Genomic DNA, 56561 nt, shown 5'->3' with positions numbered 1-56561 from the left:
TGGTCAAACTCTCGTTTCCATTGGTCGAGAATGATGTCACGATGAGCGATGACGAGTACTGTAGAGCGCCCCCTTTGGGTCGGACGATGCGATTTTGAAGCGACATCAGAATCCTGTGGATGGACACGTCCAAAATGATGTGCAATCGCTGCTAACCCAAGTACAGTTTTGCCAGTGGCAGTTGCCATGTCCACATATCCTCTACAATCGTGTTCAAGCCATGAAGAGAGGGCTTCACGCTGATGTGGCCACAGCGTAGTAACCATTCTCGGTTCTTCGAGTCGTTGTAGCAGTCCACCCGGTTCTGCCCGACTCTCTCTTGCAAGTTCAATTAGGCTATCAACATAGCCCTGACTGCGAGGCCTGCAAAAGACTTCGTACACGAGGTCTACAACGTCAGCATTCTCTGGAAGCCGTATCGTTTCTATTTGATCGCCGCTGAGTAAACCCTCTTCAACAGATGCAAGCAAAGACTTATTCAGAACTGCTTCGATCGCTCGGCTTGTGTTTTTGAAGTTGGTGTGCTTTGATTCGTGGATTTCGCGCTTGAGTTTCGTAAAGGCCCATGCAACAGCCCCGAGATCAACATCGCGTACATTACCGAGCGGAAGAGATGTTGAATTCGAATTGATGTCGCCGGAAGCTGCAAGTCCGGAGCGATAATACTTGGCTGTCTCAGAGGCAAAATCTCCACTTGTGAGTTCGGTGTCTCCAATTTTGATCCCACGCTGAAGCAACTCTGCGGAGTCATCGATATATGCGGGCCATTGGACTTCTGGGATTTCGTCTAGCCAATCATCACGAAACCGCGTTCCTGGAAGGGTATTATCTGTAGCGATGTCGCCCAGATTGCCTGGTCTCATTGGATAGCACTTCTGTTGAGAGCAATCATGTATTCGGTAGCATGGTTAACGTTGACAGTCAGTCGTTATAAGGAGTGAAAGTCAGACATATATAATGTCTTCTATCTGAATATGTTGTCTGTGAGTCATCATTGGATCTTCACCAAACAGACTTGCAGCTACCAAGCGGGGACGTGTGGCTCGGTAACGTAGAGTACTGAAACAAAGGGTTGGTCGAGTCCAAGAGCTTGATTCAAGATATAAATACTAAGGCTGAACTCAGAGTGTGGTATGAGTCGAAAATCCATTGTCCGAGACAAAAGCGGTGAGCGTGATCTAGCTGATTCTCGTCAAAGCAGTAAACGCGATCGTGAGATGCGAAAAAAATTGCTTCGTGGCAGTCTCTAATCCAACTTAGGAAAATTACCGGCGGCTGCTTCTGATCATAAATCTGTACTATTTGATGTTGGCTGCCTGGATTGCTGCCTGCCACGATCCGAATTCATCAGTATAGTTTTTTGGAGTGTATTCAGAGTCACTCAAATCATCAACTACTAACACTCGTTCGACTTCCTCATCCAACGTCATCAATTCCATTATCAGTTCAAACCGTCCTGGTTTTGTCGCTGTTTCTTTTACTTCTCTGACACCCTGTCGCTTCTTCGATTCTTTGTTAGATCCACTCTGGTCTACCACTGTGTCAGTCTGTGATTCACGATCTACAACGTCTGAGCCCTGTGTCGAGGTTTGGTCTGACGAATTTTCACTCGACACCTGAGACTCCCTGATAGCTCTGTCCCAAGAGCCAAATCTAAACACAGCTTTCGTAGAAGAGAATGCACCCAATTCGTTCATTTCAGTAGATGAAGGTGGATGTCCCAATTCCTCGGTGACATCTTGAATTGCCTGTAAGATTTCCCCATCTGAGTACTTGTTATCATCCTTCGTCCTGACTCCCGAATCCGAATGCTCGCGGTCGGCTTCAACCGCAGTATTGTCCTTAAGAACTGATTGACGTTTGCCTGGATGTCGACCTGCGGCTTCTATGGCGTTTGCCCATGACCCAAACCGGAGGGAGCCTATTCCACCGGAAACGTCACCGTGCTTGTTCATTTCTGTTGTCGTAGGAGGATGAGACAATTCGTCAGCTAAGCTTGAAATGGCGTAAAGGATTTCAGAATTAGTATACTTCCGCTTACTCCAATCTGGGATTTCTGATGGATCCAGCCCCGATTCTTGTAGAGCATGGCTCCAGGAGTCAAATGTAGTCTCAAAGGCAATCGATGCATAGGTTCCATGTGATTTCACTAACTCCTCGGTTGGCGGCTCTCGTATAAAATTTTCAAACCAAAGAATCTCTTCAATCAATTTTCTTTGGCTAACCTCTTCTGGTCGAGTATCTTCCTGGAGGTCTAGATCCGCATTCTCTCTGATTGTCTTTCCATTAGCTGTGAAACTCTTGCTCTCTTTCCCTGTTTCGACTTTAGATTCTTCAAATGATGAACTGACGTTTGCTGAGCTAAACTTGCGAGCTGTTTCTACTTTTTCGGTGGCGGGCTTTCCAGCGCTTCCCGAGCCTGGATCAGACTCTAGTGCATTCTCTGAAAGAAGACCTGCTTCGACATATGCGTCAGTAAGCGACCCAAATGCTGCCCGATAGTCCTGATGAGAGTATTGACAACAGTCGTTAATTTCGACTGCTGTGGGCAGACGTTCGAGTTCCTGTGTTAGAACAACCAACTCGATGATCAAGTCTCGGTCTCGAAGATCAATATCTGAACTCATGTTGGGATTTCCGGCGCGAGAGGCTGTTACTCACCAGCTGAACGTTCCTTCTCGAATTTCCAATTGAAGTCGTGTTCAGACATGAGTTTTTCAGCTTCTTACGTTGCGCAGATGAGACTATTATCGACTCGATAATAATACTATGTTCGGAAACGGAATCGTCGCCCTTCGCTCAGCTCAGCGATTCACAGGCTTCACCGTCGTCATCGCCGTCGAGTCCGTGTGGATCGCTCGTGTCCTGTTCGTAGACGTATTGAGCTTGTTCGTGCGTGTCGAAGTCTCCACAGTTGTAGTCGCCGTCGTCAGGTACTGGCGGAAGATCAATATCCTCGTCATTGACTTCGTCTTCTTGATCGTCTTCGGGTTCCGGCGTCGTGGTAGGCGTCGGCGTTGAGACATCCGTGCACTCCCAAAGCCCGCGATTGTTGTTCTGTGCAGTTTCTTCGGACTCGTAGTATGAGTCCTGTTTCATGAACTGGCTGTCGTACACGCGGCCGTAGCCGTTCTTCACAAGTTCGTGGTTGAAGTCTTCGCCGTCAAGTATGACGTACGCGAGGAGGCGGTCGTAGTATCCGCGCCGTGGCTCGTTGTCGTCGAGTGTGAGATGCATCTGGAGTTCTTCGCGTGCGCTCACGCCTGTGCCCCCTTCTGCCGCGCGTCGATTCGGAGTCCGGCGTGGGCAAGTTGTCCCATAGATTTCCAGCCGCGTTTCTGTGCGACGTATTGGTGCCAGTGAGACAGTGGGCGGCCGTCCAGTGGTTGGTAATGCTCGAGTTCGCGGCAACAGTGGACAACGACGGCGTCGGCAGGCTGGTAGTAGTGATGGGTGTAACCCTCTTTGTCGACGCCGAGGCTGAATGAGCGTGTTAGTGCTCGGGTGAAGTGACTGAGTAGTGATACGGTAGGCTCTTGTGTCGCGGCTTTCCTAGTTGACATTGGTCTTCTGGGTTCATTTGGAAGACCGGTCCCGCGTGTTCCAAGCACGCGGGCATTCTCGAAAGCTCCAGAGGGACCTGTCTTCCTCACCAATTGCTACGTAGCAATTGGCCTTAAACGCTTCCAATTGCCTCCTAGCAATAGGATTATCTGACACAACCACAACTGGCCAGTATGGACCGAAAACGAGACGACGAGGGCAGGTATTCCACACAAATCACGCCAGAAAACGTCCTCCAAATCCTCAAAGATGCAGACACACCCGTCCTTACGGCCAAACAAGTCGCCGAAGAACTTGGATGCTCAAGTGAAGCCGCACGACAGAAGCTTCAGTCACTGCACGAAAACGGTGACGTCGGAAAAATGAACGTCGGTGCTCGCGCTGTGGTCTGGTGGTCAGAGGAGTAGTCAGTTCTCGTCTTCAAGATCGGAGATTGAGAGTTCCCCATCTAAGTACCGTTGTCCTTTGTCTGATATCTCGTAGTAGCTCCCGCTCTCGACTTCATTCACCAGACCGTGTGCTTCGAGCTCATTCAATCGCTGACGAACCGTTGAGTAGCCGATTTGGTGGCCGTGACGGTTGAGATTGCGATAGAGGGGTTTCGGGGGGAGCTCTAAATTGTGTTCTGCAAGAAATTCTAAGATAAGCCCATCTTTAAGCGACATCCAGTTCGGACGTGGGCGCATCTTCAGAGACCAGAATCCCAACTACATTAGTGCAAACTATAACTGGATTTCTCACTCTACATATGCTACATTGATAGCACAAATGTGCTACCATTATGTGGGTGGAAGTCGCTATTGTACGTAACAGCCGCTCTCCGGGTATCAGTCCAAAAGGACCCGTGGTGAAGACACGGATCCGGTGCGGTTGTATCGAACCTTCCGCATGCCACAGAACACGCTCCCTACGCAAAAAGGTCTCGTCGCACAGCCATCCCACACGCTGGAGGTCACTCTATGACTGAGTCTATCGAAGACCTCCAGTCACGCCTCGACGATCTCGAAGACCGCGTCGACAATTTGGAAGACGAGAAATCAGACCTCGAAGACACAGTCGAAGCACAAGCTGAGACGATTGCGTCTCAGCGTGAGCAACTGAAAGAACAGCACGAGCGCCTCACAGAGTTCGAGGAGAAGCTCCGTGTGTCGACTGACCACCGAAAACACCTCCAACAACGCGTACACGCCCTCGAAACCTCTGAAGACTCAGACACTGACGAAACAAATCAAAGCAGATCGCCGTTACAGCAGCTCATTAGTCTCCCCTCGAAAGCGGTCTCGAAACTCACAGCCAACCAGGAGCGTGCTCGTTTCATCGCGAAAGACATCCGTGAGTTCGCCCAGAAGGTCCCCGCAGGATTCGCTATCGATTCAAGCACGATTCGGAAAGTCCTGAAGGCTAAGGAGGGTGCGACACCCCACACCCAGACTGTCACACGTGTCATAGAGTTCCTTGACCGACTGGGGAAAGAAGACGTACAGGTCGTCAAACGCCGTGGGACTAAGCGCGCTGTCTTCACAGAGCATGCAGTCTCTGAACTTGCGAGTACGTCGTCGTCTGGTGGTATCACGGACGTTGTGATGAGGTGGCGATAGAGAGCCTGTGATTACAGCGGACTAGTCTCTGTTGGAGACGTTGTCCGCTGACACGGACGCGGTAGTCTGCCGTATTATGAGCAACAGCACCCGGGAAATCCCCTCTGTGGATAGGTGTAGTAGTTGGAGAAGAAACGAGATTGGGGTGACTGTGCGAGTGCGACTAATCACAACAGCTGTGATTAGTAAGCTACCACGCGCTTCAGGGCGTGGCATTCAGCGTGGACTCCCGCTAATACCTCATGACCGCTCATTATTTTTCTCAAAACCGGTCGTCGTAGTATTGGTCTTGGAGTCGTGGCTTGCAGTCTTTCATTGCCCAATTCATGCTTCGACTCCGTATTTTCCGATGGACAGCATCGACTGCATTAACCTCGAATGTATCCCAGTGACATCTTTGGAGACCAACTCGACCTTTGACGAGGCTTCCTGTTTGGTCATAGTTGGTCTTCTCGAAGAGAACCATGGTTCTTGATGAACCCATGTCCATTTCACGGAGCCAGTAGTTCAATTCCTCGACGACAGAGCCATTTGCGTCCTGTGGTGTGTCATAGATCGCCTGTCCGTGGAGATGGTTAGTCTCTGGATCTTCTTTGTCCCGAAACGCCCTCGTGGGGAGAGTCGATCGACCAATCGTTGGGTCCAGAAAGAAGAAAATAGCGACATCCGCGTTTTGGAGAAAGCGGTAGCTCACTTCAGTCCAGAATTCACTGAGTTCTTGTTCCTCCTCTTTCGAGAGATCGTCTCCTTGGAGACGGGCTGGTGGAGTTTCATCGCGATCAGTACACAACTTCGCCCGTGTGAAGCCATCGTCGCGGAGGCGGTGTTTTATTTCGCTTAGAAACGGATGACAGTCGTTGACGTAGGGGCCGAGGATATGCACTCGGAGATACTTGTAGAGTGCGCGGTCAGAGGCCGCGTCAACTTTCTGTCGTTCTGCGTCGAATCCGTCTGGAAACCAACCTGCCATTGAGTTTGACAGTCAGTCTATGGCCTGCCGCTACCTTTAAGATTCCGGGTCAACAATACTTGACTGTGAAAAGAGCCTTGGAAGCCGTTCAATTGGGCCGGTAAGGACACCCAATGGGACCCCTGACCAAAGAATTAACACCACCCAATCAAATTTAATTGACTATGACGACTCAAGCGGTTCACAACACAGCTGGAAAACTCCCATTCGAGATTAGTGCTGCAATCAATGCGTTCAACAACGAAACGCGTCAGGCAGTCATAATCACGCTTCTGAATAAGGATGCTCTCCGCTTCTCAGAGCTTCGTGATTCGCTCAGTGATGAGGATAACCGACTGCACAATCAGACGCTTACGAACGCACTTGAGGCACTTCAGGAGGGTGGCCTGATCAACAAGCGTGTAGCGGATACTGAAAGTGAGCAGGTGAGATCGTACTACGAAGTTAGCGAGTATGGGGAACGATTTGTCCACCACTTGCTCAACTCACTAGGGTCAGTCGACGATTTCAGACCGCAGGCACAGTACGAACGCGTCGAAAACATGCGTCATCAAGCAGAGGGGTCTGTTGCCATTGAAGCTCCAGTCAATATGGATCAGAACACAGCTGAGGGCGACAGATCCACTCCTACGCCAGGTCAATGATACCCACACTCGAGCTTCCAGAGTATTACCTGGAGTCAGTCGATATGGACGTTTCTCCGACTGTCGGTGAAACTGTTGTTGGGGTTCTTGGAAGTAACCTCCAAGTAGAGTCACCCACTCTCAAGGATGAACCAGAGGGACTCCAGTGTGAGGCAGCCTTGTCGTTGCAGCTCTTCTATAATGGGAAGGCACCGTGGCAAGTCGATGAGGAAGTTGAAGAGCGATTTGGGACCGTAGATACTGAGTTTGTGATCTATGTCCCAGGGGAGGAGTCTCAGTTCGAGCCATATATCGAGGAGTGGCTCTCAACGGAGGAATACAAAGCTGCAGATCGTGAGTTTAGACACCACCTTGAATCAGGGATTCTACAGTATATTCTCGACCCAATTGGAGAACTTCTTGAGAACTCCTACAATGGGATTGTTCCGAGAATCGCATTCACGTCCGGTCCCTCAGAGAGAGACGCTTGAGTAGGCGGCTCTGTTAGTCTTGGAGCATGGCGACTGTTCGCCCCGTTTCCTCAGCTTCCTTACTACGCGACATACTGCATGCCGCGAGTGCTTCGTCAACTGCCTCATCAAGACTCATTGGTCAATCTAACTTTTCGAATAGTAATTTGAGTCTGTGACGACTATGGCTACTTCGCTTACACTCGCTGTCCAGCCTGCGGAAGTAAAGGAGGGTCGGTGCTTGAGGAAACGCGCCGACGTTGCTGAGGCTGATCTATTACAGAAGTTCAAGGAGAAAGCCCACGACTGAAGTCGTGGGAGAAGTCACCAGAATATCGACTTACTCGTTGTCACCAGCGTAGTGTGTGTCTTGGAATGGATGGGTGGGTGGTTGTTTTCTGCGAAGACGACGGAGTTGGCTTGTGGTTCGTGTGAGGATGTAGGAAGCTCCGGATGTTGGTGGGACGGGCCGGATTTGTGCTTCTTTGGCTTCGGTGAGCATCCAGCCGTCGACACCGTTGAGTTCCATGAATCGAAGTATGTTTTTGACGCCAGGGGTTGCGACGAGTAGTCGTTGGTCTCCGTGTTCTTCGATGAGGTGAGCTGCTTGGACTCCGTCCTCTCTTGCAACGACGGAGGCAGGTGCAAGCTCGTCAGTGGGCACGAGTTCGCCCGCAGCATTTTCGACGGGTAATGGATCAGCGTAGAAGACGCCGTCGAGATTACGCCAAAATAGGTCGTGTTTGCGTGCAATTGTCTGGAGTTCATAGAGTGATCCAGAGTATCGGACCGAGATACTATCTGACCATACAGCACACTCGATGACGCCCGATAGCTGCTGGAGGTCGCGCGCCGCGGCCTCAAACCGATTAGTCGACATATCAGCACAGATGATATGAATGTACTAGGTTAACTCTTGTTCGGTTTTGAAACCGATAAAATTGGCTTATAGAGTTCTTGAAGAGGCCATTAACGCTGTATCAGTGGAAACCTGCTTTCTGAGTGATTTATGACTGATTTACATCATTTCAAGAAATGTTATCGAAAACCGAGATAAGATTCGAACCGCATCAGAAAGTGATATAAACAACCTTTGGAGCTGAATGACCTCGCGATGGTGACTTCTTTTGAACTCGTTCTTCAGTGTGCATTGTACGAAACACTCGAAATGACCCCTCCCTTAGCCAAGAAGGCTATCCTTCTAAAGAACCGAAAACGCGAGCTATACCCGGTATTGCTCGTGATGAACACTCGAAACCACCTCTCTCTATGACTCGCGGGTGATTTCGGAACATACCCCCATCAAATAACTATCCTGAGTCTGAGGCCACGTACGCCCTCTATGCAGTTCACTCCCGGGGAGAAGCGACGATTGAAGCTCATTGCGTTGCTCGCGCTCAATGTGGGTCCACTCGTTGGTGTTGTCGTTCTTGACTGGTCCCTAGTCGCGTTGCTGACGGTCTACTGGATTGAGCTTGGTGCCTGTCTCGGATTCGCTGCCCTTGAAGCATTGTTCGCAGAAGGAAAACCCGACTATGACGCCGAGGGATTCTCATGGCTCGTGATTGGTGCGCTCTCGGAGAAACGCGGCCGAATACCCATCCCTGGTCTTCCACTATCGATTCAGATCGCGAACGTTCCAGCGATCGTGATGACACTCATACTCGGCGGTATCGGATGGCTCCTCTTCGGCGGCGTCGGCGTCGGTGGTGTTAGCGAGGCTACGGAAGCAACCATGAGTGACTCTGAATCACTCTCAGCCGGACTGGGAATCATCGCCGTGACCATTGGCCGGGCTGTCGACGCAGCCAGCTACTTCGCTAACAAGGAGTACAAATCAGTGTCAACTCAAAAGCCGCTTCAGTCAGCACTCATCTCTGTAGGTGGAATCGGCTCAGCGATGTTTTTCGGAGGTGGACTCGTCATTGCCGGCGCCCCCGGATGGCTTATTTTGATTGGTGTGTTTGCCGTGAAACTCCTCGCAGATATTATCGATGTGTATCGTGACCGACTGGAGGCCTATGACGAACGTACCTCCGTGTATCTCGGGTTTGAGGACAAGAGCACTGACTGGGAACCAATTAACATGGAGTTCAACGAATCTCCGGATATCGTTTGCCCGAACCGACTCGCACTCCTCATTGGTGGTGTCGTACGTGGTCTTTTGTCACCCGCTGCGCTATTGCTGGTCACACCGCTGCTTCTACTAGGACTGCTTGCGGTTGCGAATCCCGATGGGAATCTATCCAGTCTTCTCAGTGACGCCGTTGTGGTGTTAGTAGGGACGTTTGCGGTGTGTGGTGTTATCGATCGGTTGGTCCGGTATCTCTGCATGGAGTACCGCATCGCTGGTGGTGTCGTCGGTTATGATCGAGTGTTTGGACCCCAGTGGCGGCTCTCCTCTGACCAGCTTGCAGACGCAGAACGTACGCAGACAGTGACTGACAGATTGTTCGGAACGGAGACGGTTGTCGTAGAGCAAGATGACCGAACAATTCGGCTGCCGCATCTCTCTTCGCGCGCAATGGCGTCCTTCTAGCGTACTCTGTCACAACACGATTACACAGCCTCAATATGCGACGAACCCGTGACCGTGGCTGATAGGTGACACTCAGGACATGATCACGGCATTGCCCGCCTTTCGAGTTGAATCCAGTACTTCCCGATAGCTCTCTTAGTGGTGGTTGTTCTTGTCTCTGAGTGTGCTTAGCAAATACCTACGACAGGTATCGAAGTTGAGGACAAAAAGTACCAATACTAACTCTACGGCGACTGTGCAGACCCAAGCCCCTTCACACAGATGCAAGGAGGAAGCCCACGACTTCAGTCGTGGGTCACCGACATGTCGGATAGTAAATTCAGTCTGTCGCCGACATGGAGAGGGACTCCCCACCCTGCGTCTGTAAAGATAGAAATCTAGATTTCCGAAATCACGATTTCCATAATCGGTAGTTCTATTTTAGCGGTGAACAGATAGAGTTGTATGGTCGAATTCGTTGATCGAGACGAGGAACTCGATCAACTCACAGGGTGTTACGAGTCCGACACGGCAGAGTTCGTCGTGATTTACGGGCGGCGGCGGCTTGGCAAGAGTGAGTTAGTCCGACAGTCCATCGCAGACCGAGACGACGCAATCTATTATCAGGCGGTCGAGTCAACGGCGCAAAATCAACTCGAACAGTTCGTAGACACTGCGACGACGCAGTTCCCATCGATACAGAACGTCCGTCGTGACTGGGAGATACTCCTCGAAACGCTCGGGGAGCAAGACGCAATCGTCGTTATCGACGAGTTCCCCTTTCTCATCGAGGAAGACGAGTCCCTTCCGTCGCGGATTCAACGCGTCTGGGATCTGCAGTTACAGGAGACGGGTATGACGCTTGTCCTTGTCGGGTCGTCAATCAGTGTCATGGAGGAGAAGGTCTTGTCTGGAAGCGCACCGTTGTATGGTCGTCGGACCGCAACGATTGATTTGAAACCGCTTTCAGCCGGTGATGCACGTGAGTTCTTCCCGGAGTATAACGTCGAGACAGCTATCACGGCGTGGGCGATCTACGGTGGTACCCCGCACTACCTCCAGACAATTGACCCTAAGCAGTCGCTGGCGACGAACGTCCAACAGTCGATTCTCTCTGAGCGTGGGCTCTTGTATTCGGAACCGGAGTTCCTGCTTCGGACAGAACTCCGACAGCCGAATACGTACTTTAGTATTCTCCGGGCGCTTGCACATGGCCGCCGAACACCGAATGAAATCGCAGGCATGGCTGGAGTAGAGTCGCAGTCGCTCAGTACATATTTACAGAAGCTCCGGCGGCTCCGTCTCGTTGAACGCCACATCCCTGTGACGGAATCACCGACGGCGTCAAAACGGGGACGGTATCGAATTGCCGCGCCGTTGTTCAGATTTTGGTTTCGATTCGTATACGGTAATCAAGACCGGCTTCGCATTCTCGACGAGAATGCGTACGACGACTTCGTCGAACCAGAGATCGCAGATTACGTAAGCCCGTTGTTTGAGCGACTTTGTCAACAGGCGTTGCCGTATCTGATCGACCGACGCTTTACCGATATTGGCCAGTGGTGGTTCAAAGAGCACGAACTGGACGTCGTTGGCTTGAGTGAAACAGGGCTTGTGGCTGGTGAGTGCAAGTTCACGTCCCAACCTGTGAGTGAGGGAGTTCTCTCGAATCTTGAACGAACAGCAGCAGAGGTGCGATGGTCAAATGAGCCTGCAAATACTGAGCCGCTATACGTCTTGTTCAGCCGCTCGGGATACACCGACGACGTCAAACACGCAGCTGAGAGACGAACCGATGTACGCCTCTATGAGTTGTCTGACGTACTCTCCGCGTTGTCAGTACCCCACAACTAAAGCCGCTGAATCCTCCAACTTGATAAGAACCAGTTGGCGAGAATGGATATCAGACCGCTCGCTAACAGTAGTGGACTGTCACAGGTGTGCCATCACTCGCCTGCAGTCCTCTATCATCCCCGCTTCAGGGGCACCCCTTAGAACGACGAGGAAAAAGTGAATTAAATACCAGTCAACGGAATTGAACCTATCCAGGCGCGCCAAGAGGTCACCGGACTCCACGGACTGTACATCCTGCCCCGAGAATAGCAAGGAGCCCGAATCCGACGAATGCAATCCAATAGCTTCCAGCAAGTCGGTAGATGAGCCCAGTAAGATACGGCGCGAAGAGTCCCGAAATAGCGAACGAGATAGATATCGCACCGAACAACGAACTGATATTGGCTGTTCCATAGACGTCCGCTATGACAGGTGCGAGGAGGGCTCCGTTCGCGCCATACGCGACACCGAAGAGGACGGCAAATCCGACGAGTGACGCGACCGAACTCGTCGCCGGAAGGATCACGACCGAGATCCCAAGCACGAATGCGCTTACGAGGAACGTCTTCGGGCGTCCGGTCCGGTCACCGATCGGTCCCACTCCTATCCGGGCCACTCCCGTCGATACGCCGATCACACCGAGGAGCCATGAACCGGTAGAGCTACTCAATCCCGGCTGTGCCGACACGTAGAGCACGAGGTGTGCGAGCACCGCGTAGACCGGGAGGTAGATGCAGGTCCATCCCACGAAGAGCCACCGGAACGAAGCAGAGCCAACGACGGATCGGAGGACCTCATGCTGTCTACGAAAGCGAGATCGAGCCGACTCGTCGGCACGAGCTTCGACCCGGCCGTCGGGATCGACGAGAAGCTGCGTGGCGACGGCTAATAGACCGACAACGAGCACGAAGATTGCGAAGTAGGCTGATTGCCAGCCGTTCGTGGCCACAAGGTGCCGTGCGACCGGTGCGATTCCGAGCAGCCCGACGCCGATTCCAGAACTGGCAAGTCCGGAGGCGAGGCCTCGACGCTCGTCGAACCACCACGTAATGGTCACGGACGAGGCGACGTAGAGGATTCCCATCCCGAGTGCGGCGACTCCTCCGTATGCAACGACCAATGAGACAAGCGAGGTCGCTCGACTCGCCCCGAGTAACCCAATGGCGAAGAGTCCAGTACCGAACACCCACGCCCGCTTGACGCCGTAGACGCTGACAAGTGGGCCGAGCACACCCGCCCCGAGACACATGACGAACGTCTGGACGGCGAAGACAAGGGAAACGACATCACGCGATCTCCCAAACTCAACGACGAGACGCTCGAAAAACACGCCGAAGGAATACGAAACGCCGAAGATGGCGACCGTACCGAGAAAGCACGCGACAACGACCAGCCAACCTACATAGAGGCTTTCTCCCCCACCGTACGTTGGCGAGTCACGCATCTTTCCGAGGCGAGACTGGGATAGTCAGGCCGCGACACCCACCTGGGCGTCGTTGTCTTGCCCGAGATAACGCTCGATGCTGGCGAAGAGCAAGTCAGCGGTAATCGCCAATATGGCACCCGGGATGGCTCCCGCAAGCATCTGTGGAGTGTTGAACAACTGGATGCCTGTGATGACCCAGACACCAAGACCGCCGCCACCGATGAAGAACGCAAGGTAAGCCGTCCCGACGTTGATGACCGAACTCGTCCGGATTCCTGCGAAGATGACTGGAAGTGCGAGCGGGATCTGGATCTTTCGAAGGATCTCCAAATCGGTCATCCCCATTCCACGGGCAGCGTTGACTGTCCCCTCATCAACATCCTCGATTCCAGTTACGGTGTTCGTGAGAATTGGCAAGAGCGCGTAGAGCCAGATTCCGAAGACTGCCGAGTTGAATCCGATTCCGAGGAGTGGGTAGACAAGCGCGATGACTGCGAGCGTTGGCACCGTCTGCGAAACGTTCCCGACAGCCATCACGACGCGTTTCGTGCGATCATTCTGCACTGCGAGGATTGCGATCGGGATGGCGACAACTATTGCCCCAAGTTCCGCGATGACGACCATGAATAGATGCTCTTGTAAGAGGGTCAGGAACTCGTTGAAATTCCCCGTGAAGTAGTGCCAGGCATCGACGAATGCGCTCACAATTCACCCCTCCGTCCGAGCGATCTGATGTATGTCGGATTTCTCGATCTCTCCGACGACGCGCCCGTCATCGGTGACCGGAAGCGTCTCAACGTCGTACTGGATCATCCGCGAGAGTGCGACCTGCGCAGAATCGGTCGGCGAGAGTTCGTGACTCCCGTTGCCGTCGGTCGCAACGGCAACTCCTCGGCCGCCACTTTCTGCCTCTTTCACGGGGGCGGCCAGTAACTCTTTGACCTGTGTCACTTGCAACCGCTTCAGGCCGCGATCGGCACCGACGAAGTCCTCGACGAAGTTGTTGGCCGGGCTTTCGAGGATCTCCTGAGGAGTCCCATATTGGACAACCTCACCGACGTCGTAGATGGCTATCTTGTCGCCCATCTTTAGCGCCTCGTCAATGCTGTGCGTGACGAACAGAATCGTCGTGTTGATTTTTTCTTGGATCTCGAGGAACTCGTTCTGGAGGGTCTCACGCGTAATGGGGTCAAGTGCTCCGAACGGCTCGTCCATCAGGAGGACGTCCGGATCACCGGCGAGTGCGCGGGCGATACCGACGCGCTGGCGCTGGCCGCCGGAGAGTGATCTCGGGTATTGGTCGCGGTACTCGGTCGGTGGGAGGTCCATCAAGTCCAAGAGTTCGTCAATCCGGTCGTTAATTCGGTCGCGGTCCCATCCCTTCAGCTCGGGCACCGTCGCAACGTTCTCACCGACGGTCATGTGATCAAACAGGCCGATTTCTTGGATGACGTACCCGATCTCTCGACGAAGCTGGATTCGATCAAGTTCCTGGATGTCGGTCCCCTCGTAGTAGACTGTTCCCTCCGTCGGATCTTCGAGTCGGTTCACTAACTCCATTGTCGTCGTTTTCCCACAGCCAGAGGGTCCAACGAGGACTGTAGTGGTCCCTTTCTCTACTCCGTAGGTCACGTCCTCAATGGCCACCATATCGTCGCCGTACACCTTGGTCACGTCGTCGAACTCTATTGTGTTCGTGGTCATGCTATCACCTGTTGGAGGAGCCGCGTCACGCGGGTTGTACGAACGTCTTCACCGTTACGTGCTCGCAGAAGCCGTGCGCTGATGCCGAGACCGTAGTCGAACGCGAGCGCCAACGCCGACAGTACGATTGTCGTTACGACAATCATGTCGACGTTCCGCTCGCGGATTCCTTGGAAGAGGTAGTCGCCGAGGCCACCGGCACCAATGAATGCGCCGATAGCGGCGATTCCGATAACGAGGACGACGGCGTTTCGGACGCCGGCCATAATCACCGGAAGGGCCATCGGGAGCTGTACCCGTCTGAGTCGCTCAAACCGAGACATTCCGAGTCCGCGTCCGGCTTCAACTGCCGCTTGATTCACCTGAGTCAGTCCGATGTAGGTGTTCCTGACGATTGGGAGTTGTGAGTAGAGAACGAGCGCGATAACGACCGAGGGCGTGCCGATCCCGAAGACAGGAATCAACAGGCCGAAGAAGGCGATGCTCGGAATCGTCTGCATGATACCTGCCGCCCAGAGAATGGGACTTGCAGCTCGCTCGTACACACTGACGATTGTTCCGAGTACCACGCCTAACGGAACCGCGATTACGAGCGTGAAGACTGCAATCCGCACGTGCTCAATCAGAAGTCGAGTGAGTTCGCCGAGATGTGTGGTGAAAAACTCGAAGTATCCACCAAGAGCAAGTATGATCGATTTCCCCACGACACTCGTGATCTGGTCGATCATTGCTTAGATGAGCCCCTCTTCTTTCAGAAAGTTCTGGGCGACTTTCCGTGGTTCCATGTTATCGATAGAGACGTTTTTGTTCAGCTTCCGAATCTGGTCGGTTCCGATTTTCGGCCCGATCGGATTGAGTGTCTGCTTCACCGCTGGGTTCTCGTCGAGCACTTTCTGGCTGACGAGTGGCGCCGGGTTGTACACCGGGAAGTGGCTCTTGTCGTCTTGAAGAACTACGAGGTCGTACTTCGGGATGTTTGGGTTAGTGTTGAACCCGAGGCCGACGTCCGCGTCCCCTTTACCGACGATTTGGTAGGTAAGGCCGATACCAACCTGTTTGATGTTCGGTTTTAGCTTCTCAAGCGCTTTCTCGAAGTTGTACGTCTTTGCGACGCCCTTCCAGCCGTCGGCACGGCCGAGGAATTCGGCGGTAAACGCCATCCTGAAATCGGTGTTCCCGCTGTTGATGTACTCTGCGAGATCAGAAATGGACTCCACGCCTGTCTCTTCCACCCAGTCAGGGTTAGCCATCAGAACGAACGTATTGTTGAACGGTGCGCGGTTGAGAAAAATTAACCCGTGTTGTTGCTTGAACTCCTGTTTGACTTTCTGATAGAGCTTTTTTGGGTCATCAATCGTCTTCTCGTGCTTTGGCGGTTCGGTGTACCACGCCGTCCCTGTGTACTCCCAGTACGCATCGACTTCACCGCTGCTGAGTGCCTTGAAGTTCTGCATGGACCCTCCGAGTCCTGTCTCGTCGACCGGATTCAGTTCGGAGTTCTGCTTTAACGCCTCAATGGCGGTATACCCCAGAATCTTCTGTTCAGCGAAACGTTTTGAGCTGACCTGAATTTCAGAACTTGACCCACCGAGGACGCCCATGCAGCCAGTCAGCCCCGCTATTGCCGCGGTGCCTGCCGCCGCGCCAGCCGACCGCAAGAGGTCACGCCTGTTCTTCTGTGTCATGAGATAACATTTGTCTCTTTCCTACCATATCGGTTCGGTGCTACATAGTAGTCGATATTTAACGACGTACGGATTTCCCGGTGGCAGTCAAGCTCATTATACGAGCATTATGCCTGCATCGATGGCTGGCTAGTCGTTTTTGACAAAAAGAGCGATCGATACGCAGTCGACTACTCAGTCATCGCGAAAAGAGGGGACGTCCTCATCATCGGGCACCTCAGTGAGGACCGCGCTGTAGTCGAGATACGCACGGAACGATTCGATCTTATCGTTGTCGTCGAACGACATGATGTCGACTAGACCAACCCCCTCGAAATTGCGACCTTCTACTGTTGATCCGTCCAGCGTACCTTCACAAATGACGGTATCGCCGTCATGGTGGAAGTGTTCCATAACGTGTTCGCCGCCGGTGAAGAATTCAGCGTTCGCCTCGTAGAACGACTGAATATCGTCCTTCCCGTGTATGACTCCCTTGCGTGGCGATTTGATCGTCGCTCCCTCAGCATACAGATCGAGGACTTCGTCAGTTCCCGTACTCGTGCTATCCATCAGTTCGAAGTACCGTTTAGCGATTTCGACGCTCATACCGGTTTGACATACCCTTGAGACTGGCGTACCGGTTCGGGCAAACATAGTACGGAGTTAAAATGGCGTGGAACGCGGCGGTTCAGTCTCGTTCGATGTTTGCACAGACGTTTTTCACTTGAGTGTAGCTCTCAACGGCAGCGAGTCCCTTCTCCCGGCCAAACCCGCTCTGTTTGAACCCACCGAACGGCGTTTCCACACCCCCCGCAAACCATTCATTGATGTAGATTTGGCCTGCGTGAACGTCACGTGCGAAGCGGTGGGCACGTCCATTACTTCCGGTAAATATCCCGGCGACGAGACCGTACTCTACGTCGTTGGCCAGTTCAATCGCTTCGTCCTCGTTCGAGAACTCGATTATGCTTAGTACGGGCCCGAAGATTTCCTCTTGGGCGATCTGCATGTCGTTTTCGACGCCGTCGAAGACGGTCGGCTCGACAAAGTAGCCCCTCCGGTCGTGGGTGTCGCCACCAACGGCCGGCTCACCGACTTCTTCTCGCCCGATCTCGAGATACTTCGTCACCTTCTCGAGTTGGTCTTCGGAGACGAGTGGTCCCATGTCTGGGTCCGCGACACCCTCGTCAACCTCCATCTTCTCGATTTGCTTGACGAGCCGGTCGACGAACTCGTCGTGGATATCTTCGTGGACGAGTAGACGTGACCCGGCCGAACAGACCTGACCCGCGTTCGTAAAGATCCCCGTCATCGCTCCGGTGACCGCGGTTTCCATGTCTGCGTCCGGGAACACGACGTTCGGACTCTTACCGCCGAGTTCGAGGTGGACTTCCGTGACGTTACTTGCGGCCGTCTGCATTACTTCCTGTCCAGTGACGACCGACCCAGTGAAACTGATCCCATCGACATCGCGGTGATCTGAGAGAGCCGCGCCGGCTGTCGACCCGAATCCGGCCACGACGTTTAGGACGCCGTCCGGGACACCGACTTGAGTTGCAATTTTTGCGACTTCGATCGCCGTCAGTGGTGTCTGTTCAGCCGGCTTGACAACACAGGTATTCCCGGTTGCAAGTGCCGGCGCGACCGAGCGGCCGAAGATATTGATTGGAAGGTTCCAGGGAACGATCTGCGCGGTGACGCCCAGCGGTTCGCGGATGGTGTAGTCTGCATACTTCTTCGTAAGGGGGATACTATCTCCGTGGACTTTGTCCGCGATACCGGCGTAGTACTCGAAATAGCGGGCACAGACTTCGACGTCGAACTTCGCCTGCGAAAGAGGCTTACCGACGTCGAGCGATTCGATCTTCGACAAACGCTCACTCTCATCGCGGATTCGTTCGGCAAGGGCTTTGAGAATTCGCCCACGCTCTTCGCCTGGTGTCTCACGCCACTCGAGAAACGCTTCGTCAGCCGCGTCCACGGCGGCGTCCACATCGGCCTTTCCCCCGGCTGCGACTGTTGCGAGTGACTGTTCCGTCGCTGGGTTTACTGTCTCAAACGTTTCACCGGAACTACTGTCGACAACCTCACCGTCGATCACGAGACCAAACTCTCCTGTGTCGGCTGGAAGCGTCTCCTGTGACATCATGAGGATGTAACGGGATCGCTCGAATGGGGATTCGGGCAAACATGGTCCGCCATATAAACCGACTGCCATGGCGTGCGCTAAAGTTACGCTGGATCGAGGTGAGACGTATAACTGATGCTCAACGTGAAGATCCGCGTCACATACGAGAACGACTGGACCGCGGAGCTGCGCGAGTTCGACGTCTTCGGCCAGTTTCTGGCGTCGACGTTCCGTGGGCGTCGCTATCTCGGGGTGATGACTCTCGATGTCGACACAGACGATTTCGACGCTGTTATCGAAACGATCAGAACCCACCAAAACACCGAAACCCTCGAAGTCATCGAGACCCACGAGAAGGACCACGGTCGACGACGCTCCGCGACGATTCGCCTTCACTGTACATACCTCGAGTACACGCCGTTGCAGATCCTCCTCTACGAGGGTTACCTTCCGTTCGGAGCGTTTGGAGAACTCGAGAACGGACAGATGTCGTACGATTTGTTAGTGGAGGCTCGGGACAGTATCACCGACGCGGTGAGCCTCCTCCGCGAGTTCGGCCCGGTTGAGGTCGAACGCATCACGAAGGACTTCGATACCTTCGTTGTTCCAAGCGTCACTGAGTGGCAGAGGCTGCTTCAGTCAGTGCCTTCGCGCCAGCGTGAGTTACTCAACGCCGCCATTGAGGAAGGGTATTACGAGATGCCTCGCGAAATCACTCTCGAAGAACTCGCTGGCGAAGTAGGTGTGGCAAAGACAACCGCTTCCCAGCACCTTCGGAAAGCCGAGCGCCGAGTCATGGAGTTCGTTATCCAGTACGTGAACCTCGCAAGCGGCTCTTAAGCTCGGTTAACTGTCGGTCGCCAGATCACGTGGCCACGATGCGGCGTCAGCGGGTAACACGATGACGGGAACTGGTGAATTCGCAAGGATAGTCTGGAGTCGGCTCCCGAAAACCGTCTTACCGGCAGGGCTCCGCTTCCGACCGTACATGTATATGCGATCGATGTTGGCCTCGTCGACGAGATCGAGGAGAGCTCGGCTCGGTGTCTCGCTTTCGATACCGATTACAGTGTAGTCGAATCCCGCGTCGTCGAAGATAGTCGCGGCAGCCATAATCGCTGACTTGCGCTCGGCTAACTCGTCCGGGTCCGGTACAGTAGCGGCGTCCGATTGTTGGACTGTCGAGTTCCACTCAATCTCGTCGAAGACGTGGACAAGATGAGGCACGGCGGTAGCCGATGCCTCCATTGAGGTAACCGTATCCGCGACAGCGCGAGCCCACGGATCGAACCTAGACGCTGGAACAAGCACTCGCTCGGACATACTGGATTATTACGCACCAGTTGGTTACCTTCTATGCCCGCACATAGTGTCGGATTTATCTCAGCGGTGCGGTGCCGTGGAATTCCCGTGCCTTCAGGCGCGTGGAGGATGTCAATGGTTCAGTGGCTCATTTGTGGCCAGCAACCGGATGAGGTTCATAAGGAGCTTCGAGATACTCCTGCTCGGTCTCTGAGAGGTCGATGTCGAGCGCTGCAACCGACTGCTCAACGTGTTCGACGGTCTGGCAACCGATGATGGGCACGTCTACGTGGTCCTGATGAAGCAACCACGCGAGGCTAATTTGGGCCATTGTCACACCCTTCTCCTCGGCCAGTTCTTGCACCCGAGCGTTGATTTCTGTCCCGCCTTTCTGCCGGTAAGGGTAGTCATTTGCCCACGGATCACTCGTTCCACGGACTGTATCTTCGAACTGAGAGAACGGCATTGCGAGGTTCCCACGGGCGAGCGGGCTGTACGTCATCACACCGATATCCTTCTGTTCGGTGAGCGGGTACATCTCGCGCTCTTCCTCCCGATACAGAAGATTATAGTGGTTTTGCATGACCTCAAAACGCTCTAAGTTCTCTCGCTCGCTCGTGTGGAGCGCCTCGGCAAACTGATGTGTCCACATCGAACTTGCACCAGTATAGCGAGCTTTCCCGCGACGGATCGCATCGTCGAATGCCTGAAGCGTGACGTCAATCGGCGTATGATAGTCCCATCGATGAGCCATGAAAATGTCCACAGTATCCATCCCCAGCCGTTCGAGCGAGGCGTCTAGTTCCTGCTCGATGGCTTTCCGCGACAGACCACTCGTGTGTGGATTGTCCTCATCCATCTGATAGTAGCATTTCGTCGTGACCACCATTTCGTCCCGCCGTCCGTCGAGTGCTTTGCCAAGTACGCGTTCGGACTCACCGAGCGAGTAGAGATTCGCGTTGTCGAAGAAGTTGATCCCAAGGTCAATGGCGCGTTCGATCACCTTGAGACTCGCCTCTTCATCTAGCACCCAGTCACGCCAGTCGCTCGTCCCGAAACTCATGCAACCGAGCGCGAGCCGACTAACCTCCATGCCTGTGTTACCCAGTGTCGTGTACTCCATTGACGAATACACTACTGAGTGAATCAACGGTAAGTGTGTGGCAGACCATAGTCCAGGGTTTATTACAAATGGTACTTGGCGAGGAACGTGCGGATCACCAAAGAATCAAACAATCGATGCCACAGCAGAGGGCAGACTGGGCGAGTTGGACTTGTTACTCGACGTCGATCCCCTCATTCGGACAATGATTCCGGTGTACGAGGCTCTGTTGAAATCCTATCTCTACACACTTCGTAGAGTCATGGTACGTTGGTGAGACTGGTTCGAAGGTCCTCTTCTGTCGCCCACGAAAAGCACTGCCCGAGTTGTTCGTAGTGTTTGATCCCGTCTGTGAGTACGCCACTATACGATGGGACAAGCCGGCCACCGAGTTCTTGTTCGATATATGCTGTAAGATCAGCCGTCGTCACGGAGATTCCATTGTCTTCGGCTTCCTCAATGAGCTGCTCCAACGCATCACACAATGCGTTTTCTCCGTCAGCTTGGTACGCCAATTCGATACCCCGAGCGTGAACTGCATCGAGCGAGTCAACTGAACCGTCGTAGTGCGACTTATACCCACGGGGAAACACGTAGGTCCGTTCGAGGAGCACTGGGTGGTCGGCACGACCGAATTCGGCTAACGCACCGCCTGTGTTGTGTTCTAAAATAAGCGGGATTGCATCTGCGTAGATCGCATGTAGGTAGAACTTGATTTTGAGGGCAGGGAGTCGCTCAGGCAGGTCTGGGTCGGGCTGCGGGGCTAACAGATATGCGTAGGCGTGGAGGCGACTGTTGAGTTCGCTTAGCGCGAGCTCCAACCGGTATTTGAATGGTCGTTCGTAACTCCCGAGCACGAAGTATGTGGTGAACGGGCCGAACAGGTGTTCGTGGCGCTCCTGCATGTAGCTGAGAAGTGACAGACTTTCCTGTGGGTCAAGTTCGATGCCGTGGAGGATGTCGGTCAGGATGAATTCCTCGGTCTCATGGATGTTTTCCGGTACGGTTTCCATCTTTCTACAAGGAGGGAATCCCGGCCTTTAGGCCGGGAGGGAATCCGACACTTGCTGAACAACTACTCTTCGTCGCTCGCTTGGGACTCCAACGTTCGTTGCGCCTTCAGTAACATCCCTTTCCACGTAAACCCGTAGTGGTCTTTCGTCTCTTTCAACGACTCGTACTGCTCCTCGTTATCGAACTCGATTTTTACGTACTTCGTCATACTCAGTGTTACGTATTAGTTATGTTTAAGTGTGCCTTATTCGTACAGATGACTGTGTCTGCAACCGCGAACAAGACGCTGGAAGCCACGCTCGCACCACCAACGCGGTGCAAAGAGCACCGCCTCCAGCAAACCCTCACTGAGTACCGAGAGGCACTCCACGAGGCGTTCAACAACGGTTGCACGACGATGAGCGCCACGAACGACGTGGTGACACCGTACAACCTACCGTACCAAGCCAAAGACGCCCTCAAATCCTACGTCCCGAAACTCCACAACACGTACAACGCCAAAGAGGTGGGCGACGAACACCCGCTCCGATTCGTGAATCGAGCCGGGAAGTTCGACCGCGACACTTCGCGTGAGTACGAAATCTGCTGGAACGTTCCGCAACCCGGTCGCGGAACCAACTTCTGGATACCACTCCGGCTGAATCCAGACCAGCAAGAATTGTGGGACGAAATGCTTGATGACGAGTCGAGTACCAAAGTGGGCGAACTTCGCTTGCAGAAACACCGGACGACGTGGACGCTCCACGTTACCGTCGAATACGAAATCAAGGACACCTCCGAACTACCTGAGAACCCGACTCGGGTTGGATTCGATATTGGCGAGTCGATGTTGGTCGCGGGCTGTGCCCTCCAACACGACATTCCCACCAAACCACTGTTACTCAACGGGAAAGAAGCCAAGCGAATCCGCAAAGAGATGTTCACGACGCTCAAGCGACTCCAAGAGCGAGACGCTTCTGAGTGGCGCGTCGAAGAACGCTTCTCGTACTACCAGAACCGACTCACTGACATTATCGAGAAGGCATCTCGTGAGTCAGTGGAGTACGCCAACCAGTTCGAGAATCCTGTGATTGTGATGGAGAACTTGGCGTACATCCGCGAGTCTTTGGACTACGGGAAGTACATGAACCGACGCCTGCACTCGTGGGCGTTCGCTCGCTTACAGGGGCGTATCGAGGACAAGGCGAAGGACGCGAGTATTCCGATTCGGTACGTTCACCCGCAGTATACCTCGAAGACATGCCACTCGTGCAAACACATCGGGTATCGACCTCGACAAGCCGAGTTCAAGTGTAAGAACCCGGAGTGCCACGTTTCGACGTTCCAAGCGGATATTAACGCGAGTGCGAACATCGCACGTCGCGTAGACCCGTGGGGAGAGAGTCTGCCGTGGAAACAAGCAGACGATGACTCGCCACAGGACGGGAGCGGTTGTGACACCGCCACAGTCCACCGTGAGACGAGCGCACCAGCGCAAATGACTCTCACGACGTATCAGGACTGAAATCTTCAGGCACTCGGCCTGAGTCCCCGTGTTGGGGAAGCCCCGTCGTTTACGACGGGGAGGATGTCACGGAAGTTCTACGGCCCGACTGAATACGGGATTGAGGTGCTGGGGGAGTTCAATTACCTGCGTGGGGTGCCGATCGCTCGGGCCGTCATCAAGAAAACGCGAACGACTGAGAAGATTGACCGCCACATGGCGGCTCCCCGTCCATCGCTTCCAGAATCGGTTAGGGAATCGCTCCGTCTTGATGAAGATGGCAGTGATGAGTTATCCACCCACGACTGAAGTCGTGGGAGGATGTCACGTGAGAGAGACCCGAACAACAATCGTCGGAATTACGGGTGCGAGTCCTGTTCGGGAGAAAACATGGTGTCGATATCTTCGAGTGTGAATAGCGACCACGTTTCGGGAAGATCTTCTTCGAGATTCTCAACGAAGCCACTCTTCGAAAACAGTGCGAATCGTTCTTCCCGATCACTTTGTCCCCAGCGGACGTTCTCTGCTTTCGCACGTAAACTCTCAACAAGTGCGTCTCCGACAGGTTCTGACGTCCACTTACATTCAGCAAGCAGTATCCGATCCTTGTTTGGCGCAAGTCCAACGATATCGATTTCGTCTTCTTTGTACCACCACCGTCCAACCTCCGAATACGGTTCGAACTCACCACGTCGAATTGCTTCCCAGACGACTTCCTGACACACACTCTCGAATGTGGTTGCGACGTGAGTTGGAAGATCTGGTGCAATCGTTCCGTCATAGACGATCGCAGGCGCTTCTTCGATACTTGAGCGATTCGGCTCAACGTATCGAAACCAGAATCGGAGGAACTCGTCTGCAACCCCGTACCGTGATCGCTTTGACTTCTTCCCCGACGCAGTCACGGGGACTTCCCGCTCGATGAGTCGCAGTCGGCGAAGGGTCTGCAAGTATTTCGAGAGCGGGCCTGAGTTTATGCCAGTCGCCCCTGAGATCTCGTTTGGCGTTGTATGCCCGAGCGCAATTGCCTCGAGAATACTCATATATCTGGCTGGACTGCGAAGCTCTGTTCGAAGCAGGAACTCTGGTTCGTTGTACAACACAGCTGTCGGTGACAACACCTGTGACTGGACGTTCTCTCGGAGTGACTGTCTGTAGTCAAAGAGTGTGAGATACATTGGGGTCCCACCGGTAATCGCGTACGAACGGACTGCATCCACGGCATCGTAACCGATGACCTCTCGTGCCTGTTTGAACGAGAAGGGCTGCACGTCAAGTTGTGCGGTACGGCGGCCGTATAACGGACTTTCGTGGCCGAGTACTTCTGATTCCATCGTGCTGACGCTGGAACCACAGAGGATCAGCATCGAATCTGTCTCTTGGAGGTGTTCGTCGAAGAATCCTTGGAGGTATGATGGAATCGAGTCGTTCTCGGAGATGAGATACGGGAATTCGTCGATAACGACCACCAGGTCTTCGGTATGGAGTTTCTCTGCGAGGTACCCGAAGGCGTCGTCCCAGCCGTCGATTCGTGGAACGCGGTCGTCGAAGTAGTTCGCGATTTGCTCGACGAACTTTTCGCGTTGCCGATTTTCGGCTTCTTGTGCGGCAAGGAAGTAGATGTGTGGCCGTTCGTTACAGAACTCTTTGACCAACTCCGTCTTGCCGACGCGGCGTCGTCCGTAGACAACAACAAAATCAGCGTTTGGAGACTCAAACGCTGACGCGAGTGCGTTGAGTTCCTCAACCCGGTTGTAAAAGGTCATACTCTACATAATCATTACTGCGATAATGACTTAGAGGTTGCGGGAATGGCCCTCCACTACCGAACTGAACAAGGTAGAGCAAAGGAGCAATCGGTGGCCGAACTCGAGCGATTGTCGCATTCACCCCTTGGGTCACCGTACCCAGGGAATTCTGCTTGCACCGTTTTAAAATCGGTCGGCCGCGAACCGCTCTATCGGATGGTCGGTCTCGTCGTTGATTGCTAAGTCGGCAAGAATCTCTCCGACGACACTCGAAAATTTGAATCCGTGTCCACTGAACCCACAGGCGACGATGACGTTGTCATACGTAGGGTGGTGGTCGATTATGAATTCCTTATCGGGCGTATTCGTGTACAAGCAGGTCGACAGTGCCATCGGTGGCCCATTTGCACTCGGAAGGCCGTGATCCAACCACTCTCGAAGAGCGACTTCGTCCTCGTCTTGAGGTTCGCGTGCCATCTCGTCTGGGTCGACGTCCTCTCCAAAGTGATAGTGTTTCCCGACTTTCACACCTGGTACGTGGAACTGCGGGAAGCCGTAGTAGAGGTCATCCTCGTCGCGTTCGACGACATAGACTGGCATCGACTCCGGCCGGAAGTTTACAGGAGCCGCTGGCTGGAACCAGCCCAGCACTTGCCGCTGGGGCTGAAGTACGTCAGCGAGTTCAGGCAGCACCTTTGGCGCCCACGCTCCTGCAGCGATAACTAACTTCTTGGCCGTGTAGGTATCTCGATCCGTTACGACGCGTACCGACTCATCGGTGGCTTCCCACTCGGTCACTCGCTCGCGAGCGTGAATCGTCCCGCCCTTGCGATGGGTTGCGTTGACTTGAGCGACGATGCACTGCTCTGACCACAGAAAGCCACCCTCCGGTTGGTAGATCCCCACGAAATCATCTGGAAGGTCGAATCCCGGGAATCGCTTGTTGATTTCGGCTGCATCCAACCGTTCGTATTCGAGACTGTGGGTCTGGCACGCCTCTTGGGCCCCAGTGACGGTCTCTGAATCGGGACGACCGAGGGCGAGTGACCCATGTGTGTGGAGCAATGCTTGGTCGTGTTGTGCTTCGAGATCGTCCCAGAGTTCGTACGCCCGGTTGAGCAACGGTACATAATCAGGATGCTCGTGGTACGCTTTTCGGATGATTCGGGTCACACCGTGTGACGACCCCATCGCGTGTGGAACGTCGTATCGTTCGAGCCCGAGGACGTCGACCCCTCGTGCGGCAAGGTGGTGCGTTGCGGCGCTTCCCATACCTCCGACACCGACGACGAGTACGTCGTAGTCGAACTTGCTTTCCGAGTCAACTTTGCTCATGTTACTGCATCCCAAGACGCTCGCTTGAAATCTGCGGTGTGATCAATCCGTCTTCAATTCTCACCAGCGTCTCGGAAACGGGTCGGGGTTGGTACATTCGCGCTGTGCGTCCAGCACCTACGAAAATATGCGATTCATTGGCAGAATTTTCTACAGAGAAAACAAGGCGAGTGCCTCGGGACTTGACCCCGAGGCAGTTCACGACCGCATCACTCGCTCAACGGTCGAACACCAGCTCAGGAAGATAACAAGTCAGTTCCTCACTAACTACTATGTCAATCCGGAGTCAATGTTGTGGTATGGTAGACGCAGAAGTACACGTTATCGACCGTGGTGGATTGTACTGCGACATGAACTACATGATGGAAGCGAATACGATCGGATCTCACGACGAGCCGAACCCAGACACGGAGTACGGAGAAATCCCAGTGTGGAACCTCGTCATCGACCATCCCGAGGCGACAATCCTCTGGGACACCGGGTCCCACCACGATGCGGCCGACGGGTATTGGCCCGAAGGACTTGTTCAGGCATTCTATCCGCACGATGCCAGTGAACACCGACTCGACGACGACTTGGAGGCGGCGGGCTATTCAATCGACGATATCGATGCAGTGTTTCAAAGCCATCTCCATCTCGACCACGCCGGTGGGCTCGAATTCTTCGCCGGTACTGATACGCCGGTGTATGTCCACGAAGAAGAGTTGAAGTTTGCGTACTACAGCGCGAAGACCGACGAGGGTAGCAGCGCGTACGTCCTCGAAGACTTCGATCACGACCTCAACTGGCAGGTACTTCACCGCGACCGTGAGGAACACTTCACCGACTTAGAATTCGTTCGGTTCCCGGGCCACACGCCAGGACTGACCGGCTCCATGATCCACCTCGACGATGATGGGACAATCGTGTTCACAGGCGACCAAGCGTATATGGACGAAAACTACGAGAACGGGACGCCTCTCGGCGGTCCTCTTGTCTGGGGGAAGACGGAATGGGCAGAGAGCATGAATCGAATTCACGACCTAGAGAGGCGCCACGACGCGGAGGTCGTCTTCGGTCACGATCCAGCGCAGTTCGAAGAAATCCAGCCGGGGTGGGGACTGTGAGCTACAAACGCTCTGTCTCTGCGGACCCACACGAACTCTCGCCAGAGACTGTCTGGGAAGTGCAGATGCCCGCAATCCGTGTTGGTGCCGGCGCAGCAAGCGAACTCAGCTATCAGCTCAACCAGATCGGGGCTGGAGGCGACGAGCGGGGCTTGATAATCACCGACGAGGACCTCGTTTCACTGGGTCACGTCGACCGGGTCGCAGAGGAACTGGAAGAAGATGGATTCGACGTCGACGTTTTTGATGACGTCGAGCGAGAACCCAGCATCGGCGCCGTCGAACAATGCATCAGTTTCGTCCGTGAGGAGATGGGCCAAAACGGGTACGACTTCTACCTCGGACTCGGTGGCGGCAGTTCTATGGACACCGCGAAGGCGACCCGGGCCGTCGTCGCAAACGGAGGCGAGCTCCTCGACTACGTTGCTGCGCCGACCGGCGCTGGCGAGGCGCTCACCGAGTCTGGAGCCCCGCTCGTCCTTCTGCCGACGACTGCAGGGACTGGTTCGGAGATTTCTCCTGTAGCGATTCTCTCTGTCCCAGAGAAGAATATCAAAGAGGGAATTTCGAGCCCCCACGTCCGTGCTGACGCTGCGGTGCTTGACCCGACGCTCACCACAACTCTCCCACCAGATCTCACGGCGAAGACTGCGATGGATGCGCTCGGTCATGCAATCGAGGGGTACACGACTCATCGGTACGATGACTTGCTCCGCCCCGAAGACCCGGCTGACCGTCCCGTCTACGCTGGTCGGACGGGTTTCACCGAGATGTTCAGCGAAAAGGCGATTGAGCTACTTTCTTCGAACGTTCGTCGGGTTGTCAACAATGGCGACGATATCGAAGCTCGAGAGGCGATGCTGAAGGGGGCGCTGTTCGGGGCAATCGCCGGGCTTACTGCTGGGGCGAGTCTCGCACACGCGATGGCATATCCGGTTGGAAATAACTACCACACCTATCATGGCGAAACGATTGCCGCGCTTACTCCTGCGAGCACGCTTGGCTACAACGTCGCCAGTGACCCGCCGCGATTCGCAGAGGTGGCGAAGATGCTCGGTGCCAATACCTCGGGGATGGGCACGCGCGAAGCCGCTGAGAAGGCACGCGATGAGTTTGTCAGTCTCCAGCGCGATCTCAATGTTCTTCCGAGCGGCCTCGACGAACTCGCTGGAATCACTGCCGATGACGTTGGAGAACTGGCAGAAAGTACCGTCGAGAGTCAACAGCGACTCCTCCGGTGTAATCCCCGACCGGTGACGAAAGAAGACGTCGAAGACGTATTCCTTGATGCATTGCACAACTGGGAGTGAAGATATCTACCTTCGACTCGTGAGGATTGGTCGGTCAGTCGATCGTGACCACGGCCGTCCCGCGCTTGTGCCCGGTGTCGACGTAGCGGTGCGCCTCGATGATTTCCGCGACCGGGTACCGCCGTCCGATCACCGAGCGGATTTCCCCGGAGTCGAGGAGCGCTTGTAGCTCCCTAAGATATTTTTTCCGCACACCCGTTGGCTTCATCCCCGTGGCCGCGAAGACGGCCCGTCTGTCTCCGACTAGCCTCGTCCGGGCCATGTCGAGGAGAATTCCTACCGAAGGAACGGTCGTTATGTACAGGCCGTTCGGGTTCAGCATTCGGTTGAACTGTGCGAACGACCCCTTGCCCACGGCGTCGAAGATCACGTCGTACGTCTCATCTGTCTCGGCGACGTCGGTGGCTGTGTAGTCGACGACCGCGTCGGCGCCGAGCGATCGCACGAGGTCGACGTTCTTGGTGCTGCAGACGCCGGTGACTTCTGCGCCGACGTGGGTAGCGAGTTGGACGGCGAACGTCCCAATGCCGCCTGAAGCGCCGTTGACGAGGATTGTAGCAGTCCGGAAAGAGCAAGCCAGTCCGACCGTGTACTGGTAAATCTACTCCGCCGCACTTAATATTCGAGGATAGATGAGTAAACTTATCGTGGACGTTGTGGAGCTATTCTGGGTCGGGATTTTGTCGCTGCTTTGCCTGTACGCCGTCTACCGGTTGACGAATACCCTCCGACTTTATCACGTGCTGTTCGGTGTCTCCCCCACAGAGTCTCCCGATTTGGTCACGGGTAGTTCGGTGGCCATTCAAGGGCCCGTCACGGTCAACAAGGAAGCGCCACACAGCAGCGTCGCCACTGACGGCTCCGAGTCGCCAATCGCCGTGTACGTCTGGCGGATACTTTCCACAAGCCCTGGCGGTGGCTCGGTTGCTTCGGGCGTGGAATTCGGATCCTTCGCTATCGACACTGACAGCGGTGAAGTGAAGGTCGATCCTAGTTGGCTCCGCGAAGCTCACGATGCCCCAATACTCTCCAAGGTGCGGACGGATGGCTACACGTTGACCGTCCCGTTCCGCGTCTCCCTCTACACGTCGCCGTACGTCCACATCGTTCACGAGGCGACGACAATGGCGCTCGCGCGAGTCAATGACGTGATTGAGGCCGAGTTGAACCTCTCCCCGGATACGGACAGGTTTGAGTCCAAAGCTATCCCGGAGAATGCCCCGTTACTGGTATTCGGCGAATTGTTAATCGACGCCGGAACGCCGACGATCAGAGGTACCGATGATACTCCCTTTTTTATTGCGAACTGCGATTTGAACGCCGTTCGGAGCAATCTTCGGCGTCGTGCCCTCTACTATGTAATCCTCTTCACTGGGGCGTTGCTACTGGGACTGGTGATACTGCCCATGGAGTGAGTCTTCTCGCTACGCTCATCTGTAGGAGATTGTTGATACAGTTCAGCTGCTGCTCTGAAATCGAAGAGGGCAACGACACCGCGCTAGCGGTGTCCGACACGAATGATTCCGCTCGATGTGTCTGGCTCGGAATCGCTCGCACCGGACCTGCTGAAACAGGTTCGCTGGCGTGACGGCGTCGAATGCCCCCGCTGCCGTTCTGACTGGACGGTCAGAACGGCAGCTATGGGGCGTCTCAACGCTATCTCTGTGAGAATTGTGACCGCACGTTCAACGATAAGACGGGCACAATTTTCGCTCACTCGAAAGTCGCGCTCCGCAAGTGGTTGTTCTCGATTTACGCGTTCTTACGGTTCAACACGAGTTTCCGCCGACTTCAGCGGGAGATCGGTGTTACCTACAAGACGATGCACCGTCGCGTCGAGCGCTTTACCAGAGCGCGAGTCGGTCAAAACGGTTTGATGACTTGAGCACGGTCAGACGACTGTCCGAGACAAGTGTTTTACCACCGCACTCACAATGTACACACATGAGTTCCGAATCGGAGAAAAAGCGAGTTCAGTTCCGAGCACCCAGAGGGTTGGTTGATCGTGCTGACACTCTCGCAGCGGTGTTCCAGACAGACCGGACGGACATCCTCATCACTGCCCTCCGCGAGTATCTTCGGGATGCAGCACATTCTGACGAAGTGAAACAGGAGGTCGCAGAAGCGTATTACGACAACGAGATTACCTTCGAGGAGTTAAAGTCTCTCGTTGGTCACGAGGAGGCCGCAAATTTCCGTCTTCTGAAACAGCAACTGAGCGAGACGTTCATTGACGACGTGGCGGAGGAGTTGGCTGACACATAGATGGCGCGTATCGTCGCTGACACCTCCGCCCTCGTTAGTTTGGGAACCGTTGGGGACGCCACGACAAATCCACTGGATATTCTTCTTGAATCGCACGAACTCCTACTTCCCGAGCAAGTTCTCGAAGAAGTAGCTGAAACCGCATCTTACGACGACGCCTCTGGAGTGGCGGCACAAGCCGTGCTTGACCGTAAGAACGTGTTCGAAGTCCGTCTTGTCAAGCTGGACGAAACATTTCCACTCGATGATGGCGAAAACGCAGCAGTCACGTTGGCGAACGAAGTGAACGCAAGCCAACTCCTCTGTGACGAGTTCAACCGACTAGCACTTATCCATGCTTCACTGGTTGATACTCGCCTCGTGACGACGCCGATCCTACTCACTGCCCTCGTGCGGAACGGCGTGCTCTCACCCAATTCTGCAGACCAATTCCTTGAGAAGATGAGTGACACCCGGAGTTGGTCAGCAAACTCCTACGTCGCACGCGCAAAAGCAACGCTGCAACAGCAACGAGAGAGGAATTGACACTGCCCGGAGTTCTGGCATCTTATCGTGACACGAGGTAAATTACCCCACCCTACTCCCTCGGCGCATACGCGCCTCGGTCCTTGAGGGTTCCGTCAGACGTAGTCTGGCGACGTGCAGGCCGTGGGCCTGCACTGGGGCTTTGATGTGGACTCCCCGCAATCAGTCGCCAGCAATCTTCCGGTGACTCTTGCCGTTCAACGTCCCACCATTTATACGCAGGTCTACTGCTGCGTCTCCGCTCGCCGACTTGGGCGACGAACGGAGTCTGTGCGTCCGCTTCCGGGCGTACCGTAGCCCGATGTTCTTCGTGGCGTTGTTTCGCGTCGACGAGTAAGTGATTCTCGTTGAGGAACGTTCGGAGGACGTCCTCGCGGCCGTCCTCGTCGAGGTAGGCGATACGCGTTACGTCGTCGGGGACTGGGCCGTGCTCCTGGAGGTGGGTGATGTTGCGCGGTTGTTCGAGGGCATAGCCGTCGCTCTTCGTTTCAAGCCTGTTGACCGGATTGACCGATAGGAAGAGCGTGTGAACGTACCAAGGGAACATTTATCAGAAGGTGAAACGGAGTATCACGTAATGTCGCCAACCAATTCCAATACGGGAGGGTTTGGCTTTTCGCTCCGCAATGTGATTTTCGTCGTCCTTGCTCTGTTCATTTTTCACCTCGGAAGGGGATGGGCACGGGGACTTGTGGAAGGGAACTATCTGATTGGCACATTAGGCTTGATACTTGCTCTTGCTCCGATAGTCTGGTTACTGCTCGTAATCAAAAAGGAGTATGTGTGAACTACCCCGCCCTACTCGCCTGCTTCGCAGGCTCCTTGAGGGCGGAGCTTCCCGTTTCTACGACGCGACTTGCAGATACGGAAAACGTATCCCCAGCGGTCGCAGTCTCCACGGGCGTGTCTTCGGAGTGAACCACTCCTAGTTTGTCCAATCCTCGGGAAAGAACGTTCAACGACGCGTTCCAATCCCTATCCAATTCAAAACCACACGCCGGACACGAATGCTTGCGCACCCATAACGGCTTCCGCGTTTCGACACTGCAGGATGCACACTCCTTGGTCGTCCCGCGTGGTTCGACTTCTACGACGTGACAGCCGTTCTTCTCACCGTGGTGTTTGAGAATGGTGATGAAGTCTCGCCAGCCCACCTCCGCTTTGTTCCGCGCGTTCTCTGAGGTTTCGAGCATTCCTCGAACGTTAAGATCTTCGACGAACACGGCGTCGTACTCCGTGGTGTAGAAGTGCGCGAGCTTGTGCTTGTAATCATGCTTCTTGTTCGACATCCGCGCATGGATTTTTGCGACCCTCTGGCGTTGTTTCTCCCAGTTGTTCGACTCGGAGTCTTTGCGGGAAAGCGAGCGTTGTTCGTGTTCGAGGCGCTCGCGGTCGTCCGAGAGGTTGAGTCGCCCGACCGCGCGTCCGTCCGAGTCATGGATGAAGTTGAGAACGCCGAGGTCGAGACCCACCGCATCGTCAGAGCCGATGTCCTCTGGGGCGGGTTTCCCAGGAGCTTCTGTTTTGATGCAGAACGAGACATGCCACGCTCCCGTGGGTTCTTTCTTGAGGGAGACTTCTTTGATTCGCTCGTGGTCTGGTAAATCCCGGTGAAGTCGAATTGGGATTTCTCGGGTTTCGCCTTTGAGCTTTTTGAGGACGAGGAGTCCACGTCCGCTCGGGCCACTCTTCTTGTCGAGTTCGAAGCCCGATTGCCGGTACGTGAAGCTCCGGTACTCTCGTGGTTTCTTCCGGTTCAACGACCCTACGTCGTAGCCTTTGGCTTTGAGTTTCCCGAGGTTCTGGATGTTGTCTCGGATTCGCTCGATGGATTTCTGGAGGACGGTCGAATAAACCAGTTTGAGGTCTGGCCACCATTCCTTCATCGCGGGGAGTGTATCTCGAACGCTCCAGACGCGTTGGCGGAGTGTGCCCGCGTCTTCGGGTATCTGATTGAATTCGTGGAGTGCGTGGTTGTAGGTTTGCCGTACGGTGTTTCGTGTCCAGTCCATCGCTTCGCGTTGCTCTGTCGTGGGGAGCAGGCGAAAGCGAGGGCTATACATCATACGGCTTGTCTCTGTGTTCGAAGTATTTGGTTGTGAAGATTCTGGTTCTTACAGGTTTGTCTCTTGTGCGGGTACCGTATCCCCGCCCTACTCGCCCACTTCGTTCGCTCGTTGAGGACGGGGGCTTGGCACCCTCACCCCACCGCTAAAAACCCTATCAGACGTGACATTCTGTTAGAATTATACTGTTGATGAGAGTCGAATCGAGGCTGAGGAAACCTATCGGACGATTAACTGTCAAGCACAGCCAACCGTGAATGTGCGCTATCTCACAGCCCGCCTCGTCCCGAAGGATCAAGGTGTCTTTCATCCGCTGGGTAACGAGCTAAGCGAAGAGCCGTCGATACGCCGCGAAGCCATTCACCACGCTGAACACCTCGATGACGGTACTGTCGTCTTATTGGCCGAGGCGAGCGGTAATCGCAGCCGATACGAGGAAATCATGACGGCCTCATCGTACGTCGACGACTTTCTCATCGCCGGTGAAAAACAGTGGGTGTCTGTAAGCCGGTTCGCCCCAACCAACGCGATACATCGGGCTTTAGAGCGTCAGCGCGATGCTGGCGTTGTTGTCGACATGCCTATCCGATTCACCACCGACGGTTCGATGGAGATTACCTATCTTGGGAGCGACGTCGCATTCCGACAACTGTTCGAGGCGACGACCGAAATGGAGGACGTACCCCTCCGATTCGAGGTTGTTGAGACCGGTGATTACGAACCGGGGGAGACGTCGTTGGTGAGTTCACTAACAACGCGCCAACGGAAGGTGGTCGAAACGGCTGTCGAGACTGGGTACTATAGGTCGCCCCGAGAAGCAAGTCTCGAAGAGGTCGCCGATGCCGTTGGCATTACCCCATCAACCGTTAGCGAACATCTACGAAAGATCGAATCTCATGTTTTCTCGACGCTCTTTGGGTAGCGAAGAACACGAATCGAAATCACAGGCATGAATGACCCTGAATCGGGTGACTCGGGGGATTCCGCTTTTACTAGTTAAAACACCCTATGGCTACGGCAGTAATCGTATCTAGCAACGGAGTCTCTTCTCACTTATCTCGGTGCAACGTTCGATGGATACGGTACAACTACCGAACTTAGTTGTCGGGTCCCTACACTACTGATGACCACCACAGAGACACAACCGACCACTGATGCATCGCTACTTGCTGACCGTCGCGTCGAATCCACCTTTCGCACGATTAATGGCGTCCAGTTACATGTCGTGGCTGCGGGCGATTCCGACGCTCCGTTAGTCGTCTTACTGCATGGACATCCCGATTTCTGGTACGGCTGGCGCGATCAGATTATTCCGCTGGTAGAAGCTGGATTTCGTGTGATTGTCCCGGATCAGCGGGGCTGTAATCTGAGCGAGGCTCCCACCGGTATTGATGCCTACCGGCAATCAGAACTAGTCTCTGATGTCTGTGAATTGGTTCACAGCGAGTGTAAAGACTCAGCACACGTCGTTGGGCATGATTTCGGCGCGTTTGTCGCATGGAACATCGCACTCCGCCAGCCCTCCGTTGTTGATCAACTCGGAATCTTGAACGTCCCCCATCCAACGGTTTATCGAGAGACACTACGTTCGAGTCCGCAACAGATTGCTCGGAGTTGGTACGTATGGTTCTATCAGTTGCCGAAACTCCCCGAATGGATGCTGAGCCGGAACGACATGGAGAATATGGTCGCATCTCTCGAAATGACTTCAAATCAGGGAACGTTCGATAAAGAGACGATTGACCGTTACAAGGCGGCCTGGCAGCATACTGGGGTAGGTCCACGGATAAATTGGTATCGTGGGTTTCGTCGTTCGGACCGCCCACCACGTAATACCGTTACCCAGCCGACGCTGATTTGCTGGGGAGAAGACGATATCGCACTTCTCCCTTCGATGGCGGAACAGAGTGTTGGTTACTGTGAAAACGGCCGGTTACAGATGTTCCCTGAGACATCACATTGGGTACATCATGAGCGCGATGAAGTGACTGAAGCACTGGTCAGTCACCTCGTCTAGGATCTGTCGGCGATCTCTCCAGAATCTGACCTTCGTCAAGAGTTATTACAGATTCGAGGAGAATACTGGTGGCTTTAGCTACCAGATGAATCCGACAGTTTAACTTCCAATCTACTGGGACGTCTTCGCGGTCGTGGCTTTCCAAGTAGGCGATACGAGTTACCTTGCCGGCGACTGACTGCGTTCGGGCTTTGGCTGACTCACTGCGAAGAATCGAACTCCGACCTCGCGATGAGACGGTTTGACCACAGTGGGAAGGTCGTCGGGGATCGGACCGTGTTCTTGGAGATCGGTACTGTTGTGCAGGGGTTCAAGCGAGATAGATGTTGGTGACGGTCGGGGCCCACGCCGAGGTACAGGAGTGCCGCAGCCTGACTGTTGAAATAATTCAAGCGAACATACTGGCAGTCTTGCCCCATCTGTAGAAATGCAATGAGTGAACTGACACTCGACATCGACTCGGACAGCACTGCACTGCTCGTCCAAGACATGCAGCGAGACAATCTTCACTACGAAGGGGCGAACAAGGACTCCGGTGTCCCTGAACACGCCGAGGAGCAGAATATCTACGAGCACATAGAGGCGTTGATGGATACCGCTCGAGAACGAGATATCCCGGTCATCCATATCCACTACATCGCAGAGGAAGACGCCGCTGGACTCGCCCAGAATGCAGCTATTTTCTCGGACATCGCCGCAGACGAAGTCTGCATTCGCGGATCGTGGGGTGCGCAGCCGATGGACGGGATGGAACCACAGGAGGACGATGTCGTCGTCGAAAAGATGCGCGTGGACGGGTTCCGCGGCACAAACCTCGACAACCTGCTTCGCGGCTTCGGCGTCGACAGCTTCGTGCTCACCGGTGTGTTCACAAACTTCTCTATCGAATCGACTGCTCGGTCGGGTGCGGACCTCGGTTACGACGTGACCGTCGTTGAGGACGCAACGGCGAGCTTCTCCGAAGAGTGGCAAAATGCTGCACTCAACTACACGCTCACCCAGATGACCGATATTGAGTCGACAGAAGACGTCCTCACCGCCCTCACAGAGTAGAGACGCGACAACGCGCTCGAAGAGGCACAGAAGCAATTATCGGCCTCTCGGTCCTCTCTTTACAGATGCGAGAGTACGTCTTCACGATACACTATGAAGAGGGTGCCGACGACCTCATGGATCTCTTCATCGAATGGCCGAGTCTCCACGCAATCGCCATCTCACACGCGTCCGACGAGACGATGTGGCGGTTAGACTACGTGACTGGGAAATCTGAAGCACTCGACGCCTTCGAGGCACTCATCGCCGACATAGCGCACTGTGATGCTGTTATCGGCGACCAGCTGGTCGTCGATCGGGAGTACGAGGTGCTTCTCCGAGATCCTCAGGAGTGTGTCGTCTACACGCGCCGGCCAGAACGCGACGATGCTCGGTCTGTCACATCCATCATCAATGAATATCTCGGCGACGGTCATCTCTGTCAGACCGACCGCCGCGGCAACGAGTATGAATGGCGTATCCTTGTCGACGATGAGCGCGCGGTGAGCGACATTTACGACCGCCTCCATGCGGGGGTTCGAGACGGTGTCTCGGTCGAACTGACCAAGATAAGCGACCCGACGTACTGGACGAACAACGTCGTCCGAAGTGGTAGTCTCCCACCCGAACAGCGTGAAGCCATCGAAGCCGCCGTCGAACTCGGCTATTACGAGAAACCGCGACAGGTAAGTGCCGTCAATGTCGCCGATGAACTCGGAATCTCCCAGTCGACGTATCAGTACCGACTCAACGCAGCTGAGTCATGGCTGGCGAAGCAGTTCGTCGAACATCTCTGAAGTGGAGATGAAAAGACAGACATAAATCTGTATTCTGACAGCGGGTGTCTACGTCGTTACCACGGGGCAAAGTCGGGGTCGACCTGCCGTTTGTTATAGCTGAGTGCGGAAATCTTCGAGAGGTCTTCATCGTCAAGCGTGAGATCTTGACTCTCCCAGTTCGCGCGGATGTGTTCTTTACTGGTGGCCTTGGGAATAGCAGCGATACCGTTTTGTCGAAGCCACGCTAGACTGACCTGAGCCTCGCTAGCCCCGTGTTTCTCGGCGATTTCGCCCAGTTCTGGCACGTCGAATACCTTCCCACGAGCGATGGGGGCGTAGGCGACTACAGCGACTCCGTTTTTCTCACAGAACTCCCGTAGCTCGGGCTGCTGGAAGAGTGGGTGGAGTTCGACTTGGTTAGCAACGATCGGTGCATCAGAACGGTCCAGCGCAGTCTCTAACTGCTCGGGGAGGAAGTTACTGACTGCGATGCTATCGACAAAGCCCTCGTCGTACAGTTGATTGAATGCCGGAATAGTCTCGCTTGGCTCGTAGCCACCCGCCGGCCAGTGGACATAGAGTATCTCGATACGGTCAAGCCCGAGCCGGTCGAGGCTCTCTTTGGCGCTCTCGACGACATCGTCCCCTGCGAGATCATCATTCCAGATTTTTGTGGCGACGACGACTTCTTCTCGAGGTACGGACGATGCTTCGATTCCGGCGCCAACGGCGGCTTCGTTGTCGTATACTTGCGCGGTGTCGATATGACGATAACCGACTTCAAGCGCAGTCTTGACGCTTTCAGTGACCTGTTCTCCCTCATTCTTGTATGTCCCGAGACCGAGTACAGGAAGGTCGTTTGAGACGGTTGGAACGTCCATGGTAGTTTATCGCCCAGAATATAGTTAGACCTGTGTTTGGGATATTTCAACGAGTTGTGTTACAGTCTCAGGGAGAGTCTTGCAATAGAAGGCTGTCATTGACTGCTGGAGAGACTGCACCTTGGAAGCGTATGCATTGAGAGACCCAGTCTCAACTTCCATATGGGTAGGTCGGTTTCCGTAAGATAGTTGGCATTATTGATACATGAGGTGATTGAGTTGAGTGGCTGTTTCGCACATTTCCTACCTGAATCAAGGAGAGAGTCCCGCCCTTTAGGGCGGGCGTGAATCCGACACTCCACGACACAGCCCACGTTCGACGCTTACTCCGGGGTATCCTCCCTGACTTTCTTCTCGCCTTCGAGGAGCAGACCCTTCCACGTTAACCCACGGTGCGTCTTCAGTTCCTTCAGTCGTTCGTACTGCTCATCATCGTCAAACTCAATGCGGACTTCGACCATATAATAACACACTAACCACATCGTTATGTGTGTTTAGATACAACCAGTAGGTGATGAAGCGAGCCAACACGTTCGAGTTGATTCCTCAGTCCGACGAGGACGAGGAGTTGCTTCGACGCCTGTTGGACGCTTCTGCCGCTCTCTGGAACGAAATCAACTACGAGCGCCGCGAGAACTACGCTGACCCAGACGGAGACGTGTGGGACATTAGCGAGTATCGCGGTCGCTACGGCGGAACGCTCGGTGCTTCGACCGTTCAACAAATCGAGCGCAAGAACCGAGAAGCATGGAAGTCGTTCTTCAGCCTCAAGAAGAAAGGCGAAGCAAACAGCAAACCCGGATTCTGGGGCAACTCGGAGGACGGACGGGAACTCCGCACGTACATCCGCAACACGTCGTACTCAGTCGAGTGGGGAGAATACTCCCGGCTTGAAATCCTCGTCGGCAAAGACCTGAAAGACGAGTATGGTCTTGGATACCGCGAACGCCTCCGACTCGAAGTCCGGGGCGACCCGAACTGGAAGGAGTACGAGAAGCAGGGTCGGTTGGAGTTGTTCTACGACGAGCAAGCACAATCGTTCAGGGCCTTTCAGCCAGTCACAATTAGCGAAGACCATTCTCGACTGGCATCACCACTGGCTTCGGAAGAAGCCGCTCTGGATATCGGTGCGAACAACCTCGTCGCCTGCACAACCACAACCGGCAAGCAATACTTGTACGAAGGGCGCGACCTGTTCAAGCGATTCCGCCAGACAACGCGAGAAATCGCCCGAGTTCAATCGCTCTTGGAGGACGGTCGGTACAGTAGTCACCGTATCCGACGCTTGTACGACCGACGTACCAAGCGCCGCGACCACGCCCGAGATGCACTGGCCCGCGACCTCATCGAACGCCTGTACGATGAAGGCGTTTCGACGGTGTACGTCGGGGCGTTGACGGACGTGCTTGACGCGCACTGGTCGGTGGAGACGAACGCGAAGACGCACAACTTCTGGGCGTTCCGAGCGTTTGTGAATCGACTGGCGTGTACTGCCGAGGAGTACGGTATGTCGGTCGAGGTTCGGTCTGAGGCGTGGACAAGTCAGGAATGTCCGAACTGCGGTTCCACGGCAGACACAATTCGGCATCAGGATACGCTGACGTGTTCGTGTGGGTTTGAAGGGCACGCTGACCTCAAGGCGTCAGAGACGTTCTTGAGACGTCATCAGAACTCAGAGAGTTCTGACTGGCGAACGAGACACTCCGTATCTCGTCAATGGCAGACGACGGTAACACGGTCGATGGCACGGCCTGTATGCCTCAAGTGGGACGACCACAATTGGTCAGAGTCACCACGCTCAGTTCCCAACGAGGAGCATACGAACCCGCAAGTTGCCTCCGTGGGTCGGTAAGCGATACCCCCAGCGCGAGGAAACCTCGCCGTTCACGGCGAGGAGGATGTCATAGTGCCAAGCGAACTGTATCACGGAACTGACCCAGGTGTTCTCGAGACAATACTCCAAGAGGGATTGCGGTCGATGTCGCGGCAGTACGTGCATCTCTCGGAAACAGTCGAGGAAGCCCGTACCGTGGGACAGCGACACGCCAGCGAACCAGTTGTACTCGCTGTCGACACTCAGACGATGATTCGAGACGGCTACCGAATAGACAAGCGAGGAGAGGGAACGTTCACTGTCGAGGGTGTGCCAGCGAAGTACCTCGAACGGCTGACCGGGTCAGTCGAGCGGTAGGCGAGTACGGTCGAACATTCGACGAAGATACCCGACGATTCCGGCGAGACGTCGGAGTCACTTCCTGAGTAGTTCTCTGACTGCAACTCCGATGTAGAGAAGCCCAACGATTCGGGTACCGGTGTACACCCACGGTCTCCACTCGCAACTGGACGCGTCTGCGTAGGCGAGTTCGGAACCGTAGTCGACGTACGCTCGTGGAAAGAGGAACGCAAGGATGCCGACAACGCCAAGGAACTCTTTGAATGCAGAGTACGAGGTATCACTTCGCCACATGAAGAACAACAGCAGCAATCCCTCCATGCGTGCTCCGGGAACGACCCAGGATTTGTACTCACATGCACCGGGGTTGTTGAGTGCGAGTTTTTCGGCGGCTCGGATGAGTCCCTTTGGGGCGAGCAGTTCGGCGATACAGACCGCACTGAGGATGGTTCGCAGCATGGCTACGAACTAGTGACACAGTTGACAAGATGAATATGTGCCCTGAATCGTCAGTATGGTTCAGATTCTCGACGGTGTTCTCTGACTCCCCTCAGACGTGGCTGGGCGACTACACCACACCACTACCCAGGACCAAACGCAGCGATATCAGCGCCCACTGTGGCTAGTGCATCGGCTGGATTCGGGTCGCTATCTGCCAGATGAGTGTACTGATGTTTCGGAATCTTCGACAGTGCGGATGCGATAGCCTCACTGTACGTCTCCACACCCGATTCTGACGGGTCATTGCCCTTCCAAACGTCTCGAATGACCGTCATCGAATCGATACGCACCTCTACACTGCGTGGCTCGTACCGGGTCAATAGCTCGGACAGTCCAAGTTGGAGGGCGACGTACTCTGCCACATTATTTCCTGCACGGGAGCCGGCGGGGCGGCCGAGGCGGGCCAGTTGGTTCTCCGCAGCGTCCACGATAACCGCACCTGCCCCTGCGGGACCGGGGTTCCCGCGTGAACTGCCGTCGACGTAGAGAACGAAGCTGTCGTCCGCCGGTTCGGAAATCGGTGGTTGACTGAGTTCGGATGCCAGTAACTCTTCGAGCGCTTGGCGCAGTTCCGTCGGCGTCGTCGTGGGGTCGAACAGTCCACCGTAGCCGGGGACGGCGTCGTCGATTACTTCGATGGCAACTGCTATCTCGTAACCGACGTCTGCGAGCAGTTCGTCGACGAGCGTCGCGAGTGGTGAGAGATGTTCCGCCGGGAGAGAGCGGCCGGTCACACTACTGGCCTCCTCGGGAGTCGGTCTCGAGAGCTCTGCACCTCGGTCTTCGGTTGTCTCCTAACCCGGTCAGGCCGCTGCATATCGGTTATCGGTAGTCAAGCAGCATAATCCCTTCAGATGCATACAGTCGGGAAATGTCGAACAAGTCGATAGTACTCCCCCCGTCGAGGACTAGTGACCCCTATCGGCGGAGGTCTGGACCCAGCAGTCGCGATACTGAGGGGAATACTCTTGAAGGTGGACCGCTCGAAGCCAGTATGCGCCAGAGTTTCGGGTCGGTCCTGTTCGCCCTCAACGCCATACTGCTCGTGCTTCTTCTCGTTGCACTGCAGTACGTTGAACCGGGTACGGCCGAGTACGCCATCTCGCAGGTTTCTCTCGGAATAATTCTCCTCACGTTCGTCGGACTCGTTCTCGCTGCTCGACGAGGCCTAACGATATTCGAGCGATGACTCGATAGCCGACCGAGTCGCTGAGAGCTCCCTCGACCCTCTGTGCCACAACTGTCAGAAAAGATATTTATTGACTCTCTACATCATAATTATCATCAAAAATCCATATGTATAATAGACAATATTGACGGTGTATGTCCGAACATCGCACGGGCCAAGCGCAGAGACAGCGACGAAAAACACGGCGACGTTTCATCCAGTCGGTCGGCATTGCGGGTGCAGCAGGACTCGCCGGGTGTGCAGGGTCGAACAGAGACGCAGCGACCGGTGGAGACGATGAGTCGGCCGAGTCGGATAACTCGAGCACTGGCGACACGACGGCACAGTCCACCGATTCCGTCCCGATGACCGACCGCACGTTCGTCACGGCGACGACGAACGTGCCGAAAGACATGCAGTTCAATCCGTACGGACAGAAGTACCCGGAACGAGCAGCACTCGCACTGTTCGAGAACCTCCTTTACGTCAACGAAGCGACGAGCACGTTCATGCCAGGTATCTTGGAGTCGTGGGATATCGGCGACGAGATGGTGACGCTCTCGGTCCGCGACGGTTTCCACTGGCACAACGGCGACGCAGTCACAGCAGAGGACGTCGCGTTCAAGCTAAAACTCGAAATTCACGACGGTGCAGCCATCGGAAACATCGTCGAAGCACAAGACGTCAGCGTCCCAGACGACTCGACGGTCGAACTCGGTCTGAAACGAGCCGTGGCCGACGAAGTGTTTCTCTACTCGCTGAAACCAATCGCGCTCGACACGCCACGTTCGGAGTTTCAGGAGTTCCTCGACGCCTACGAAAACGACGGTGAAGCACCCGGTCTAACCGAGAAAACCCTCGACGAACCGATTGGCACTGGTCCGTTCAAGTTCGTGCACGCGCGCAACCAGGAACTCGTTGCAGACAAGTTCGAAGACCACCCTGACGCGGGACAAATCAACTTCGCGCGCTTCAACTGGAACTACCTCCAGTCGAACCAAAAGCAGTGGCAGGCGCTGCGAACCGACAACGTCGACGGGTTGGACAACATCTTCACGCCCGAGAACATCTCCGAGTCGTACGGCGACCACGTCCGCGAGATTCAGATGCCTGCGAACTGGGGGATGGGCGTCATGTTCAACCACGAGCACGAACATTACAGTCAACAGAACGTCAAACAGGCTATTCAGTACGTCATCGACCGCGAGAAACTCGCCCAGACGGCGGGCGGAAAGATGCACGTCCCCGTCGAAGTCCCGTGTGGCCTCCCGGGGAACTTCGATGGAAGCTACAAAGAGTGGCTCGGTGATTCGCTTTCCGGGTTCAACAAATACGAACCGAACACGGAGAAAGCCGCTGCACTCCTCGAAGATGCCGGCTTCTCGAAGCAGGACGGGACGTGGACCGACGAAAACGGCAAGACGCTCGAGTTCCCCTTCAAGATTCCGTCCGGGTGGAACGACTGGACGGCCGGCGGGCAGTCCATCGTTCAGGACCTCAACGACTTCGGTATCGAGGCATCACTCAACCCCAGCCAGTCGTACTTTGACGATATCTACAGCGGTCAAAAGTACGTCGTCGCCGGTCTCGGGTGGCCCGACGGAAAGCTCTACCCGTACTTCTCGCTGAACAAACTCCTGAACGGATTCCGGTCCACCACGATTCTCAAATTCCCACGATCGGCGGAGGTCCCCCCGATTGGCGAACCGGACGGCGAGACGAGAACTGTCGAGTTCGAAGCCGAACTCGAAGAACTCGCCGGACTGACCGGAGACGCCGCCAAGCAGAAGACCCAGGAACTCGCGTGGGTCGTCAATCAGCATCTCCCGATGGCCCCGCTGATGGAGAAAGTCGACCAAGCATGGCTTACGACCGACGACTGGAACACCGTCACCCAAGACGACGAGGACGCCATCGTCGACTGGCCACCGTACTACCTCCCCCGCGAGGGCAAGCTGACAGCCAAACCGGAGTAACCGTCTATGTACGAGTATTTCGTCAAACGAACCGGGCAAGCGCTCTTCACGGCCTTCGTCGTGGTGACGCTCTCGTTTGCACTGGTTCGTCTCATGCCTGGTAACCCGGCGGACCAGCTTCGCGGCCAACTCATCCGAAACAATCCGAGCCTCTCCCAGCAGGAAATCAACCGCCGCGTTGCGAACTACATCAACATCGACTACAGTGCGCCACTGCACGAGCAGTATCTCGATTACATCGCTGGCATCCTTCGAGGTGACCTCGGCCAGTCGATAAGCCAGAACGCTTCAGTCGCCGAAATCCTCGGTCAGGCACTGCCGTGGACGGTCTTTGCGTTCTCGGTCGCCATCTTGCTCATGTTCGTCGTGGGTATCGCTCTCGGCTCGATTATGGCGTACTGGGAAGGCAGTCGCTTCGACGTCGGGACGACGGGCATCGGTATCGTCCTCAACTCGACGCCGAACTACGTGACGGCACTGCTGTTCCTCTACGTGTTCGGCTTTACGCTCGGGTGGTTCCCGACGAGTGGGCACATCTCCTCACAGGTCGTGCCCATCGTCGACCCGCTTCGGCCTGTTGCGACGTTCCAGTTCGTCGCCGACGCCGTCTACCACGCCAGTCTGCTCATCGCCGCGGTCGTCATCACCGGCTTCGGCGGCGTCGCACTCGCCATGCGCGGCAACAGCATCCAGGTGCTCGGTGAGGATTACCTTCGAGTCGCCCGTCTTCGTGGCCTCTCGGACACACGTATCGCACTCCGGTACGTCGCCCGCAACGCAATTTTGCCCATGTACACGGGCTTGCTGCTCGCGTTCGGCGCGGTCATCGGTGGTTCGGCCATCCTCGAACAGGTGTTCACGTATCCGGGACTCGGCTACTACATCGTCGCCGCCGTCGAGGCACGCGATTACCCGTTGATGATGGGTGGGTTCGTGCTCATCACGCTGGCTGTCGTCATCGGCGCGTTCATCGCCGACCTGACGTACGGACTCGTCGACCCCCGTGTCTCGACGGGAGGTGATGCGTCGTGAGCCGTGAAAACCCGGTCAACAGCTTCCCGAACGAGCGTGGTGGTTTCGATACGGTCGCCGACTCTTCGCTGACTCGTGCCGAGCGAACACAACGGGTACTCGACCTGTGGGTCGTCGCTTCGATGCGCGTCGTCTGGAACGACGCTCGTGCTCGAATCGGCGCGGTGCTCGTTCTCGGCTTCGTCGTCATGGGCGTCGTCGGTCCGGCACTCGTCGCCGAACCCCGAGTCGGACAAGCGCCACTGCTCGTCGGCCCGTTCCAAGGCGGCATCGTCGGCGGTCGCTGGTACGAACTGACGAGTACGTCGCTGTTCGGTGTCTCGGTTCCGTGGGTGGCGCTTCACTGGCCACTCGGAACCGACAACGTCGGCCGCGGCATCCTCGAACAAATCGTTCACGCGACGCCGCGTATGCTCACGATGATTGCGAGCGCCGGCCTGTTCGTCACCGTTCTCGGTACGAGCATCGGTGCGCTCGCCGGCTACAGCGGTGGTCGTATCGACCAGTTACTCTCGACTGTCATCGACATCGTGATGACGCTTCCGGGACTGCCGCTGCTGCTCATCCTCGTTGCGCTGCTCGAACCGAAGAACCCGGTCGTCCTCGGTGTCGTCCTCTCATTGCAGGGGTGGGCAGGGATGGCTCGGGCTATCCGGTCGCAGGTGCTGACGATTCGGTCGACGTCCTACGTCGAAGCCGCACAGGCGATGGGACTGTCGACGCCGACTATCGTCGGCAAAGAAATCGTCCCCAACATCATGCCGTTCGTGATGATTAACATGGTCAACGCGATGCGAGGCGTCATCTTCGCTTCCGTCGGCCTCTACTTCCTCGGACTGCTGCCGTTCTCGGAAGTCGTCAACTGGGGCGTCATGCTCCAACTGGCGTACTCGAACGGTGGGCTGCTCACCGTCGACGCCGCGCACTGGCTTCTCGTTCCGATGGTCGCCATCATCCTGCTGTCGATGGGACTCATCCTGTTCGCCCAGGGGATGGACCGCGTGTTCAACCCGCGAGTCCGCGCCCGCCACGCGAAGACGACGGGCGACTCAGAGGAGACGGAGTCCACTGAAACACCCACGAGAGCGGTCTCTATGGAGGGTAACCTATGAGCAACACATCATCAAATCTCCACGAACGACAGTCCGGTAGCAGCACCTTCGATTCGCAGTCGAGCGACGAAGACATCGTCCTCGAATGTCGCAACCTCTCGGTCGCCTTCGAGATGGACCGCGGCACGTCGCGTGTCCTCCACGACGTGGACATCGACATCCGGCGCGGTGAAATCATCGGCATCGTCGGCGAAAGCGGCAGTGGAAAGTCGATGTTCGCCTCGGCGTTGCTGAACGCCGTCGTGAGCCCCGGTCGGACCGACGGACAGGTCACCTACCACCCGCGAGACGGAGAGCCCGTCGACGTTCTCGGCCTCGACAAAGGACCGCTTCGGAGCCTCCGCTGGGAAGATATCTCGATGGTGTTCCAAGGGGCGATGAGTTCGTTCAACCCCACGATGGACTTCCGCGAGCACTTCGTCGAGACGCTCGACGCCCACGACTACGATATCGCTGCGGGCATCGAGCGAGCAGAAGAACTCCTTTCGGACCTCTATCTCGACCCACAGCGGGTCCTCGACTCCTACCCACACGAACTCTCGGGCGGGATGAAACAGCGGGCGCTCATCGCACTCGCGTTGGTCCTCGAACCGGAAGTACTCGTCATGGACGAACCGACGGCGGCACTGGACCTGCTCATGCAGCGCTCTATCATCAGCCTGCTGTCGGAACTCCGCGACAAGTACGACCTCACGATGGTGTTCATCACGCACGACCTGCCGCTGGTCACGAAACTCGCCGACCGAATCGGCGTTCTGTACGCGTTCGAGTTCGCGGAAGTCGGTGACACGGCCGAGATGGTCCGCGACCCGAAGCATCCGTACACACGCGCGTTGCTCAATGCGACGCCGAACCTCGACGCACCGCTCACGGAGATGCGACCGATATCGGGCGCTGCGCCCGACCCGGTCGACGTGCCGACGGGGTGTCCGTACCACAACCGCTGTCCGATGGCGACCGCAGAGTGCGAAGACATCAAGCCGCCGATGGATGCGGTGTCCGAGACGCACGAAGTCGCGTGTCATCACTGGCCGGACGTCGACGACGAGATTCCCCTCTCGACGGGGGTGCAGAAATGAGCGTCGACCAGCCGGTTCTCTCACTCTCGGACGTGGACGTTCACTTCGAGAAAGATGGCGGTGGGCTGAACCCCTTCGCCGACCGGCCGACGATCCGTGCAGTCGACGGCGTTTCCCTCGATATCGGGAGCAACGACGTTGTCGCTATCGTCGGCGAATCCGGAAGTGGAAAAACCACGCTCGGAAAGACTGCGGTCGGCCTCCAACAGCCGACCGGCGGCAGTATCAGCTATCGCGGACAGGACATCTGGGCGGCGAAGAAGTGGCGCTCGAACCCCTCGATTCCGTACGAGGAGATTCGCCGGTCGCTGCAGATTATCCACCAAGACCCCGGTGCGGCGCTGAATCCGAACCGGACGGTGATGTCGTCGCTCGCGGCCCCGCTCAAGCGATGGCAACCAGACCTCGGTTCAGAGGACCGAGAGGCGCGCATTCTCCACTTCATCGAACGAGTCGGCATGTCGCCGCCGCACGACTACGCCCACCGGTATCCGCACCAACTCTCGGGCGGCGAGAAGCAACGCGTCGCACTGATTCGCGCGCTGCTGATGAACCCGGACCTCATCCTCGCCGACGAGGCAGTGAGCGCCCTCGACGTGAGTCTTCGCGTCGAGATGATGGACCTGATGCTCGAACTGCAGTCGGAGTTCGACACCTCGTTCCTGTTCATCAGCCACGACCTCTCGAACGCTCGCTACATCGCCGAACACTCCGGTGGTCGATTGGGCGTGATGTATCTCGGCGAACTGGTCGAACTCGGCCCGGCGGACGAAGTGCTGCAGAACCCACAGCACCCCTACACGAAGGTGTTGAAGTGGGCGACACCGGAACTCGGCGTCGACGAAGGGCCGACCGAGCCACCCGTCCGGGAGATAGACATCCCGGACCCGGTGAACCCGCCGGCTGGCTGTCGGTTCCACACACGGTGTCCGAACGCAACCGAACAGTGCCGTACTGACACGCCGCCCGCAGCCAACGTGGACACTTCCGGCAACCACCACGTCACTTGCTACCGTGCTACCGACGACGACGCCTACTGGAACAGCACTCCGCTCGACGGGGCAACACTCGCGAGCGACGAGACAACGCACGATGACTGACGAACGCTCGGCGACTGCGACGAACTGGAAGCTCTCCCGTCGCCGCTATCTCGGGAGTGTCGGTACGGTCGGTGCTGTCGGAGTCGCGGGCTGCGCAGACGGCACATCGACGAGTGATGAACAAACCAGTCCCAGCGAGCAACCCGTAGAGGGAGTCGACACTCCCACTGCGGAGGCTGCTTCCGGTATCGTCGATGTCGGCGCTGGAAGCTACACGACCACGCTTCCGTCCGGCGAAGGGACGCCACCCGAGCAGGTGTACGCAACAGACGACCTCTCGGCTCCGTATCCGACGAACGACTGGTGGAGCAGCGTTCTGTTCGAGCAGTACGGCTCTCCGATGTGGGCACACCCGTTCGTCGGTGTTCCGACGAGTGAGGGACTCGACCTCACGCATCCGACCGAGTGGACGTTCTCGAACGCCTCCGGGGATACGAACCGTAACAACGTCGCCGCGATGGACGACTCGAAAGATTTCACCCTCTCGACGACGGGCGAGTCGTTTCTCGACACGCAGTGCACAGGATACGGCGACTGGCACACCGACATTCGCTGGGGTGCAGGCGATAGCTCGACACCGACACTCGACGTCACGTTCACCCAAGGGTCGCCGTTCGTGTTCGCCGACGTGACCGGTGCGGACGCCGAACTCTCGTTCGCGTCGACGCCGACGGTGTGGGCCGACCGAGGAAACGTCCTCGGCCTCTCACTCGACGGCCACCACTACGGCGTGTACGCACCCGACGGGGCGACGTGGAACGGTCTCGGTTCGGTTACACTCACGAGCGCGCTCGGTGAGGGGAGCTATCTCACCGTCGCCGTGCTCCCCGAGGCGACGGCGACGACGCTGTCACGATACGAATCGTACGCGTACAACCACATCACGGGAACGACCGTCTCGTGGACGTACGACGAATCGGTCGCCGAAGTTCGAACGACGCACACGTTCGAGACGACGACTCGCACAGAGTCGACGACGACCGGAACCATCGCGGCGCTGTATCCGCATCAGCGAAAACACACCAACGCGACGCTCGACAGCGACACGTTCGTCTCTCCGCGCGGGACGATGCAGACGACGACCGGAACGTCGTTCGAGACGGTACTCGACCTTCCACCGGTTCTCCCGTATCTGCCGGACGTCGGGTCGGTCGACCAAACTCGGCTCGCTGGCTACGTGGACGACGTGGAGGCTGAATCACCGCTCGTTCGTAGCGGCCCGGATAGCCCCGGTGACGGAACGTACTGGACGGGCAAGAACTACGAGCGACTCGCGCAGTTGCGACCTATCGCCGAGCAGGTCGGCGATTCGGCCGCCGCGGACACGTTCCTCACGGCGCTCCGTGACGATTTAGAGACGTGGCTCGATGCAACGGTCTCCGGTTCGACCGACTCCGAAGACGTGTTCTACTACGACGACGTGTGGGGAACGCTCATCGGGTATAACGACTCGTTTGGGTCCGGCGCAGACCTCAACGACCACCACTTCCACTACGGCTACTACATCAAGGCTGCCGCCGAAATCGCACGCACGAACCCGACGTGGGCGGATGCTTCGAACTGGGGTGGCATGGTCGACCACGTCATCCGCGATTACGCGAACCCCTCACGGACGGACGCGATGTATCCGTTCCTCCGGAACTTCTCTCCGTACGCTGGCCACTCGTGGGCCTCCGGTAACGCGGGCTACGACCTCGGTAACAACCAGGAGTCGTCGTCCGAATCGGTCAGCGCCTACGCCGCAATTCTGCTCTACGGCGTGTACACCGACGACACCGAACTACGGGACCTCGGCGCGTACTTGCTCGCCCACGAGACGGCTGCCGTCGACGAGTACTGGTACGACGTCGACGAGGAGAACCACCCCGACGAGTGGCAGTACAGCTACGCCGCGATAGTTTGGGGAGCGGGCTACAAGTACGACACCTGGTGGACCGACGACGTGGAAGCTATCCACGGCATCAACGTGCTTCCCGTGGGCGGCCACTCGCTGTCGCTCGGTCGAAATCGCTCGGCCGCAGCGGCGACGTACGCCGAACTGGTCGACGCCAACGGCGGCGACGACTTCGACTACTGGCCCGACGTGCTCTGGCAGTATCGGTCGTTCAGCGACCCCGCCGATGCACTCGGCCTGTTCGAGGCGAACGCGTCGAGTTACGCCGTCGAGTTCGGCGAGTCGAAGGCCCACACATACCGCTGGCTGACAGCGATGGATGGTCTCGGCGCGGTCGACGCGAACGTTTCGGCAGACACCCCGTTGGCTGCGGTCTTCAACAACGGGACGACGAAGACGTACGTCGCCTACAACGCCGGTGATACCGAGACGACGGTTTCCTTTACCGACGGAACCTCGCTGACCGTTCCAGCGAACGCGCTGGCGACGACGACAGCCGAATCGGAGTCCGACGACGCGACCGGTTCGAACGCGCCGACTATCGAGTCGGCGTCCACGACCACGAGTCAGTCCGGCCCGTGGACGAACGTCGACATCGACTGGAGCGTCAGCGACACCGACGGAGACTTTCGGTCGGTCTCGGTCGAACTGCGTGACGCCACAGAGACTACTCTGGATAGCGAGATGACGGCCGTCTCGGGGGCCGACGCCTCTGGAGAGTCAAATCTACGAACGAAAGACACGCCGGCGACGGTCAGCCTGACAGCCACCGACGCCGCGAACCAAACGACGACGACCACTGACACAGTATGACGACACACGACACACAGATTACGCAAACGGACGAGACAGACGAACACGTCGAGTCGCTCCTCGACGAGATGACGCTTCACGAAAAGGCAGCCCAACTCGCTGGCACCTACGTCGGCACGATGGGTGAGACGAGAACCGTCGAGGACGCGGCGGAGATGGTCCGAGACCACGGCATCGGGTTCGTGACGCCGTTCGGCTACGGAGCGTCCCCACACCGCGATTCGGAGGAAGTCGTCGAAATCGCCAACGAACTCCAGCGTATCGCTCGTGAGGAGACTCGACTGGGTATCCCGATTCTCATTCCTATCGACGCAATCCACGGAAACGCGTACGTCGAGGATACGACGGTGTTCCCGCACAACATGGCTGTCGCGGCCGCTCGTGACCGAACGCTGGCCGAGCAAATCGGCACCGTCACAGCGACGGAAGTCGCCGCAACCGGGTCGAGTCTGACGTACGGGCCGACGTGTGACGTCGCCCGTGACCCGCGCTGGGGACGGGCGTTCGAGACGTTCGGCGAATCCCCGTACCTCGTCGGCGAACTCGCGTCGGCGAAAGCTCGAGGAATCCGTGACGCACCAGTCGACGTCGCGGCGATGGCGAAACATTTCCCGGCGTACGGCGAACCCGAGCGAGGCGAAGACGCCTCCCCGGTCGACAAGTCGCTGTCGTCGCTGTACCGCGATTTCCTCCCCCCGTTCGAGAAAGTGCTCGACGAGGGAGTCGAAGGCATCATGCCGAGCTACAACTCGATAAACGGAGAACCGTCACACGGTTCGCACTACTGGCTCACCGAGGTGCTACGGGAGCAACTCGGATTCGACGGCTACGTCGCCTCCGACTGGAACGGCATCAACATGCTGTACGAAAACCACCGAGTCGCAGACACGCGACGAGAAGCGATTCGTCAGTCGTTCACTGCCGGCGTCGACGTTCATTCACTCGGCGAGCAGGGCCACGTCGAACACATCGTCTCGCTCGTCGAAGACGGTGCTATCGACGAAGCGGCCGTCGACAGTTCGGTCGCCAGAGTCCTCCGACTCAAATCGGACCTCGGACTGTTCGACGACCCGTTCGTCGACTCCGAGACAGCGACCGAAACGCTCGGAGCCGAGACCCACCGAGGCATCTCGCTCGACGCCGCTCGCAAGTCGCTGACGCTACTCGAAAACGACGACGACTGCCTGCCGTTCGACTCCAACGTCGACAATCTCCTCGTCGCTGGCCCGAACGCCGACGAACTGACGAGTCAGGTCGGGGGCTGGAGCCTCAAAGAGACGGATGAACTCGACGGTATCACGATAAAGGACGGAATCGAAGCACAGGTTTCTGACGAGACGACGGTGCAGTACGAGCGGGGGTCGGGTATCGCCGAACCCGACGACGTAGACGCCGCTGTTGCCGCTGCGAAAGAGGCCGATGCCGCCGTCGTCGTACTCGGAGAGAACTGGTATCTCCACGAGTTCGGCCCACAGGACGTCAACGGGCCGACCGAACGGTTCCCGAACCGTGCGGACCTGAGCCTGCCGGACGCGCAGCGAGACTTGCTCGAACGTATCCTCGAAACGGGAACGCCGACGGCGCTCGTTCTCGTCTCGGGTCGACCGCTGGCCCTCCCGTGGGCGGCGGAAAACGCGGACGCCATCTTGCACGCGTACTATCCGGGCGCAGATGGAGGGACAGCAGTCGCCGAAACCCTGTTCGGGGACAACAACCCGAGCGGTAAACTCCCTATCTCGGTTCCGCGCTCGGAAGGACAGCTTCCAGTTCGGCACAACTATCTGCCGCATCCGTACCCAATCGGCGAAGACGAACACCTGCCCTCGTACGACCCGTTGTGGCCGTTCGGACACGGACTCTCGTACACGACGTTCGAGTACCGGTCGCTCTCCGTCTCGAACGAGACGGTCGGTGAAGGCGACTCGGTGACCGTGTCGGCGACGCTCGCAAACACCGGCGACCATGCAGGCGAAGAAGTCGTCGAACTCTTTGGCGGTCGTGAGTATTCTTCGGTAGTGACACCGGTCGAAGAACTCGTGGAGTTCGAACGGGTCGCACTCGAACCGGGCGAGGAACGAACCGTCGAGTTCGAGGTTCCGGTCGCCGCGTTCGACGTCGTTCGCCCGGACGGAACCAGCCGGTTCGAGGCAGGGACGCTCTCGCTTCGGTGTGAGGGACTCGAAGCGACGCTGGAAGCAGTTTCACAGCGGTGAGCAGGCGAACGAACGGTCGGTGGTAGTCCGCGGCTCAGCCCGCGGAGACCAACTATCGGGGCGGCAGGGTGTCTCCGGTCTCGATACCGACCAGCGAGATTGTCCGCGCCTCGATGTCTTCGAAGACAGCACCCCAGCCACCGATAGCCAGTTTCTCGTCGTCCGTTTCGAGGGTGACGATTTTGTGAGAACTGAGGTCTGACAGCGCCGGTTGTGACTGCTGTCGACCGGAGTACTGTATCTCCGTGACGACGCCCTCGACAGTCGTCTTCGACTCACTCTCGATATCGACCCCTTCGACTACGACCGAGAGGTCGTAGCCCTCGCTCCAGAGCGGATAACAGTCACGGACGAACTCCTCCATCGTGACGTACGTGAACTTCCCCTCGTCTTCGAGATACATCCGGGGGTAGGGGTCCCACAGACAGGTGAGATAGTACCAGTGGAAGACGAACGGGAGAATCCGGTCGTAGATGAGTACACCGTAATCTTCGTCCGACCGAGTGTTCGGTGCGAAACACGTTCGGTGCCGGTCGATGACCACGAGAAACGGCCCGGGAATCGTACACGCCCGTAGCTCCGACAGTGCGCCTTCCGGAGCAAACGCTTCCGGTGCGGTCTTTCGGTCGTCCGTGTAGACGGATGCGTGCGTTACGACACCACGGTCGTGTGCGTCTCGGAGAGCAGGTTCCAGAAACTGCAACTGCTCGTACGTACCCGCGACTTCGACGACTGTCTCGGCCTCTCCGATGAGTTCCTCTGCGTTCTCGACGGCCGTCTCTACTCGTTTCGTGACTCCGATTCGCGCATCGAGACGCCGCGGTTTCCGATACCGCTCTTTGATTTCTTCGGCAGCGTCGTGAAGCAACTGCCCTCTCGACTCCAGATTCCCCATCGGTTCGTCCGGTTCACGCGGCCGGACGTGAAGCGTCTCCCGTTCGATGGTCTCTACGTACCCCTTCGATTCCAGACTCCGAAGCACGTCGTAAATCTGTGACACCGGAACGGAACTCTCACGACCGACCTCGATTGCCGGAGAGACGCCCATCTCGAGCAGCGTGAGGTACGCGTCCGCTTGATAAGCCGTGAGGTCAGCGTATTCGAGCGCTTGTGCGAGTGTCTCACGGTCCATAGTTCGATTTCAGTGTCTACCCTCACATGAACCTTCGCAGTCCGGTCCGAGTTTCCCTGTGTCGTTCGAGCGTACTGCCCACCGAGTCATCTTGCAGGCTCGGACCTGATTCGCCTCAGCAGGCTAGTCGTCGAATGGAGAGGCGCTCCCGGAGATGTCGTTCGGAGCCCTCACGAACGGTGGCTGATGCGGAAGAACACTGCGTGCGCACGGCCCCGAGATTTGTTATGTCGCTTCGGCTCGTAGCTATCTACGGTGACGTACAGGATGGACCGAACTCGACGTCGACTCGCTCCGCAGTCGCTGCTTTCTCTCCTCTCTATCCTGCTCGCGGCACTTGGGTTTCTCTTTGCTGTACAACTGCTGAGCGAGGCGATGGGACTGCTTTCTCCGGTTCTCCGTCCGGCACTCCAGTATCGAACGGGAGGGTTCTCACTGGTCGGGGTGAGTTGGCTTTCGGCGTACGTACTACTGAATGGCTCTGCGGTTGCAGCAATCGCGCTGTCGTTGTTTTCGGCCGAACTGATAACCGTCACAGAGCTGTTTCTACTCGTCTCGGGGTCCCGTCTCGGTGCTGCGGGGATTGTCCTGTTCGTTGGCGTTCTGGATTACGCTCGCGCGTCAGAGTACTCGCTTTCTGAGGCGGTCCGTCTCGGGACGCTGGCATTTATCGTCAGTTGCTCGATTTACGTTCCTGCGACTGTACTCGGTGTCGTCGCCCTCCGGTGGACCGACGTAGAGGGGTGGGCCAGCGGTGTGGCTGTGCCGGTCCGATTCAGAAGCGTCGGTTTCTTCGAGTCGCTCGTCGGAATGACCATCGACCTGATTGGCGTCGTTCCCAGTGTCATCGTGGCCTTGGCCCTGTTCGTCGGCTGCTTACAACTGTTCGACTCCCAGTTAGAGCGCATCGAGACGGAGTGGCTTCAAAAACGAGTGCTTGTTTATCTCCAAAGTCGGTGGCTCTCTTTCGCGCTCGGATTGGTCGTCACCGCGGTGACGACGAGCGTTGCATTCTCGTTAGGTGTCGTCGTCCCGGTGTACAACCGAGGGTACATCGAGCGACGCGAAATCGTTCCGTACGTCATGGGGGCCAGTCTCGGGACGCTCACCGACACTCTGCTCGTCGCAGTCGTCCTCGAATCCAGTACGGGGGTCACGATTGTCTTCTTGCTCCTCATGGTTGCAACCGCCAGTACGACTGTGGCACTCTCGTTTTACGAGCAGTACTACGGACTGGTTGACGACATACAACGGAGACTTCTCGAAGATAGACGGTCGTTCGCTCTATTCTTGTTGTTGCTCGTCGCCATTCCGCTCGTACTGATTGCTTTGCCGGCGTGAGGGGCCACCCGAAGCCACGACCCGATAACACTCTGTTGTGTCACACGCTCCGGTGACATCCTCCCCGTCGTAAACGACGGGGCTTCCCCGACACGGGGACTCAGGCCGAGCGCCTGAAGGTTTTAGTCCTGATTCGTCGTGAGGGTCATTTGCGCTGGTGCGCTCGTCTCACGGTGGACTGTGGCGGTGTCACAACCGCTCCCGTCCTGTGGCGAGTCATCGCCTACCTGTTTCACTGGTAGGCTCTCTCCCCACGGGTCAACGCGCCGTGCGATATTCGCACTCGCGTTAATATCCGCTTGAAACGTCGATACATGACACTCGGGGTTCTTGCACTTGAACTCAGCCTGTCGGGGCCGATACCCGATGTGCTTGCACGAGTGGCACGTCTTCGAGGTGTACTGCGGGTGGACGTACCGAACCGGAATACCCGCATCCTTCGCCTTGTCCTCGATACGTCCCTGCAATCGAGCAAATGCCCACGCGTGAAGGCGTCGATTCATGTACTTCCCGTAGTCCAGCGACTCGCGGATGTATGCCAAGTTTTCCATCACGATGACGGGG

General features: G+C 56.3%; 58 protein-coding genes and 2 pseudogenes (1 of these 60 running past the window's edge). 32 read left to right on the top strand and 28 right to left on the bottom strand.

The features are described 5' to 3' along the window. From AUR64_RS19740 to AUR64_RS01180, 3 genes are all read right to left on the bottom strand, one after another. On the bottom strand, positions 1-863 hold the beginning of the coding sequence (locus AUR64_RS19740) for a DEAD/DEAH box helicase (protein WP_082230512.1). It extends 1732 nt beyond the left edge of the window; 863 of the gene's 2595 nt are visible here — the first part of the coding sequence; it begins with the start codon at positions 861-863; the stop codon falls past the left edge of the window. Between the two features lie 435 nt (positions 864-1298). Next, a complete protein-coding gene (locus AUR64_RS20280; RefSeq protein ID WP_155120416.1) occupies positions 1299-2627 on the bottom strand; it encodes a homing endonuclease associated repeat-containing protein in 1329 nt (442 codons plus the stop codon). A gap of 172 nt (positions 2628-2799) precedes the next feature. Beyond that, on the bottom strand, positions 2800-3261 hold the full coding sequence (locus AUR64_RS01180) for a thermonuclease family protein (protein WP_058580125.1): 462 nt from the start codon (positions 3259-3261) through the stop codon (positions 2800-2802). Between the two features lie 476 nt (positions 3262-3737). On the opposite strand from AUR64_RS01180, the gene AUR64_RS01170 reads away from it, so the two are divergent. After that, the gene (locus tag AUR64_RS01170) at positions 3738-3971 is read left to right on the top strand and encodes an HTH domain-containing protein (RefSeq protein WP_058580123.1); all 234 of its coding nucleotides are present in this window, start codon (positions 3738-3740) and stop codon (positions 3969-3971) included. On the opposite strand, the gene AUR64_RS01165 is transcribed toward AUR64_RS01170, so the two are convergent. Continuing rightward, positions 3972-4229 carry a winged-helix domain-containing protein gene (locus tag AUR64_RS01165; RefSeq protein ID WP_058580122.1) on the bottom strand — a complete coding sequence of 86 codons (258 nt, stop codon included), beginning with the start codon at positions 4227-4229 and terminating at the stop codon, positions 3972-3974. Between the two features lie 294 nt (positions 4230-4523). Here AUR64_RS01165 and AUR64_RS01160 point away from each other — a divergent pair, with 294 nt between their 5' ends. After that, entirely contained in the window at positions 4524-5162 is a 639-nt protein-coding gene (locus tag AUR64_RS01160; RefSeq protein WP_058580121.1) for a hypothetical protein, read from the top strand. 262 nt (positions 5163-5424) lie between these two features. Here AUR64_RS01160 and AUR64_RS20275 read toward each other — a convergent pair whose 3' ends face one another. After that, a complete protein-coding gene (locus AUR64_RS20275) occupies positions 5425-6132 on the bottom strand; it encodes a hypothetical protein (RefSeq protein WP_155120414.1) in 708 nt (235 codons plus the stop codon). 164 nt (positions 6133-6296) lie between these two features. Between AUR64_RS20275 and AUR64_RS01150 the strand changes: the two genes are divergently transcribed. Both AUR64_RS01150 and AUR64_RS01145 read left to right on the top strand, forming a co-directional pair. Beyond that, on the top strand, positions 6297-6776 hold the full coding sequence (locus AUR64_RS01150) for a winged helix-turn-helix transcriptional regulator (protein ID WP_058580119.1): 480 nt from the start codon (positions 6297-6299) through the stop codon (positions 6774-6776). After that, positions 6773-7246 (top strand): hypothetical protein, encoded by a 474-nt coding sequence (locus AUR64_RS01145; protein WP_058580118.1) that lies wholly within the window; start codon positions 6773-6775, stop codon positions 7244-7246. The genes AUR64_RS01150 and AUR64_RS01145 overlap by 4 nt, the downstream gene beginning before the upstream one ends. Before the next feature lie 319 nt (positions 7247-7565). Here AUR64_RS01145 and AUR64_RS20270 read toward each other — a convergent pair whose 3' ends face one another. Further along, complete coding sequence (locus AUR64_RS20270) at positions 7566-8105, bottom strand: hypothetical protein (protein ID WP_155120412.1); 540 nt, start codon at positions 8103-8105, stop codon at positions 7566-7568. A 462-nt stretch (positions 8106-8567) separates the two neighbouring features. Between AUR64_RS20270 and AUR64_RS01140 the strand changes: the two genes are divergently transcribed. Further along, a complete protein-coding gene (locus tag AUR64_RS01140) occupies positions 8568-9764 on the top strand; it encodes a DUF6498-containing protein (RefSeq protein WP_058580117.1) in 1197 nt (398 codons plus the stop codon). Between the two features lie 444 nt (positions 9765-10208). Next, positions 10209-11597, top strand: coding sequence for an ATP-binding protein (locus AUR64_RS01135; protein WP_058580116.1), 1389 nt, complete (start codon positions 10209-10211; stop codon positions 11595-11597). A gap of 208 nt (positions 11598-11805) precedes the next feature. On the opposite strand, the gene AUR64_RS01130 is transcribed toward AUR64_RS01135, so the two are convergent. The 7 genes from AUR64_RS01130 to AUR64_RS01100 all read right to left on the bottom strand — a co-directional run bounded on the left by AUR64_RS01130 (position 11806) and on the right by AUR64_RS01100 (position 18516). Continuing rightward, a complete protein-coding gene (locus AUR64_RS01130) occupies positions 11806-13020 on the bottom strand; it encodes an MFS transporter (RefSeq protein WP_058580115.1) in 1215 nt (404 codons plus the stop codon). A gap of 24 nt (positions 13021-13044) precedes the next feature. Then, positions 13045-13710 carry an ABC transporter permease gene (locus AUR64_RS01125; RefSeq protein ID WP_058580114.1) on the bottom strand — a complete coding sequence of 222 codons (666 nt, stop codon included), beginning with the start codon at positions 13708-13710 and terminating at the stop codon, positions 13045-13047. Further along, positions 13711-14706, bottom strand: coding sequence for an ABC transporter ATP-binding protein (locus AUR64_RS01120; RefSeq protein ID WP_058580113.1), 996 nt, complete (start codon positions 14704-14706; stop codon positions 13711-13713). Continuing rightward, positions 14703-15275 carry an ABC transporter permease gene (locus AUR64_RS01115; RefSeq protein ID WP_240479557.1) on the bottom strand — a complete coding sequence of 191 codons (573 nt, stop codon included), beginning with the start codon at positions 15273-15275 and terminating at the stop codon, positions 14703-14705. The genes AUR64_RS01120 and AUR64_RS01115 overlap by 4 nt, the downstream gene beginning before the upstream one ends. 162 nt (positions 15276-15437) lie before the next feature. Further along, positions 15438-16391 (bottom strand): glycine betaine ABC transporter substrate-binding protein, encoded by a 954-nt coding sequence (locus tag AUR64_RS01110; protein ID WP_071391187.1) that lies wholly within the window; start codon positions 16389-16391, stop codon positions 15438-15440. A gap of 174 nt (positions 16392-16565) precedes the next feature. Next, positions 16566-16976, bottom strand: coding sequence for a nuclear transport factor 2 family protein (locus AUR64_RS01105; protein WP_058580111.1), 411 nt, complete (start codon positions 16974-16976; stop codon positions 16566-16568). An 82-nt stretch (positions 16977-17058) separates the two neighbouring features. Continuing rightward, positions 17059-18516 carry an aldehyde dehydrogenase family protein gene (locus AUR64_RS01100; protein WP_071391189.1) on the bottom strand — a complete coding sequence of 486 codons (1458 nt, stop codon included), beginning with the start codon at positions 18514-18516 and terminating at the stop codon, positions 17059-17061. A gap of 117 nt (positions 18517-18633) precedes the next feature. Between AUR64_RS01100 and AUR64_RS01095 the strand changes: the two genes are divergently transcribed. Beyond that, complete coding sequence (locus AUR64_RS01095) at positions 18634-19338, top strand: helix-turn-helix domain-containing protein (RefSeq protein WP_058580109.1); 705 nt, start codon at positions 18634-18636, stop codon at positions 19336-19338. Positions 19339-19344: 6 nt separating this feature from the next. Here AUR64_RS01095 and AUR64_RS01090 read toward each other — a convergent pair whose 3' ends face one another. The 4 genes from AUR64_RS01090 to AUR64_RS20830 all read right to left on the bottom strand — a co-directional run bounded on the left by AUR64_RS01090 (position 19345) and on the right by AUR64_RS20830 (position 22124). Further along, positions 19345-19821, bottom strand: a complete 477-nt coding sequence (locus AUR64_RS01090; RefSeq protein ID WP_071391186.1) for a universal stress protein — start codon at positions 19819-19821, stop codon at positions 19345-19347. Positions 19822-19948: 127 nt separating this feature from the next. Then, positions 19949-20923, bottom strand: a complete 975-nt coding sequence (locus tag AUR64_RS01085) for an aldo/keto reductase (RefSeq protein WP_058580107.1) — start codon at positions 20921-20923, stop codon at positions 19949-19951. A 239-nt stretch (positions 20924-21162) separates the two neighbouring features. Beyond that, positions 21163-21915 (bottom strand): hypothetical protein, encoded by a 753-nt coding sequence (locus AUR64_RS01080; protein WP_058580106.1) that lies wholly within the window; start codon positions 21913-21915, stop codon positions 21163-21165. A gap of 62 nt (positions 21916-21977) precedes the next feature. Continuing rightward, complete coding sequence (locus AUR64_RS20830) at positions 21978-22124, bottom strand: hypothetical protein (RefSeq protein WP_169794649.1); 147 nt, start codon at positions 22122-22124, stop codon at positions 21978-21980. A 54-nt stretch (positions 22125-22178) separates the two neighbouring features. On the opposite strand from AUR64_RS20830, the gene AUR64_RS01075 reads away from it, so the two are divergent. Together AUR64_RS01075 and AUR64_RS01070 are read left to right on the top strand one after the other, a co-directional pair. Further along, on the top strand, positions 22179-23420 hold the full coding sequence (locus AUR64_RS01075) for an RNA-guided endonuclease TnpB family protein (protein WP_058580229.1): 1242 nt from the start codon (positions 22179-22181) through the stop codon (positions 23418-23420). 63 nt (positions 23421-23483) lie between these two features. Continuing rightward, on the top strand, positions 23484-23708 hold the full coding sequence (locus tag AUR64_RS01070; protein ID WP_205628353.1) for a hypothetical protein: 225 nt from the start codon (positions 23484-23486) through the stop codon (positions 23706-23708). A 50-nt stretch (positions 23709-23758) separates the two neighbouring features. On the opposite strand, the gene AUR64_RS01065 is transcribed toward AUR64_RS01070, so the two are convergent. Together AUR64_RS01065 and solA are read right to left on the bottom strand one after the other, a co-directional pair. Further along, a complete protein-coding gene (locus tag AUR64_RS01065; protein WP_058580105.1) occupies positions 23759-25165 on the bottom strand; it encodes an ATP-binding protein in 1407 nt (468 codons plus the stop codon). Between the two features lie 165 nt (positions 25166-25330). Further along, complete coding sequence (gene solA / locus AUR64_RS01060) at positions 25331-26482, bottom strand: N-methyl-L-tryptophan oxidase (protein WP_058580104.1); 1152 nt, start codon at positions 26480-26482, stop codon at positions 25331-25333. Between the two features lie 299 nt (positions 26483-26781). Here solA and AUR64_RS01055 point away from each other — a divergent pair, with 299 nt between their 5' ends. Together AUR64_RS01055 and AUR64_RS01050 are read left to right on the top strand one after the other, a co-directional pair. After that, a complete protein-coding gene (locus tag AUR64_RS01055) occupies positions 26782-27588 on the top strand; it encodes an N-acyl homoserine lactonase family protein (protein ID WP_058580103.1) in 807 nt (268 codons plus the stop codon). Then, entirely contained in the window at positions 27585-28898 is a 1314-nt protein-coding gene (locus AUR64_RS01050; RefSeq protein ID WP_058580102.1) for a hydroxyacid-oxoacid transhydrogenase, read from the top strand. The genes AUR64_RS01055 and AUR64_RS01050 overlap by 4 nt, the downstream gene beginning before the upstream one ends. A gap of 34 nt (positions 28899-28932) precedes the next feature. On the opposite strand, the gene AUR64_RS01045 is transcribed toward AUR64_RS01050, so the two are convergent. Then, complete coding sequence (locus AUR64_RS01045) at positions 28933-29424, bottom strand: zinc-binding dehydrogenase (protein WP_240479566.1); 492 nt, start codon at positions 29422-29424, stop codon at positions 28933-28935. Positions 29425-29530: 106 nt separating this feature from the next. Between AUR64_RS01045 and AUR64_RS01040 the strand changes: the two genes are divergently transcribed. The 4 genes and pseudogenes from AUR64_RS01040 (at position 29531) to AUR64_RS01030 (ending at position 31688) form a co-directional block, all read left to right on the top strand. Beyond that, positions 29531-30313, top strand: a complete 783-nt coding sequence (locus AUR64_RS01040; protein ID WP_240479556.1) for an E3 ubiquitin ligase family protein — start codon at positions 29531-29533, stop codon at positions 30311-30313. Positions 30314-30415: 102 nt separating this feature from the next. Next, positions 30416-30753, top strand: a pseudogene (locus AUR64_RS19730) (transposase); the annotation flags it as partial. Between the two features lie 89 nt (positions 30754-30842). After that, positions 30843-31163 (top strand): hypothetical protein, encoded by a 321-nt coding sequence (locus AUR64_RS01035; RefSeq protein ID WP_058580100.1) that lies wholly within the window; start codon positions 30843-30845, stop codon positions 31161-31163. Continuing rightward, the gene (locus tag AUR64_RS01030; protein ID WP_058580099.1) at positions 31164-31688 is read left to right on the top strand and encodes a hypothetical protein; all 525 of its coding nucleotides are present in this window, start codon (positions 31164-31166) and stop codon (positions 31686-31688) included. A 162-nt stretch (positions 31689-31850) separates the two neighbouring features. Here AUR64_RS01030 and AUR64_RS21090 read toward each other — a convergent pair. Further along, positions 31851-32006 (bottom strand): annotated as a pseudogene (locus tag AUR64_RS21090) (RNA-guided endonuclease InsQ/TnpB family protein); the annotation flags it as partial. Between the two features lie 19 nt (positions 32007-32025). Here AUR64_RS21090 and AUR64_RS01025 point away from each other — a divergent pair. Both AUR64_RS01025 and AUR64_RS21085 read left to right on the top strand, forming a co-directional pair. Beyond that, entirely contained in the window at positions 32026-32205 is a 180-nt protein-coding gene (locus tag AUR64_RS01025; protein WP_058580098.1) for a hypothetical protein, read from the top strand. Between the two features lie 60 nt (positions 32206-32265). Next, positions 32266-32475, top strand: coding sequence for a hypothetical protein (locus AUR64_RS21085; protein WP_058580097.1), 210 nt, complete (start codon positions 32266-32268; stop codon positions 32473-32475). 1 nt (position 32476) lies between these two features. Here AUR64_RS21085 and AUR64_RS01015 read toward each other — a convergent pair whose 3' ends face one another. Then, positions 32477-33754, bottom strand: a complete 1278-nt coding sequence (locus tag AUR64_RS01015; protein WP_058580096.1) for an RNA-guided endonuclease InsQ/TnpB family protein — start codon at positions 33752-33754, stop codon at positions 32477-32479. Positions 33755-34013: 259 nt separating this feature from the next. Between AUR64_RS01015 and AUR64_RS01010 the strand changes: the two genes are divergently transcribed. From AUR64_RS01010 to AUR64_RS01000, 4 genes are all read left to right on the top strand, one after another. Next, on the top strand, positions 34014-34676 hold the full coding sequence (locus AUR64_RS01010; protein WP_058580095.1) for a helix-turn-helix domain-containing protein: 663 nt from the start codon (positions 34014-34016) through the stop codon (positions 34674-34676). Positions 34677-34877: 201 nt separating this feature from the next. Further along, positions 34878-35771 (top strand): alpha/beta fold hydrolase, encoded by an 894-nt coding sequence (locus AUR64_RS19725; protein WP_082230508.1) that lies wholly within the window; start codon positions 34878-34880, stop codon positions 35769-35771. 432 nt (positions 35772-36203) lie between these two features. Continuing rightward, positions 36204-36824: a cysteine hydrolase family protein gene (locus tag AUR64_RS01005; protein WP_058580094.1), complete on the top strand. Its 621-nt coding sequence runs from the start codon at positions 36204-36206 to the stop codon at positions 36822-36824. Between the two features lie 65 nt (positions 36825-36889). After that, complete coding sequence (locus tag AUR64_RS01000; protein WP_058580093.1) at positions 36890-37600, top strand: helix-turn-helix domain-containing protein; 711 nt, start codon at positions 36890-36892, stop codon at positions 37598-37600. A gap of 56 nt (positions 37601-37656) precedes the next feature. Here AUR64_RS01000 and AUR64_RS00995 read toward each other — a convergent pair whose 3' ends face one another. Together AUR64_RS00995 and AUR64_RS20825 are read right to left on the bottom strand one after the other, a co-directional pair. Continuing rightward, positions 37657-38463: an aldo/keto reductase gene (locus tag AUR64_RS00995; RefSeq protein ID WP_058580092.1), complete on the bottom strand. Its 807-nt coding sequence runs from the start codon at positions 38461-38463 to the stop codon at positions 37657-37659. 323 nt (positions 38464-38786) lie between these two features. After that, positions 38787-38924 (bottom strand): hypothetical protein, encoded by a 138-nt coding sequence (locus tag AUR64_RS20825; protein ID WP_008528727.1) that lies wholly within the window; start codon positions 38922-38924, stop codon positions 38787-38789. A 53-nt stretch (positions 38925-38977) separates the two neighbouring features. On the opposite strand from AUR64_RS20825, the gene AUR64_RS00990 reads away from it, so the two are divergent. Both AUR64_RS00990 and AUR64_RS19715 read left to right on the top strand, forming a co-directional pair. Continuing rightward, positions 38978-40315, top strand: coding sequence for an IS200/IS605 family transposase (locus tag AUR64_RS00990; protein ID WP_058580091.1), 1338 nt, complete (start codon positions 38978-38980; stop codon positions 40313-40315). A gap of 54 nt (positions 40316-40369) precedes the next feature. After that, positions 40370-40654, top strand: coding sequence for an RNA 2'-phosphotransferase (locus AUR64_RS19715; protein ID WP_205628352.1), 285 nt, complete (start codon positions 40370-40372; stop codon positions 40652-40654). Between the two features lie 57 nt (positions 40655-40711). Here the strand turns inward: AUR64_RS19715 and AUR64_RS00980 are convergent, their stop codons facing one another. Continuing rightward, positions 40712-41095: a hypothetical protein gene (locus AUR64_RS00980; protein ID WP_058580089.1), complete on the bottom strand. Its 384-nt coding sequence runs from the start codon at positions 41093-41095 to the stop codon at positions 40712-40714. A gap of 122 nt (positions 41096-41217) precedes the next feature. After that, a complete protein-coding gene (locus tag AUR64_RS00975) occupies positions 41218-41871 on the bottom strand; it encodes a ribonuclease HI family protein (protein WP_058580088.1) in 654 nt (217 codons plus the stop codon). Positions 41872-42131: 260 nt separating this feature from the next. Between AUR64_RS00975 and AUR64_RS00970 the strand changes: the two genes are divergently transcribed. The 8 genes from AUR64_RS00970 (at position 42132) to AUR64_RS00935 (ending at position 53524) form a co-directional block, all read left to right on the top strand. Continuing rightward, positions 42132-42326 (top strand): hypothetical protein, encoded by a 195-nt coding sequence (locus tag AUR64_RS00970; RefSeq protein ID WP_058580087.1) that lies wholly within the window; start codon positions 42132-42134, stop codon positions 42324-42326. Positions 42327-42460: 134 nt separating this feature from the next. Beyond that, positions 42461-44281, top strand: coding sequence for an ABC transporter substrate-binding protein (locus AUR64_RS00965; RefSeq protein ID WP_058580086.1), 1821 nt, complete (start codon positions 42461-42463; stop codon positions 44279-44281). Positions 44282-44287: 6 nt separating this feature from the next. After that, positions 44288-45313, top strand: a complete 1026-nt coding sequence (locus AUR64_RS00960; protein ID WP_058580085.1) for an ABC transporter permease — start codon at positions 44288-44290, stop codon at positions 45311-45313. Then, a complete protein-coding gene (locus AUR64_RS00955) occupies positions 45310-46425 on the top strand; it encodes an ABC transporter permease (protein ID WP_058580084.1) in 1116 nt (371 codons plus the stop codon). The genes AUR64_RS00960 and AUR64_RS00955 overlap by 4 nt, the downstream gene beginning before the upstream one ends. After that, positions 46422-47504 carry an ABC transporter ATP-binding protein gene (locus tag AUR64_RS20820; protein WP_071391185.1) on the top strand — a complete coding sequence of 361 codons (1083 nt, stop codon included), beginning with the start codon at positions 46422-46424 and terminating at the stop codon, positions 47502-47504. The genes AUR64_RS00955 and AUR64_RS20820 overlap by 4 nt, the downstream gene beginning before the upstream one ends. Beyond that, positions 47501-48604, top strand: a complete 1104-nt coding sequence (locus AUR64_RS20815) for an ABC transporter ATP-binding protein (protein ID WP_058580083.1) — start codon at positions 47501-47503, stop codon at positions 48602-48604. Before AUR64_RS20820 ends, AUR64_RS20815 begins: the two co-directional genes overlap by 4 nt. Then, positions 48597-51311, top strand: coding sequence for a glycosyl hydrolase (locus tag AUR64_RS00940; protein WP_058580082.1), 2715 nt, complete (start codon positions 48597-48599; stop codon positions 51309-51311). The genes AUR64_RS20815 and AUR64_RS00940 overlap by 8 nt, the downstream gene beginning before the upstream one ends. After that, positions 51308-53524: a glycoside hydrolase family 3 N-terminal domain-containing protein gene (locus AUR64_RS00935; RefSeq protein WP_058580081.1), complete on the top strand. Its 2217-nt coding sequence runs from the start codon at positions 51308-51310 to the stop codon at positions 53522-53524. Before AUR64_RS00940 ends, AUR64_RS00935 begins: the two co-directional genes overlap by 4 nt. A 52-nt stretch (positions 53525-53576) precedes the next feature. Here AUR64_RS00935 and AUR64_RS00930 read toward each other — a convergent pair whose 3' ends face one another. After that, positions 53577-54656: a TrmB family transcriptional regulator gene (locus tag AUR64_RS00930; RefSeq protein WP_058580080.1), complete on the bottom strand. Its 1080-nt coding sequence runs from the start codon at positions 54654-54656 to the stop codon at positions 53577-53579. A 267-nt stretch (positions 54657-54923) separates the two neighbouring features. On the opposite strand from AUR64_RS00930, the gene AUR64_RS00925 reads away from it, so the two are divergent. After that, a complete protein-coding gene (locus AUR64_RS00925) occupies positions 54924-55997 on the top strand; it encodes a hypothetical protein (RefSeq protein WP_058580079.1) in 1074 nt (357 codons plus the stop codon). Between the two features lie 122 nt (positions 55998-56119). On the opposite strand, the gene AUR64_RS00920 is transcribed toward AUR64_RS00925, so the two are convergent. After that, positions 56120-56561: IS200/IS605 family accessory protein TnpB-related protein (locus AUR64_RS00920; RefSeq protein ID WP_155120410.1), on the bottom strand; the 442-nt coding region annotated here is incomplete at its 5' end.

It is taken from the genome of Haloprofundus marisrubri, assembly GCF_001469955.1.
GTDB lineage: Archaea > Halobacteriota > Halobacteria > Halobacteriales > Haloferacaceae > Haloprofundus > Haloprofundus marisrubri.
The sequence above is the reverse complement of the archived record's forward strand: the minus strand, read 5'-3'. Positions and strand labels throughout refer to the sequence as shown.

Excerpts from the sequence above, each read along its gene's own strand:
- AUR64_RS01170 (WP_058580123.1), top strand. The coding sequence starts at position 3,738 with ATGGACCGAAAACGAGACGACGAGGGCAGGTATTCCACACAAATCACG.
- AUR64_RS20825 (WP_008528727.1), bottom strand. The coding sequence starts at position 38,924 with ATGGTCGAAGTCCGCATTGAGTTTGACGATGATGAGCAGTACGAACGA.
- AUR64_RS00930 (WP_058580080.1), bottom strand. The coding sequence starts at position 54,656 with ATGGACCGTGAGACACTCGCACAAGCGCTCGAATACGCTGACCTCACG.
- AUR64_RS01000 (WP_058580093.1), top strand. The coding sequence starts at position 36,890 with ATGCGAGAGTACGTCTTCACGATACACTATGAAGAGGGTGCCGACGAC.
- AUR64_RS21085 (WP_058580097.1), top strand. The coding sequence starts at position 32,266 with ATGTCGCCAACCAATTCCAATACGGGAGGGTTTGGCTTTTCGCTCCGC.
- solA (WP_058580104.1), bottom strand. The coding sequence starts at position 26,482 with ATGAGCAAAGTTGACTCGGAAAGCAAGTTCGACTACGACGTACTCGTC.
- AUR64_RS20830 (WP_169794649.1), bottom strand. The coding sequence starts at position 22,124 with ATGACGAAGTACGTAAAAATCGAGTTCGATAACGAGGAGCAGTACGAG.
- AUR64_RS01135 (WP_058580116.1), top strand. The coding sequence starts at position 10,209 with ATGGTCGAATTCGTTGATCGAGACGAGGAACTCGATCAACTCACAGGG.
- AUR64_RS00995 (WP_058580092.1), bottom strand. The coding sequence starts at position 38,463 with ATGGACGTTCCAACCGTCTCAAACGACCTTCCTGTACTCGGTCTCGGG.
- AUR64_RS01095 (WP_058580109.1), top strand. The coding sequence starts at position 18,634 with ATGCTCAACGTGAAGATCCGCGTCACATACGAGAACGACTGGACCGCG.
- AUR64_RS19725 (WP_082230508.1), top strand. The coding sequence starts at position 34,878 with ATGACCACCACAGAGACACAACCGACCACTGATGCATCGCTACTTGCT.
- AUR64_RS01030 (WP_058580099.1), top strand. The coding sequence starts at position 31,164 with ATGGCGCGTATCGTCGCTGACACCTCCGCCCTCGTTAGTTTGGGAACC.
- AUR64_RS01005 (WP_058580094.1), top strand. The coding sequence starts at position 36,204 with ATGAGTGAACTGACACTCGACATCGACTCGGACAGCACTGCACTGCTC.
- AUR64_RS01015 (WP_058580096.1), bottom strand. The coding sequence starts at position 33,754 with ATGATGTATAGCCCTCGCTTTCGCCTGCTCCCCACGACAGAGCAACGC.
- AUR64_RS01070 (WP_205628353.1), top strand. The coding sequence starts at position 23,484 with ATGTCACGGAAGTTCTACGGCCCGACTGAATACGGGATTGAGGTGCTG.
- AUR64_RS00980 (WP_058580089.1), bottom strand. The coding sequence starts at position 41,095 with ATGCTGCGAACCATCCTCAGTGCGGTCTGTATCGCCGAACTGCTCGCC.
- AUR64_RS00935 (WP_058580081.1), top strand. The coding sequence starts at position 51,308 with ATGACGACACACGACACACAGATTACGCAAACGGACGAGACAGACGAA.
- AUR64_RS01160 (WP_058580121.1), top strand. The coding sequence starts at position 4,524 with ATGACTGAGTCTATCGAAGACCTCCAGTCACGCCTCGACGATCTCGAA.
- AUR64_RS01085 (WP_058580107.1), bottom strand. The coding sequence starts at position 20,923 with ATGGAGTACACGACACTGGGTAACACAGGCATGGAGGTTAGTCGGCTC.
- AUR64_RS20815 (WP_058580083.1), top strand. The coding sequence starts at position 47,501 with ATGAGCGTCGACCAGCCGGTTCTCTCACTCTCGGACGTGGACGTTCAC.
- AUR64_RS01055 (WP_058580103.1), top strand. The coding sequence starts at position 26,782 with ATGGTAGACGCAGAAGTACACGTTATCGACCGTGGTGGATTGTACTGC.
- AUR64_RS01110 (WP_071391187.1), bottom strand. The coding sequence starts at position 16,391 with ATGACACAGAAGAACAGGCGTGACCTCTTGCGGTCGGCTGGCGCGGCG.
- AUR64_RS00925 (WP_058580079.1), top strand. The coding sequence starts at position 54,924 with ATGGACCGAACTCGACGTCGACTCGCTCCGCAGTCGCTGCTTTCTCTC.
- AUR64_RS01090 (WP_071391186.1), bottom strand. The coding sequence starts at position 19,821 with ATGTCCGAGCGAGTGCTTGTTCCAGCGTCTAGGTTCGATCCGTGGGCT.
- AUR64_RS20820 (WP_071391185.1), top strand. The coding sequence starts at position 46,422 with ATGAGCAACACATCATCAAATCTCCACGAACGACAGTCCGGTAGCAGC.
- AUR64_RS20275 (WP_155120414.1), bottom strand. The coding sequence starts at position 6,132 with ATGGCAGGTTGGTTTCCAGACGGATTCGACGCAGAACGACAGAAAGTT.
- AUR64_RS01150 (WP_058580119.1), top strand. The coding sequence starts at position 6,297 with ATGACGACTCAAGCGGTTCACAACACAGCTGGAAAACTCCCATTCGAG.
- AUR64_RS01140 (WP_058580117.1), top strand. The coding sequence starts at position 8,568 with ATGCAGTTCACTCCCGGGGAGAAGCGACGATTGAAGCTCATTGCGTTG.
- AUR64_RS01065 (WP_058580105.1), bottom strand. The coding sequence starts at position 25,165 with ATGACCTTTTACAACCGGGTTGAGGAACTCAACGCACTCGCGTCAGCG.
- AUR64_RS00965 (WP_058580086.1), top strand. The coding sequence starts at position 42,461 with ATGTCCGAACATCGCACGGGCCAAGCGCAGAGACAGCGACGAAAAACA.
- AUR64_RS01100 (WP_071391189.1), bottom strand. The coding sequence starts at position 18,516 with ATGTCACAGGAGACGCTTCCAGCCGACACAGGAGAGTTTGGTCTCGTG.
- AUR64_RS20280 (WP_155120416.1), bottom strand. The coding sequence starts at position 2,627 with ATGAGTTCAGATATTGATCTTCGAGACCGAGACTTGATCATCGAGTTG.
- AUR64_RS01105 (WP_058580111.1), bottom strand. The coding sequence starts at position 16,976 with ATGAGCGTCGAAATCGCTAAACGGTACTTCGAACTGATGGATAGCACG.
- AUR64_RS00970 (WP_058580087.1), top strand. The coding sequence starts at position 42,132 with ATGCGCCAGAGTTTCGGGTCGGTCCTGTTCGCCCTCAACGCCATACTG.
- AUR64_RS01040 (WP_240479556.1), top strand. The coding sequence starts at position 29,531 with ATGAGTAAACTTATCGTGGACGTTGTGGAGCTATTCTGGGTCGGGATT.
- AUR64_RS01165 (WP_058580122.1), bottom strand. The coding sequence starts at position 4,229 with ATGTCGCTTAAAGATGGGCTTATCTTAGAATTTCTTGCAGAACACAAT.
- AUR64_RS00960 (WP_058580085.1), top strand. The coding sequence starts at position 44,288 with ATGTACGAGTATTTCGTCAAACGAACCGGGCAAGCGCTCTTCACGGCC.
- AUR64_RS01145 (WP_058580118.1), top strand. The coding sequence starts at position 6,773 with ATGATACCCACACTCGAGCTTCCAGAGTATTACCTGGAGTCAGTCGAT.
- AUR64_RS01035 (WP_058580100.1), top strand. The coding sequence starts at position 30,843 with ATGAGTTCCGAATCGGAGAAAAAGCGAGTTCAGTTCCGAGCACCCAGA.
- AUR64_RS00990 (WP_058580091.1), top strand. The coding sequence starts at position 38,978 with ATGAAGCGAGCCAACACGTTCGAGTTGATTCCTCAGTCCGACGAGGAC.
- AUR64_RS01120 (WP_058580113.1), bottom strand. The coding sequence starts at position 14,706 with ATGACCACGAACACAATAGAGTTCGACGACGTGACCAAGGTGTACGGC.
- AUR64_RS01080 (WP_058580106.1), bottom strand. The coding sequence starts at position 21,915 with ATGGAAACCGTACCGGAAAACATCCATGAGACCGAGGAATTCATCCTG.
- AUR64_RS00940 (WP_058580082.1), top strand. The coding sequence starts at position 48,597 with ATGACTGACGAACGCTCGGCGACTGCGACGAACTGGAAGCTCTCCCGT.
- AUR64_RS01130 (WP_058580115.1), bottom strand. The coding sequence starts at position 13,020 with ATGCGTGACTCGCCAACGTACGGTGGGGGAGAAAGCCTCTATGTAGGT.
- AUR64_RS20270 (WP_155120412.1), bottom strand. The coding sequence starts at position 8,105 with ATGTCGACTAATCGGTTTGAGGCCGCGGCGCGCGACCTCCAGCAGCTA.